The sequence below is a fragment of the Arthrobacter sp. FW306-1B-G06A genome (assembly GCF_058781765.1).
In genome coordinates, this window is record NZ_JBYSXB010000021.1 from 1 (window position 1) to 57,671 (window position 57,671).

Sequence of the window (57,671 nt, forward strand, 5' to 3'; positions counted from 1 at the left end):
GGTCACCGCCACGGGAACACCCTCGGCGGCAAGATCCGTGACCAGCGGGTAGATCATTTTGGGTTGATGTCCCTGGCCAAATAGGCGGCAGCCCGGCGCAGAATCTCATTCTCCTGCTCCAACAAGCGGTTGCGCTTCTTCAACTCCCGCACCTCGGCCGACTCCGCCGCCACTGGGCCGGCCCCGGACTCCTTACGTTCCGCGATGGCAATCCAGCGCTTGAGCGTCGTGACCGACAGCCCAAAATCCTTCGCAATCTGCGCCAGCGGCGCCTCGCCCTTGCGGGCCACATCAATAACATCCTGGCGGAACTCCGCCCCATAAGCCGTCGGCATGGTCAACATCCTTCCACGAGCACCAGCTCGCTAGGTCAAGGAGTCAACAAAACCGGGGGCAGTCCCAATCGAGTCTCATTGTTAGGCACGTCCGCTCCCCTCACTCAGGAAACAACAATTCGGTCCATCTACTTGGATCGTTGCAAGCGCGCAAAGCTGCTGGGCGAGGTATGGACTGTCGACACTTACCGTAATGCCGTCGACCGGTCATCGCTGAAGGCCCCGGTAAGGAGAACCCTGCATGCCATGGTCGACAGCACCTCCGGCAGGCATACCACCATTGACAGGGCCAGCCTCTGCCTCCTGACGGGGGTAGCGTGGGAGGGAACGATCACCGAACACTGGCAACGGGCACGGGACGCAGGTCTTCTGACGAGTGCTGCAAGGTATAACCGGAGTTCGCTGCACACCTTCACAATTCCTGGGAGGGAACTTCCGGACCTTGATCCGGACGCGTCTTTGTTTTGGCCGCATGTGTGGACTGAGGCTGAAATTGCGTGGTGGGACGTCCTCGATAGCGGGACGTGGGCAGTGCCACCTTGGCGTGACGGACGGCCACCGTTCTAAAAACCCTACTCTAAATAAGGCGAGCCATAGCCGGAGGCTCGCGAGCCTTATTAGCCTTGACGAAAAACCGGGACGAGGCCGTGGCGGGGGGGCGCGAAGCGCTCCCTCCGCGGAGGCCGAGGACCAGGGCCCTGACGGCTGATTGTCCGTAGCGAGGGCCCTTAAGGCCCTCGATCTTCCCTTGACCTATCGAAGCCGAAGGAGCGAAGCGACTGAGGCTTCGATCCGGCGACCTCTTGTCACCCGAGGGGGCGAAGCCCCCGAGGTGCCGTACCGTCCTGGACCACTGATTCGGTCACCGTAACGGAGGGCCCTAAGCCCTCCGTACCGTTCCCGCTTGTCACCCGTAGCGAACGGAGCGAAGCCGGGTGAGCTACGGCCTGGGGCCTTCGCTGGCCGGGCCAAAGGTCCGGCGCCATACCACTGCTGTGCCGTACGCCATCTACCCGCGCACGGAGCGCAAGTGCAACCGGGTGCAGAACTCGCTGCCTAGATACTCTGAGTACGGTTTAGCTCGTGCGCTTTCGTAGTGTGCAGAAGTAGGGACCGAGGAGGCGACCGGCCTCACCCCGATTTGAAAAGCTCAAGGGACCAGGCTTCGACAAACTACGGCGAAGGCGGAATCCTGACGAACAGCCGGAACAATCTAGCCGTCTGGCGCGCCTAGCGGAGGAAGCCGCGGCGGATTGCTTGCGCGACTGCGGAAGCCCGGTCGGAGACATCGAGCTTGTCGTAGATGTGTTGCAGATGGGTTTTGACAGTCGCCAGCGAAATGTGCAGTTCGCCGGCGATTTTTTGGCCTGAGTGCCCGTCAGCTGCTAAGCGGAGGATCTCGACTTCCCGGGAGGAAAGAACCGGCTTCTCTGGGACGTCCTGGCGGGTGCGAAGTTCCCGGGCGAGTACATCCTGGGCGAAGGGCGCAATGACTGTTCCGCCCGCGCCGACTTGAAGGACAGCGTCGGTGATCTCGCCAAAGGATGCTGCTTTCTCCAGGAATCCTCGTGCCCCGTGCGCGAAGGCCCGGTAGACAGTCGTGCTGTCCATATAGGCGGTCAGCACGAGTACGTTTGTCGGCGATCCTTCGGCGAATAACTGCTCCAAGACTTCCATGCCGTCGAGCACCGGAAGTTTTAGGTCCATGACCGCCACGTCGGGTTTCAATTTCCGGATCGCCTCGAGTGCGCTTCTGCCGTCCCCTGCGGATCCCACGACATTTATCTGTGCCACGGCCTCCCAGTTTCGTGCCAGTCCCTCCCGGTACACGGGGTGGTCGTCGGCAATGAAGACGGTGAGGATCCTCATGGCAGCGCCAATGCGCTGCGGACGGTTCGGGCGAAGTGGTGGATTTCGAAAGGCTTGGTGAGGTAGTCCCGGATTCCGATGCCTCGCAGTTCTTTGATGCGGGCAGGCGTGGCATCGGCTGAGAGAACTATGACCGGGATTCGTCGTGTGCGTTCGTGGTTCTTCAGCTGCTTCATGACGTCGACCCCTGACATGTCAGCCAGGTTCACATCCAGGAGGATAAGTTGGGGGGAGATTTGACGTGCAAGGACGATACCGGATCTGCCGCTCGTCGCGGAGACAAGATTAAGGTCGCCCATCCCGGCGATGATGTTCTCGACCAAGCGAATATTGGCGTAGTTATCCTCAATGTGAAGAATAGTCGCCTCTGCCCCGCGGGGGATGACAACGGTTCCGATCCCGGACTCCGGCGCCCGGACTTCATCTTCCTGTTCGGGCCCGAGCGGTATCTCAACGAAGAAGGTCGATCCTTCTCCCGGAGCGGTGTGCTCGATGCCCAGCACACCCCCCATTTGCTCGACCAGCTTCCTGGAAAGCGCGAGCCCCAAACCCGATCCCTCGATGTCAGCCGCCTGGGCCAGACGGACGAAGGGCGTGAACAGCCGTTGAACGTCGTCTTCAGACATACCGGGGCCTGTGTCCGTGATGAAGAAACGAAGGGAGCCCCTTCGGTGCTCGCACCAGACTCGAACAGCACCTTGGGGTCTGTTAAACTTCACAGCGTTTCCGAGCAGGTTCAGGAATACCTGCCGGAGCCGTTGGGTGTCGGCCAGAATGTAGCGGTGCAAGGCCCCGTGCAGGTCGCTAGCGATTTCAATATCCTGTGCCGCCGCGAGCGGGCGGACGAGCTCAAGGGCCTGATGAATAGCTTCGATCGCTGGCACCGGGGTCGTCGCCATGCCCGGGGCGCCTGCTTCAATCCAGGTGATGTCAAGCACCTCGTTGACGAGTGAGAGCAGATGATTGCCGGCATCGAGAATGTGACCGGCGCTTTCGGCTGCTCTGGGCCCGAGCGGGAGATCCTGTAGCAACTGGGCGAAGCCCAGGATGGCATTCAGCGGCGTGCGCAATTCGTGGCTCATCCTGGAGAGGAATTCACTCTTCGACCGGTTGGCGCGTTCTGCTTCGTGCATGGCGTCGCGAGCCGCCCTCTCGGCGCGTTTACGGTCGGTGATGTCGGTGGAGATCGCCCCGAGCGCGTAAGGGCGCCCCGAATCACTGATCAGGGGGAACTTGATGGAGAGCCAGCGGCTGTCCTCATCGGGGTCGGCTCGGTCGCCTATTATCGCGAGCGGTTCTTCGACTTCAATGGAATCGCAGGTTCTGATCACCATGTTGTCGTTCTCGCGGTAGACATCCGCGACCGGTCCGGCGAATATATCGTGATCGGTGAGGCCGATGATTGATTCCGGGTTCATGCCGAAACGCCTGGCGAAATAATCGTTGACGAGGACGTACCGTCCGTCGAGGTCCTTGACATACATCAGGGCGGTCGAGTTGTCCAGAAGATCTTTGAGCTGCTGGATAGTCGAATGCAGGTCACGCTCTGTGGATTCTTGGTCGGTCAGCGTTCTTAGCTGGGCGACGAGGTATTCACCCGGATCCCCAGGGCTGCTGAAGGTCCGGGCCCTGAGGCGGTAGGCACCTTGATGGTCACCCAGTTGGAGAGTGACGGTTTGGGGTTCGGAGGGCGTGGAGGCAGTGGAGGCCACCATGTGGCTGAGGGCCGTTTCTGAATCCGTTGTTGGACTTCCCCGGAGGAGGGCGTGAAATTCCTTGTTGCCTTCAAGAAACACCAGCCCGCCGGCGTGCTCATTGCGGAATATGACAGTCGCCAGCGGCGCCGCATCGAAGGCGGCCACCTTCAGCCGGTCGAGGCCTTCAGCGGAACTCACAGACACAGTCTTTCACAACGGCACGACACTCAACAGGGCCACCGGGGCGCTCCCAACCGCAACCGGGGCCGGACCCGATCGTGTACCTTCTGCGCTCCCTTCAACGATACTAGGTCCCGGGAAGCGCAGGGCCCCTGCGAGTTTGCCGTTCGGAGCCGCCACAGAATGGGCAATCGAGGAAGTCGAGGGCGGAGCCGCAAGCTCGACAATCCTCATTTTTCAATTCCGGAACTATTCGCAGTGGAAGCGGACACTCTCTGGCTGGCCCATGCCACCTGCTGTTCACTAGAGCTATCCGCTTCATGGCAAGCTTCCTGATGTTTCAGAATGTTGAGTGGTTGGCTCGCCGTTCGGGCCTTCCTTTGACACCTCAATTCTTTCCCCGGACCAAGAGGGGCACATCCGCCGTTTGGAACGCCAAGAGATTGAACTTCCCCTCGCCGAAAGGATGATGCACCGCCCGTCTCATGGCCTTCTGCCGTACCAGACCGCTAGCCGGACTGACGTCGAGCACGTGCCGGATGAAGCAAAGGTAGGCCATACAGACAGATTTTCGAGTTCCAGACGGTTGGTCGCCGGGGACCCTGACGGCCTTCAAAATTCCAGGGTCACCAAAGGGAGGAGCACCCAGTCACAAACGGCCGTAAAAGGAGATTTGTCCCCGGCAGAGACCCAAATGGGCCTCATCCGGCCGAGCGATGTAGGCAGCCAATCCGCTGTTTGTAATTTCTACAATTGCCCCTCCGGATTCTTTCACTTCTGCCAGTGACAGAGACTTACATCACAGCGGAAGGTTGTTGCTACCCAACAACCCCTCCGGAGGGGCTGGAACTTAGGAACTGCAAGCCGCCGAATCAGGACTTTGTGAAGGTCGACAATTACGAGCGTGTGCGGCACGTTCCGGGCTCTAAGCTCAGGCGGCGCTTCCCCACCCGGGCCCATGCCGTGACTACCGTCTCCGTCCCGTTGCTTTTCTCTCCCGTAGGAGCATCCATGTCCGTTACACCCGATCAGACGACACCGTACTCGTCGTATGTTCTTCCCCCTCAGAAAAAAGTCAGGCGGTGGTCCCTCACAATGGCGTGGTGGGCCTTGTTCTCCGCTATGTTCTGGATTTACATCGCAGTAGCATCCGCGGGCGCCGTCGGCGTTCCAAACACGATCATCGGCATGGTGTTGACCATCGCCACCTACGGCGTGATCAATATGGTGCTGACCAAATTTGCTGCAAGGACCGGGCTCTCCGTGGAGGAATTCTCCCGGACCCTTTTTGGGCTTGTCGGTTCAGCTCTGGCAACATTGATCTTCGCCGCAACTGCCATCTATTACGCCGTCTTTGAAGGATCAATTATCGCGGTCGCCCTTGAGAGCTTCTTCGGTGGCTCGAGAATCATGTGGTACGCCATAGTGGTGGCCTACGCCATCCCGCTAGTTGCCGGCGGGGTCCAGAACTGGCTGGACAAGCTCAACGGCTTCCTTCTGCCCCTGTATCTGGCCGGCCTGGTGGCCGTTGTTATTGCTGCCACAGTCATCCGAGGTGTACCCACCGATTGGATCGGCCACGCAGCAGTCGCTTCGCCCTTGCCTGGCTGGGTTACTTCTTACCTAATTTACATGGGCGTATGGGTCGTGATGATGTACACCTTCGACTACGCGCGCCTTGGCCGCCAGCAAGACGAAAAGTTCCACGGCACCGTTACCTTCGGCTGGGTCTTCTATGCGTTCACGTTCGGCCTAAACGGTCTCATCGGTATTTACATCATGAGCGCCTGGGGTCTGCAGGCCACGGAAACCGGCGTTGTCCAGGCATTCATATCCTCCCTCGGCTTCTTCGGACTGCTGGTCATCTTCATCTCCCAGACGCGCATTAATACGGCCAATTACTATCTGGCATCCCTGAATCTGGGCGCTTTCATGGAGCGCGTCTTCAACCTCCGCCTTCCACGATTCGTCTGGGTGCTTGTCTCCGGCACCATAGCTTTCCTTTTCATGCTGACCGATGTGCTCTCGTACCTCCTCAAGGCTCTGGCGTGGCAAGGTGTCTTCGTCACGGCGTGGGTTGCCGTCGCCCTGGTATACATCGCTCTCCACCGCAACTCTCCAGGCGTCTTCCCCGAAGTCCGCCCCGAAATGCTCAAGCCCATCTCCGCTGGCGCAGTCGCCTGGCTCGTGGCCTCAGGAACGGGCATCTTCTTCACGGAGCAGACTGCTTCACCCTTGGCAGCCCAGTTCGCACCGTTGATCACGGTCGCGTTGGCCGGCGGCTTGTACTACGCCGCGCACTGTCTGCAGGCTTCTCCCGTCATCAGCGCCATTGATGCCGAAGTACTGGCTGCAGATTCGCACGACGACAAAGCTGTGGCACACCTCTGATATGTAGGTCTGGTTGTCAATAGCCGCGAATGAGCGGCTCCTGGGTTGTGGTTCCGGGGGCCGCTCATTTTGTGCCGGTCGGGCATGGGCGGATTGGTGGGTGCGGGCCGATTTCGACAGGCAGTGTCAGGCCCCACGATAATTAAGGCGACCGGGTGTGGTGGAGCTGCTTTGGTTGGGGCCAGAACAGACCTGCCGCCCGGCGTCTGTGCTAGCCGTTTCGGGCGGGTGAAGTAGTCAGGGCCGGGCTCGTTGTAGAGTTCGCCGGTTCTGAGTATGTTCCAGACGACAATCAGGATCGCTTGTTCAGCGCCGCGAGGGCTTTCATCGGGCCTCACCCGGGCGCCAGTCGCCGTATTTTGTGCCGAAGTGCATCTTCTTTCATCGCGACAGGGCCAACGTTGCGATTCCCCGGCGCTTTTGAGGTAGGGGTCTCGTTTCTGGTTTGTCGGGTTATACGCAGTGGGTTGCCGTGTTCGGAGACACACGTTGCCCGCTGACTGGGACTCGGCAGGAAGAAATGCTCATCGCCCCGGCCCGGGACAACACCGAGATCAATTCCAGGTCCGCAATCGACCCCGAGGGGGAGGGAATCATCGGCTGCGAAGCAACCGTCCTCATCGATGCCGGAACCTACAGCGGGGAAACCGGATTCCCGACCGCCATGATTTCGTACACTTTGGGCGGCGTCTACGAATTGGAATCCGTTTGGCCGTATCCCAGGTCATTTACACCAAAATTCCCCCAACCCGCTTCTTCCGCTCCCGCAATGGCGTATATAACAGTTTTGTTCTGGAGCGCACGCAAGAGATCCTTCGGACCGTCGGAATGGCCCTAACCGAGTTCAAGAAGCTCAACGTCGTCGTGACGGCTTCCCAGGGCCATTGGCCAGCGCAATGACGGCAACATCGTGGGGCCGTGCTGACCGACCACATCTATACCCTGAGTGCTGCAAGTACCACGTCCCGCGGTCACACCGTGGTGGATGGGCACATTCCGTACGGTCGGCCGTTCGGCGGAGCCAAGGTGGCCGGTTCGCCTTTGCTGGTCCGTCACCAGCAGCGAACCTCACCCGGACGGCGGCGTCACAGTCGTTACCTCAGGTGCGGAAATCGGCTCCGGTTCGCAGATGCAGAGCATTCTGTAGAGCGTCTCCCACGCACGGGTCTCAATGTGACACGCATCGCATGTAGCGCGCCGCATGCGCCGGATTGTCCGGGGCGTCGTCCGATGCGACCGTGACTTCCGGCGACACCGTTTCAAGGACCGCCCACAAGAAGACCTCGGAACTGCACAAATTGCAGTGGACGTATCCGGGTCCCGGAAAACTGCGCACCGGCGTTGTCCGCGTTGCGTTGCTGCACCGGAATTATCCGGACGGGTGGCCGGCTGCGCGGTCTGGCAGCCAGTGCGATCACCGCCGCGTTCGACCACGCCCTCGGCCAGTTCAGTCCCACACACTTTCGACCGGCTCAGCAACTGCCCCAGGCCAAGAGCGGCCTTCGGCATCCGGAGTAAGTGCTCGCCATCCCCCGGGTTCGCTGAAATTTGTTTTGCAGGAGAACCCGATCATGCCATTTATTGACCGGATGCACCGCTCGGCCACACGAAGCGTGCCGACGACAATGTCGTCGAGAGTGGCAGCCCTTGGCTCAACTCGGGCTCACAAGCCTTGAACGCGCCCGGTCGAGCTGGATGTCAGGCCCTGCTGAGAGCGACGATGTCGTCGTGGTACGCAAGATAGAGGTTGGTAATCACCCTCGCATTTGAGAGCGAGCCCCCTGTCAAGCTTTCAACCTTCTTCAACCGGTAACGAACGGTGTTTGGATGAACGAACAGGTCAGCGGCAACCCTGGCCACATCAAAGCCATCTGCCAGATACCTTATGAGTGTTTCTTTGAGTTCAACATCGACGTCTATATCTTTGACGAATGCTTGCAGCTTGCTCTTGTCCTTCGAGGACAGCCTTCGGGCGAGAAGCCATGTTGCTGGATCCACCTCATCCAGTCGCACAATACCAGTAGACAAACCGTGCTCTGAGTGACCCGCGGCTTTAACTTGCAGGCGGGCAATTCCAGCGGCCGCTTCCGCCTCCCGAAAAGCCTCGGGGGTGGACACCAGATCCGTGTAGGGCTCCGACAAACCCACAACCACAGACCCTTCCAGCAATTCCAGCCAGGGATTGAGTGCAGAAGAGTCGGAGACGACAGCATGAAAGCCGGGAGGACTCTCCGGCGTCCGGCCGTTCTCGGCCAGCAGCAGCCCGAGCCCACTGGTTTCGGCCCGGCGCTGCAGCAGTTCGGGAAAAGCGGGATCCAGTGGTTCGTCGTCGAGGTTCGCCGCGACGACGGCACGGACAGGCCCGTAGGGGGTGAACCGAAGTGCGCGCATGCGTTCCCATTGCCTGAACTCGCGGGCCACCGGGATACCGTCCTGGAGCATGGTCAGTAACTGCATGCTTTCGTGGCGCGCCCGGGTGTCTGAAAACTGAGCGATCCCCTGAATTGCAGCGAGGAGTCGCTGGGTGGTTTCCAACAACAGGTCTCCCAAGTCGGTCAGCACCCTGTGGTTCATGCTTGCCACGGCCAACGTGTAGCCGACACCCTTGAGAACCGTGGGACGTGCCATGGCTGCCCACCGGCCGATTTCGATGGTACCGGAATCGTTCTTGCCGGAGCGGATCTCCTTCCACATCAAGTGGGTGGGACCGTCTCCAGACGACTCAACGATGGCCCCGGACTCGTCGTAGAGTACGGCGGTGCCGCGGCAGGCAGTGGCCAGCCTGGCTATGAGAGATTTAATCGGGTCTGCAGCTGAAATGCTCTGCAACAGGTCATTGCTCAGCCACAGGGCGCGCTTTTGCACGTAGGCGTCAGGAGCGACCTGAGATTGATTGATGAAGTTCTCTATGCGGTAGAAGGGTACGTCCTTCGCCACCGTGTACAGCGGAAATCCGGCCTGCTTGCATGCCGCTACCAGCTGCGCGGGCACGTAATCAAAATAGACACCGACTCCGAAGAAGACGGCCGCCACCCGGGCCTCCCGCAATTCGTCAACCAGCTTCACGGCGAGCAGATGTTCCCGTTCCGCGTTCACAAACCTCAAACCAGTGGTCAGGAGGATGCTGTTCGGCTCGAGCCATTCGGCCGGATTGTGGATATCGCTCGTGTGGGCACTGGTGATGACCGTGCCCGGGTTCCCCGGGACTACCGGTGACAGTCCGAGATGCCCTTCATTGACGACGTCGTTGAGTGTGACGGGTGGCTTGTCAGACATCAAGCCTCCTAGGCGAAATGGCGGGAAACAGCAGAACTGAAGGCTGCCTGTAATTTCTACAACAGACCTTCCCGATTATTTTACTTCCGCCAGTGACAGAGACTCACATCACAGCGGAAGGTTGTTCCTACCCAACCACCTATCTGGAGGAACTAGATGTCCAATGTCAGAGTCGCCGTCGATGTGGGCGGCACATTTACAGACGTTTGCATTTTTGACGAGGATACGCAGCGCATGCGCGTCACGAAGGTGCCGTCCACCCCCGCCGATCCCATGCTGGCGATCCTGAGCGGAGTCGAGCGCGCCGAGATCAACCTCGAAGATGTCACTCTTTTCTCGCATGGCACCACTGTGGCCACGAATGCACTGATCACCCGAAACTTTCCTGCCGCGGCGATGGTCACCACCAAGGGTTTCCGGGATGTCATCGAGATCCGAGACGGAACAAAGGACGATCTTTGGGATGCTTACAACGACGTAACGGGGCCCTACATCCGCCGCCGCGACCGATTCGAAGTCACCGAGCGCATCGATTTCGCCGGAAACGTCGTCACCCCCCTGGATGAAGTCGAGGCACGCCGCCTGGCAGCCGTGCTGCGCAAGCGCGGCGTCGCAACAGTCGCCGTCTGCTTTATCAACTCCTACGCCAACCCGGAACACGAAATCCGTATGCGAAAGATTCTCGAAGAGGAGCTCCCTGACGCCACCGTGTCGACGTCGGCTGAGATCCTTCCCGAGATTTTCGAGCATGACCGCTTCAACACCGCGGTTTCCAACGCGGTCTTGGGGCCGCTGGTATCGGGGTACGTAAACCGTCTTGCGGATGAGCTCAAAGACGGAGGATACGACGGCGACCTGCTGCTTTTGCATTCAGGCGGCGGTTCCATGACGCCCCGAATGGTCAAGCGCTACCCAGTCCGCCTGGCGGCGTCCGGTATCGCTGCAGGAGCCATCGCGGCGAAGCACATTGCCCAGCAATGTGGCTATGAAAACGCTGTTGGTCTCGACATGGGTGGCACCTCCACAGACATCGCGCTGGTCTCCGATGGTGAACTTCGAATCACCAAGGAATGGCAAGTTGAATATGGTCACCCGATCGTCTTCCCCAGTATCGAAGTCCTGACCATCGGGGCGGGCGGCGGTTCCATCGCACACATCGACATCGCGGGTTCACTGCGCAACGGACCACAGTCCGCCGGCGCTGATCCTGGACCGGCCTGCTACGACATGGGCGGCACACAACCCACTAACTGTGACGCCAACGTTCTCCTGAACCGGCTCGGCTCCACCCTCGCCGGCGGCGCCAAGACGCTGGACCGGGGACTCTCCGAAGCAGCGATCAAACAGGTTATCGCCGATCCGCTTGGCATGAGCAAGGAAGAGGCTGCCCACGCGATCCTCCAGGTCGCGAACGCCAACATGGCTGACGCCGTTCGTCTCATCTCCATCAGGCGGGGCTACGACCCCCGGGACTTTGCGCTGATTGCCTTTGGCGGGGCAGGAGCCTTGCACGGCGCCGAGGTGGCCAAGGAATTGAACATTCCCACAGTCGTCGTTCCGCCGAACCCTGGTGTGACCTCGGCCATGGGATGCCTCCTGGTCGACATCCGCCACGATCTGTCCTCCATGTACACGGCCTTGGCTGCGGACGCCGACCCCGAAGACTTGGAAGAGCACTTCAGGGCGCTGGAGGCGGAGGCTTCGGCCCGGCTCCGGCACGAAGGCGTATCCGAGGAGAACTCGGTACTGCAGCGCATCATCTCCATGCGTTACCAGGGACAATGGCGTTCCCTGGCCGTTAACATCGGCGCTGGAGAGGGCGCTCTTGAGGAAGCGATTCAAAGCTTCCATCAGCAACACGAGCGCGAATTCGCCTTCCACCAGGACGATCAGCCTGTTGAGATCTACCAGCTCCAGTTGTCAGCCATCGGCAAGACGCCCAAGCCAACATTCGTCCCGGCGAGGGTGCGGGTATCGGAGCCCGGCGAGCCCGAGTCCATTCGGCCCGTTTACTTCGGCGAAGACGGTTGGGTGGAGACCCCCGTATATGACCGCACGAAGCTCGGCGCCGGCGCCACGTTCGCCGGTCCGGCCATCATCGACCAACTGGACTCCACGACGGTTGTTCCGCCACGCACCACGGCTGAGATCGACGACTGGCTCAACATCCGAATCCACCTCACCGAATTCAAAGAGCAGCAGGAAGGCTAACCCCATGACCGACGTAGCCACAAGGCCGGATCTGCACGCTGCACATTCCGGCGTCCGTCAGGCTTCAGGGCTTGACCCTGTGACCTTCGAGGTGCTGAAAAATGCCTTCGTCACCAGCGTGGACCTGATGAGCGAGCAGATCCTCAGAACCTGCTACTCCTTCGTCATCTACTCCCGCGACTTCTCGTCCGCCCTGTGTGACGCCCGAGGAAATACTGTTATGCAGGGAAGCGGCGACATCGCGGTGCATGTTGGCACGTTGCACTTCCAGTGCAAGGCCATCATCGAAGAGTTCGGACAGGACATCCATCCTGGCGATGTCTTCGCCATCAACGACCCTTACAGAGGCGGAACCCACTTCAACGACGTCAGCTTCATCCGCCCGATCTTCTCCGACGGGGAAATCATCGCGTACGCCCAAAATAAAGGACACTGGGCCGACATCGGAGGCAATGTTCCCGGCTCCTTTGACGTGAACGCAAAGGAGCACTTCGGCGAAGGCCTGCGCATCACCCCGGTCCGGGTTTGGAGCAAGGGCACATTTCTTCACGACGTCGCGCAACTCCTCGTGTCCAACACCAGGGCTCCACGACAGGCCATGGGTGATCTCCATGCCCAGTCAGAAGCTACGGCCGCGTGCGAACGGGAAATCCTTCGACTCGTGGGCAAGTACTCCAAGAAGACAGTCGTGGCCGCGATGCAGGAGACTCAGGACTACGTGGAAAGAATTGTCCGACGCCGGCTGGAGGATCTCCCGCAGGGCGAGTGGGAGACAACCGACTACATCGACTTCGATCCCGGCAAGGGCGAGGGCCTGGTCCCCATCAAGATCAAGCTGACCTTGGATGGCAAGGGGATCCACTACGATCTGACGGGCTCGGCCCCGGCCGTGGAGACGTTCCTCAACTCTGGTTACGGCACGACACACTCCGCTATCTACGCGGGCACCAAAACGTTCTTCCCGGACGTCCCGCTGAACTCAGGTTTCTACGCCGCGGTTGAAGCGATCATCGGCCCTGAGGGAACTGTTGTAAACGCCGGCTGGCCGTATGCCGTAACAGGCTTCTGCTCCGGCCCTTACGAAAAGCTGATGAACGGGATCTTCGAACTCTGGTCTGGCATCATGCCCGACCGTGCCATGGCCTGCGCCTTCAACCTTGAGTATCTCCTGGTCGGTGGCAGGGATGGCCGCACCGCCGACAACCCCTACTTCATGTGGTACGACTGGATGGCCGGCGGTTGGGGCGGGCGCGCCAGCAAAGACGGCTCGAGTGCCACCGCACCGGTGTTCGGCCCGGGTCTCGCCGTTCAGCCGGTAGAAGGCCAGGAGCGGCTTTCCCCGGTCCTTACCACCGTCCACCAGATTGGAATGGACTCCGGTGGCCCGGGTAGGTTCCGCGGCGGCCTCGGCATCGAGAAGGGCGGCATCCTAGTAGATGCCACCAACACCGTGATGAGCTACTGCTGCGACCGGGCGCGGTCCATCACTTGGGGCATCGAGGGTGGATTGCCTTCCATTCCACATGGCGTGTGGATGAACAAGGGCACGGAACAGGAGAGGTTCCTCGGTTCCAACTTCTCTGCTGTGCCCCTGATGTCCGGAGACTCTTTCACCAGACCGTCCGCGGGCGGCGGCGGATACGGCGATCCACTGGAGCGACCCTTTGATGAGGTTCTCGACGACGTCATTGATGACTACGTCTCGATTGAACGGGCAGCCAAGGACTACGGAGTGGTCGTTCGCGAGATCGACAAGGACCTGGACCTGTTCGAGGTGGACGAGCTTGAAAGCAAGAGCCTCCGCGAGCATATTCGGTCCGAAAGGCACGGCTGGCTGGCGACCGATCCTGTACTGATCGCCCAGCTGTACCGGGCAGGCGAACTGGATCTGCTAGACGTCATTCGGCGCCACGGAGTCATTCTGGATTGGGGCTCCGGGGAACTGTTTCCCGAAACAACCTCACAGTTCCGGGCAAGCATGCTAAGGCGCTCTGCCTCACACTGGGGCTGATAGCCCGAAATCCCCGAACCAACGGAATCGCCCGGCACCGAAAGGTGCCGGGCGATTCCGCAATCAGCAGTCAAGTTAGCGAAACGAGTACTCAGCATAGAACCGCAACAGGCGTCTCGGAACAGACAGCCGCTCGGCGAATCCGCGCGCTCTGTAACGGAGTGGCCATGTGGGCGGTCTTCGATCCCGCGTGATCGGCCTGTCGACGGGAGCCCTACTATGGATTCGAGCATCACCGCCGGGGCCTAGAATCCAGCGGCCGTGCGTTGGGCGCTGACAGTGACTTCCTTTAAGACCATGTCTCCTAAGCGGACTTCCACGACTTCACCGGTTCAGTTCTGCCTGTCCGGCGAGGCGGTATTGGAGCCCCTGTTCCGTTTGCTTGAACATCAGCGTTCCAGGAGTATGGCGTCGCCCTGCCATCCGCCTCCGCAAAGCGCTGCCGCCGCTCGTCTTGTACTGCGGGGATGAGTGCGTGTACTGCCGTGACTATAGAACCGGGCGCCAGACGCGCCGATTGGAAGGCCTCTTTGATCTCCCCCAGATCGAGGTCAGCCTCCCATGCTTCACGTTCAGGTACAGTCTGGATGGCCCTGGCAGGCTTGTCGGGAAGTGAGGTATCCGCACCGGCGATTTGTGCATGGGCCCGCAAGACCGCCAAGATTGGCAGCCCGAGCAATTGGGCGGTCTCCCGCCAGGTGAACACGAGCGCTACGGCCCCGTCAATCAATGGTGACGCGTTCCTTGCCGTCGCCGTTCCCTCCAGAGAGAAAGCAGGCTGCAGCCGGGCAAGGGGCTCGCGCGAGGTGTCCGGTTGTCGATTGCCAGTGTCCCATGGCATCGTGCGTGAATGCGTCCGTCAGTCCTTCGTGTGCCGCGGCGTCAGAAACGTCCAACCCACCACATGGATTCCGGCGCGGGTCGGGGTAGGAGGCGAGGAACTTGGCTCATTGACTTCTGTCCCCGGCGACGACGACTGTCGCGTCACCTACGCAGAAGCATCCTCGCGGCCTCGATAATCGCGGACATCCCGGAGATGCAGACCTTGTTTACAGTGATCGCTGGAGCCGACAACGGCACTCCTGCAGCGACTGCGCTCTGACGGGTCGAGTTTTGACCCGTGCCTGACTGAAGCACCTGTCCCATGACGACGGCGTTCACCAAGAAGGGTCGATTCCGGCTTTGGTCAGCACGCCGCCAATGGCTGCTCCTCCCAGATCTACGGCAGATACGGTGGAGAGCTGACCGAGGAACCGGCCGTGAGCCGTGCTGGAGGCGCCGACGATCACGACGCCATCTGGACTGTCTTGGAAGGCGCTTTCATCTGGTTTCGTACGCGTACTCCGCAATCGAGGCGTTGGCTGCGTTGGCGTGTTCGTCCTTGGCCGCTCGATGGGATGTGTGTCACGACAGGCATGCCAGGCCAGTCGGGGGAAAGTTCGCACCAAGGACCATGCAGCGATCGATGTCACCGGGCGTTGCGGCAACGCCTTCGTCGAGCATGAGCTGGACCTCTTCGGCTAGCGCGTCTCTGACCCGACGGCGGATGCGGTCAGGGTCTGTTCCGTGCGGCTCCGAAGGCAGAGTCAAAGCGGTGGGGTGAACTGCGCCCTCTTCATCGAAGAAGCTGGGCAACCGTGCCTCGACGACCGAGGAAAGCGCGGCCGATCGGTGGAAGCGGTCCGGGTAGGCGCGATGCAGCGTATCAGAGATGTGCTGCTGAACGGCGGGGCCGATGTATCCGATCAAAGCCAGCGGTGTCATGGGCAAACCCCAGGGATCCAGGGCGCGGTCAACATCGAGCGGGTGGCTTCCCTTGTCGATCTCGGCGAGGACTTCCGAGAAGATCCGGGTCAAGATGCGATTTACGACGAATCCGGGTGTGTCCGAGACGTGAACTGCGGTCTTGTCGAGCTTGGTGGCGAGGTCTCCGGCATCCGCGACGGCTCTGTCTGACGCGAAGGGGGTGCGGACCAGTTCGAGCAGTGGCAATGCGGCCACGGGATTGAAGAAGTGGAATCCGAGGACGCGTTCGGGGTGCTTGAGCACCCCGGCCATGGCAGCAACCGACAATGAGGAGGTGTTCGTGAGCAGGAGCGCGTCCGGTGCGACTGACGCCTCGAGTTGTCGAAGTACAGCTTGTTTAGTGCTCAACTCCTCGAAGACTGCCTCGATGACAGCATCGCAACTTCTGAAGTCCGCAGGATCGGTGGAGCCATGGATGAGCCCTGAAATCTCTGCTGCTTCACCCGTCGCGAGTCGGCCCTTGGCTTCCTGGCGGTTGAGGCGATTGCGCATCTCATCAAGTGCATTGGTGACGCGACTTGCAGAGACGTCGCTGATGAGAACCGGAACACGGAGCTTTTCGGCGGCGAGCAGGACAAGTTGGGTCGCCATTCGTCCGGCCCCGACTACCCCAAAAGACTCGATGCTTCTCTTTGTCCCGGGACTGCTGGATGAATCATCTGAAGAGATGCGTGACAGTGTTTGTGACATGATCCTGGTTCCGTCCCTACCCTCGTAGGTAGACCGTAGTCGTGTGTGTAAAGAATTCCTTCGCCGCGGAGCCTTGTTCCTTGGGTCCGGAGCTGCTTTTCTTGGCCCCGCCAAACGGCACGTGAGGGTCTGAGCCTGCGGATTCCGAATTGATGTGAAGGATGCCTACGTTGAGGGCGTCAATCGCTTCCAGTGCTATGGCCATGTTGCGGGTGAACAAGGATGCGGACAGACCGAACTCGGAATCCTCCGCCCAAGCGAACGCTTCGTCTGTTGATGCTGCCCTACGGACTGCCAGTACCGGGCCGAATAGTTCCTTGCGCCACGCGATGTTCGCAGCGCCCACGTTTCCGCGAGGAAGTTCGAGCACCGTGGGTGCGAGAAAGGCGCCGTCCGTGCCGGCAAGAGGATTAGCCGAAGATGTCCCGGCGATGGCTTCGGCTCCCGTTTCCATGGCGATGGTGATGTCATTGAGAATCGACATGCGGGCTCCCTCGCTGACCAGCGGTCCCATGTGGACGGATGGTTCTGTGGGGTTTCCGGTCTGCCAGTTTTCGAGCCGGGCCTCGAAGCGCTCTAGAAACTCGTCGGCGATGGAATCGGCGAGGATGAGGCGGGACGTTGCCGTGCACTTCTGCCCCGTTGATCTGAATGCTCCGAAAAGCACCTGTTCCGCGGCCAGGTCAAGGTCTGCGTCTGGGAGCACCATGGCGGCGTTCTTGCCGCCCATTTCGGCTTGCATGGGCAACCCGCGCAACGCCGCCTCGGCGGCCAATCCACGTCCAATGCCTGGCGAGCCGGTGAACGTTATCCCGTCAAGACCCGGACTTCGCGCGAGGTCCGTGCCGATTGAGCCGGACCCAATGATCATGTTGAGGACGCCGGAAGGCAGGCCGGAATTGGCCAGAGCTTCGGCCAAACGCATCGCAAGGAGAGGGACGGTTGAGGCCGGTTTCCACACCACGGTGTTCCCGTACACGAGTGCCGGGGCAATCTTCCATGCCGGAATTGCAATCGGGAAATTGAAGGGGGTGATGACGCCAATTACGCCGAGCGGTTTCCGCGTAATGAGAATACGTTCGCCGCGTCGCGGTGAAGCGTAGTGCTCTCCGGCAACCCTGTCGCCTTCGTTGCCGTAGTAGCGCAGAATCTGTACCGCGCGCAGCACTTCCGCTGTCCCTTCCGCAAGTGTCTTGCCTTCCTCTCTCGAAAGTTCCAGACCCAAGCCGGACGCCTGCTCTTCCAACGCGGCGGCGGCGCGGATGAGCACGGCGCCCCGTTCATGAATCGGTGTGCGGCTCCATTCCGGCTGTGATGCGCGGGCTGCGCTCATCGCGCGTTCCAGATCGCTAGCCAGGGCCGTCTGCCCTTCGGCGACCAGTTCCTGCGGGCTGGCCGGATTCCGGGAGGCCAGGCGCTGCCCGTCGCCGACGACCCACCTGCCGGCTATCAGGAGCTTAAGCAGTGCGGGAGTCTCGACTTTGCCGGCGGATCCGGTGTTCCGTGCGGCGCTGCGTTCCGCGGCCATGGTCACCGGAAGGCACCTGTCCCGGTGAGCTTTTGGCCGAGGATCAGGGTGTGGACTTCATCTGTACCTTCGTATGTCCGCACAGATTCAAGGTTGTTGGCGTGGCGAAGGGGGGAGTAGTCGAGGGTGATCCCGTTTCCGCCGAGGATCGTTCGGGCCTCGCGGCAGATCTTGATTGCTTCCCGGCAGTTGTTGAGCTTGCCGACGCTGATTTGGTGGGGCTGCAATTTGCCGGCGTCCTTGAGCCTGCCGAGGTGCAGGGCGAGGAGAAATCCTTTGTTGATCTCCAAAGCCATATCCACGAGCTTCTGCTGGGTGAGCTGATAGCCAGCAAGACGCCGGCCGAACTGGAGTCGCTCCTTGGAGTAGTTGAGCGCGTCTTCGAAGGCGTCCCTGGCTGCTCCCATCGTGCCCCAGGCAATGCCGTAGCGCGCTTCGTTGAGACACGCGAAGGGGCCTTTGAGGCCAGTCACGTTCGGTAGGACTGCCTCGGCGGGAAGCCGCACCTCATGCAAGTTGATTTCGCATTGGATCGAGGCGCGCATCGAAAGTTTCGGTTCGATCGGAGTTGCCTTAAAACCCGGTGTGTCGGTCGGGACAACGAAGCCGCGCACCCCGGACTCCGTCTGGGCCCAAATGATGGCGACCTGAGCGACATTGGCTAGTCCGATCCAGCGCTTGGTGCCGTTCAGGATCCAGTCTTTACCGTCTCGGCGGCCAAAGGTGGTCATGGAGGAGGGGTCTGAGCCAGCGCTGGGCTCGGTGAGTCCGAAGCAGCCGATCGCCTCCCCGCCAGCCATCCGCGGGAGCCATTCGTCCTTCTGTTCGTCCGAGCCATGTTTGGCGATGGCCGTCATGGCCAGCGATCCCTGCACTGATACGAACGTCCGAAGCCCGGAGTCACCGGCCTCGAGCTCGGTTGCGGCGAGGCCGTATTCAACTGCCGACTGCCCGGCGCATCCGTGACCTTTGAGGTGCATGCCGAGCAGGCCCAGCTTGGCAAATTCAGGCACGATTTCGAGGGGAAACCTGGCCTCCTCGTACCACCTGGCGATGTTTGGTTTGATCTGCTCTTGGACAAACGCCCGGACCCGGTCGCGCAGGGCGAGCTCCTCGCCGCTGAGTAGTGTGTCGAACGAAACCAGGTCGGAAGGATCCACGGCGGTGGAATCGTGGATGCCTGCGGAAGTGGGGGCAAGGGTCATGATGGTCCCTCCTGGGCTTGGTGACTAGGGGTTAGTCTGCGCTTATAGATTGTCGTCAGTGTTCCCGGTCCTGGGGCTGCGTAGCCAGCTCAGTACGTTGTGAGTGTGTTCGCCGAGTGCGGGAGGTGCCTGGGTTCGTTGGGGCAGCGGCGGCGTCCACGTTATGGGGTGGCGGATCTGGTGCCCGACGATTGCGCCGTCGGCGTCGTGCACGGCGATCGTCGGAGCAAGACCCAGTTTCTCGGCGTACTCAAGGCCCTCTCCAATGCTGGCAACCCGCCCTGCCGGGACCCCGGCTGAAACCAGTTTGTCCTGCCATGTTTGGGCGCCGGCGACAGACAGCCCGGCTTCGAGCAGGGGGACGAGCTCTCGGCGGTACCTGACACGCGCTGAGTTTGTCGCGAATCGCGGATCAACCGCGAGCTCCGGGGAGCCGATTGCCTCGCATAGCCGCGCGAACTGACCGTCGTTGCCTGCAGCCACAGCCAAGGGATCGTCAGCAGTTGCCAACAGCTGGTACGGGACAATCGACGGGTGGTCGTTGCCCATACGCTTTGGCAGCACCCCCGCCCCCAGATACGCCTGGCCTTGGTTGGCCAGTGCGCCTTGAAGGCTTGAAAGCAGGTTGACTTCGACCCGGCGGCCCCGCCCCGAGGTGGTGCGGGCGGAAAGGGCGGCGAGGATGCCTATGGTGGCATCCTTGGCAGTCAGCACATCAACCAACGCAACACCCACTTTGAAAGGGTCCCCTTGGTGGTCGCCGGTGATGCTCATGAGCCCACCAAGGGCTTGGACGATGAAGTCATACCCCGGAAGATTCCGTCCGCCGCCGGAACCGAACCCGGAGATCGACGCATAGACGAGCCCAGGGTTCTCTTGCGCGAGTGCCTCATAGCCGAGGCCCAACTTCTCAATGCCGCCTGGTTTGAAATTCTCGACCAGCACGTCGGCCCGGCAGGCTAGCTCCCGGGCGAGGGCTTGATCGTCGGGGTTATTCAGGTCAAGGACGATCGATTCCTTGTTCCGATTCACGCTCTCGAAGTAAGTTGCCCCTGTCTTCGAGGACGGCGGGGACCACTGACGGGTGTCATCGCCGGTGCCCGGCCGCTCGACTTTGATGACCCTGGCTCCAAGATCTGCAAGGGTCATGGTGGCAAGCGGGCCTGCGAGCACGCGGGAAAAGTCTGCGACCAGGATCCCGGCGAGGGGGGCACTGGAGTCTGTTTGCGCGTTCATCGTTCTCCTGAGTGCCACCCTCCCGGAACACTCATGAGAGCACCGAGCGAATGGATGCCTCCAGCACGGCAAGTCCTTCGTCAAGAACGTCAGCCTCGATCCCGAGCGGCGGAAGCAGCCTGATTACGTTGCCGTTCGTCCCGCATGTCAATGTCAGTACGCCGTGGGTGTTGGCCTTCTTGGCCGCGGCGACGGCAAGGTCCCCGCGGGGTCCCGCGTCGTCTCCGAACTCGATGGCCATCATGGCACCCCGGCCACGAACATCGGAGACACCCTCCAAGGTCAGCAGCGGTTCGAGCCTTGCTCGAACCGCGGCCTCCACGCGTACGGCGTTCTCAAGAAGGGTGCCGTCTCCGAGGAGTTCGAAGACGGCCAGCGCAGCCTCGCACGCGACCGGGTTGCCGGCATAAGTTCCACCCAGGCCTCCGGTATGGACGGCGTTCATCAACTCGGCCCGTCCGGTGGCGGCGGAGAGCGGCAGGCCTGCTCCGAGTGCCTTTGCCGTGAGCGTGATGTCGCCGGCGATGCCCTCGTGTTCGGAGGCAAACAATTTGCCTGTGCGGCCCATACCGGCTTGGATTTCGTCGATGACCAGGACGATACCGTGGCGGGTGGCGATTTCGCGCAATCCGGCAAGGAAGCCTTGGGCGTGGACGATGAACCCGCCTTCTCCCTGAATGGGCTCGATGACCATCGCAGCGAAGGTCTCCGGCCCGTACTCGGCAAGAATCGCCTCTACGCCTTTGAGAGCGGAAGCGGGACCATTCGGGGAGCTGTGAGCCGGTGCAGTCGGACCCCGGAAGACAGATTCCGGGAACGGACCAAAGTTGAGCCGGTAGGGGTTCTCCTTGGCGGTCATGGCCATCGTGAGCTGGGTGCGTCCGTGGTAGGCCTCGTCAAAGACAAGGACGTTGGGGCGTCGGGTGGCGGCGCGGGCTATCTTGATGGCGTTCTCGACCGCTTCCGCACCGGTCGAGAAGAGGGCGGTCCGCTTGTCGAAGTCGCCGGGGGTGTTCTCGTTGAGCCACCGGCAAACGTCGACGAACGACGAATATTCCGTGACCATGAAGCACGTGTGCGTAAACCGCTCAAGCTGGGCGGCGGCACGTTTGGCAACCCGCGGGTTCGCTGCACCAACGCTCGTCACGGCAATGCCGGACGCGAAGTCGATGATGTGGTTTCCGTCAACATCAACGAGCATGGCGTTGAGCGCCCGGTCGATGAATACGGGCTGCGTTATGCCGAAGGCATCCGTAACGTGTCGACGACGCTCGGCCTCCAGCTCACGGGAACGAGGCCCGGGGAGTTCAGTGAGCAAGCGGCGGGCTGCCGCTTGGACGCTGGCAGGGTCATTGACGGGGCTAAGGGCGATTTCTGGCGTGACGGTCATAGGTCCTCCTCGTGTAGTAAATTCCACGATAGGGACGCACACTCCCGCTGTCTTTGGATGATCTATCCAGGATCAGAGGCATGCATGACGGAACATACAAACGGTCTTATGATTGGCGCATGATCACCCTCGCCCGACTTGTTGCAGCAGCACAACGCGACCTGGTGCCGTTCTGGCCGATCCCGCTCCCCCGCGTCGAGCTCTCCGGGGTTCACGTGTCCGAGCTCGAGGACCCCACAGTCTTCCTCTATGGTGGCGAGCTACTCCTGACCGTCGGACTCCAGCTGAGTGGCCTGGACAGCGCCACCCGCGCCGACGCTTGCACAAACTATGTTCGTCGCCTCGTCGACGGTGGAGTTGCCGCCCTCGGCCTTGGTCTTGGCTCAGGTCATGCCATGGTGCCGGATGAGCTTCGAGCTGCGTGCACCGAAGCCGGCCTTCCACTGCTGACGGTGCCCCGGGAATCACCCTTTCTTGCCGTTTCCCGAGCGTACTGGGAACTTGTTCGGCAAGGCGGGGAGGCGGAGCTAACGGCGCTGCTCGGACTGCAGGTGGCCCTGACGCGCGCCGCGGCCCAGGACGATGCCGAACCGGAAATCGTCCGCGAACTCTCCCGTGCGCTCGGCACTTGGGTTGCTTATCTCCCGGAGGGCGACGGTTCACCCTCAACGGCCGCCACAAGCGGCGAGCTGCCCGCCGGCCTGCTGGCGGATCTGGTCCGAGAATCGGCCAACCTCCGGACGGCCCGGCAGGGAGCCACAGGAAACATCCAGCTCGCATCCGGAACCGCCGCCCTGTATCCCGTCTCCAGTGGCCCTGCCGCCTCCGGCTATCTCGCTCTGGGTCGAAGTGGTCAGCTTGCGGCAGCAGAACGCCACCTATTCCTGACTGCTTCGACCCTCCTCGCCGCAAGGGCGGCGGGCCAGCGGCACGCAGCCGCGGAACGCCGTCGCGCGGAAGGCATGCTTGCCGCGCTCGTTCTGGAAGGGCACGACGACGCCGCACGCCTGTTGGCCAAACAGATGGAGTCGGATCCTCTGCCAGAGACAGCATTCCTGGTCGCGCTCCCCCGTGTTGAGGGTCTGGCAGCACAATTGCATCAGTACGGTCTGGTGCTTGAACGGCAGGATGCCCTGTTCGTCCTCCAATCGGCTTCGGGCACCCGGCCCCTCCTCCCCGCGGGCGTCCGGGGAGCATGGGGTGGCCCTATGCCCTTGAGGCGACTACACGAAATTGCGGCCCAAGTCGCCGAGGTGGCCGCTTCAGCCCCGGCCGACCAGCTGGTGCGGGTCGGCCACGGGCTCGATCTGCCAACAGATGAATGGGTGGACAAACTTAGCGCACATCCGGGCAACTTGCTTGAAACCGTCCGCGCCTACCTTGCGCACCGAGGCCAATGGGAGGCGGCGGGGCGAGAACTCGGTGTCCACAGGAACTCGATTCGATACAGAATCGGGCAAGCCAGCGAACTCCTCGGCGCCGACCTGGACGATCCGGATGTGGCAGCCCAGTTGTGGCTGGCGCTAAGGGGACGAACGCAGAGCTCTGGCATGAGCTGAGGACGAATGGTGCCCCTACCCTCTTCGAGACGGGGCGCTTTCCCCTCGTAATCAGCTCACGCCGGAGCACGGGTGTCGGCAGGCCTTTGGAGCGGCATAGAGCATTGGGCGTTGTTCCCTCCTTGGCGGTGGGGCGGGGCGCATTTTCCGGTTAAGTACGCCCACGGGGGTTCGGGTGTTTCCCTCCAAATTTGACAGTTCGTACAAAGGTTTCATCGCTTTTTGACGTTTCGTATCATGACCGGTGGCGCGCGGATGCCTACGCTCGATGGACAGTCCTTTGTTGGAAACCTTCCATCTGGATAAGCATCTGTCCCCGGAGAGCGGTGGAAGCCGCACATCGCATCTTGCGAAGTGCGGCTGCACTCCATCGTTCCTCCCGTCATTGAGAGGACGATCGTGACGATCGAAGATATAAGCCCCGTAGCCGAAACAGCGCGCCGTACAAGGACTATCCGCGGTGCGGTCCTCGAAGCCATCGGGGCGAACCGCCCGTACACGAAATCCCGCCCCATTCGAGTGGGCGACGTGGAGCTTGAAGAACCGGGCCCCGGCGAAATCCTGGTGCGCATTGAGGCCGCTGGAGTGTGCCACTCCGATCTTTCGGTGGTCAACGGAAACCGGCCGCGCCCGGTTCCGATGCTGCTCGGCCACGAAGCCGCCGGGATCGTGGAGGAGCTGGGTGAAGGTGTCGATGGCATCTCGCTTGGCCAGCGTGTGGTAATGACGTTCCTCCCCCGCTGCGGGCAGTGCGCCGGATGCCGGTCCAACGGCAGGACGCCCTGCGAGAAGGGCACCGCCTCCAACACCGAAGGAACGCTGCTTGGCGGTTCGCGCAGGCTCTCCAGGGACGGGCAGACGGTGAATCATCATCTGGGGGTCTCCGCCTTTGCCACCCATGCCGTCGTTTCCCGTCGCTCAGTCGTGCCCGTAGGAGCCGACGTTCCGGCGCATGTTGCTGCACTGCTCGGCTGCGCACTCCTCACCGGTGGCGGAGCCGTCCTCAATGTTGCCAAGCCCGGTCCCTCCACCCGGGTGGCCATCGTCGGGCTGGGCGGCGTTGGCATGGCTGCGCTGATCACTGCCAAAGCCGTCGGTGTCAAGCACGTCGTGGGAATCGACACGATGCCTGCAAAGCTGGAAGCCGCACTCCGGCTCGGGGCAGTTGATGCCATGAATTCCGAAACAGCCATGGAACGCGGTGAGAAGTTTGACGCTGTCATTGAAGCCGCCGGGCATCCCCGCGCCCTTGAGGCGGCCATCGCCCTCACGAAGCCGGGAGGCATCACGGTAACCGTCGGGCTGCCGGCCCCCGGTCAACCTGCGTCGATCGATCCTCTTGCCCTGACTGCCGAGGCGCGTTCCATCGTCGGCAGTTACCTCGGCTCAGCTGTGCCGGCGCATGACATCCCGATTTACGAGAACCTTTGGCGCTCCGGGCAACTGGCTGTTGAGGGTCTCGTATCAGACACAATCCCGCTCGAGGAGATCAACCTCGCGATGGACACCCTCGACGGCGGCCACGCTCTGCGCCAGATCATCACCTTTTCCTAATCCATAAGACATCCCACCCCTGAGGAGAAAACACCATGTCATCCAAGAACGACCATGTTTATAGCGCCATTGTTATCGGGGCCGGTTTCGGCGGTCTGGGCCAGGGAGCCCAATTCGTCCAGGACGGTCTGGACGACTTTCTGATCCTCGAACGCGGGGCTGATGTCGGTGGTGTATGGCGCGAGAACACCTACCCCGGTGCCGCCTGTGACACCCAGGCGCTCGTCTATTGCTACAGCTACTTCCTTAACCTGAAGGTCTCCCGGATGTTCGCCGGGCAGCAGGAACTTCAGGGCTACCTGCGGTCTCTGGTTGAAGAGTTTGGCCTCGGAAAGCACATCCGCTTCAACCGGAACATCACGGCAACCGAATGGGACCAGGAGCGCCTCCTGTGGACCGTGCACACCACCGACGGCGCTCGGTTCCTGACCCGATCCGTCGTCGCAGCCTGGGGCCAATTGAACGAACCGAACATCCCGGCTTTCCCGGGCATCGAGTCCTTCGAGGGCGAGGCCTTCCACTCCTCCACCTGGCGCCACGACCTGGACCTGACCGGCAAGCGTGTCGCATCGATCGGCTCTGCGGCAACCGCCGTGCAGTATGTCCCCGAAGTGGCCAAGATCGCTTCAAACCTCACGGTGTTCCAGCGGTCCGCCAACTACATCCTCCCCCGCGATCAGTACGTTTTCAGCGACGAGGAGACTGCGGCGTTCCTGGCGGACCCTGAGATCTACCGTCAGAAGCGACAGGAGATCCACGAGTTCCGCGAGGCTGGGTTCGAACGTACCCGCCGGCACACGGCCGCGTCCGAGGAAGGCGTCCAGCAAGCACGGCAGCACCTCGAAGCGCAGGTTGCAGATCCTGAACTCCGTGCCAAGCTCACGCCTGACTACGATTTCGGCTGCAAGCGCATCCTCCGCAGCGATGATTTCTACCCTGCACTGACCCGCGAGAACGTGGAACTCGTGACCGAGAAGATCACAGAGTTCACGCCGAGGGGCATCCTCACCGCCGACGGCGTCGAGCACGAGTTTGACGTCATCATCTACGCCACCGGCTTCAAGAGCCACGCATTCCAGGGGTCGATGCGCGTCGCAGGACGCGACGGGATCCGCCTCGACGAGCGGTGGGGAAACGCACCGGAGGCATATCTCGGCATCACCGTTGACAACTTCCCCAATCTCTTCCTGGTCTACGGGCCGAACACCAACCTCAACCACAACTCAGTGGTGTCCATGCTGGAGGCCCAGCACCGATACATTTCCCAGGCCGTCGAATACCTCGCTGCCGATGAAACGAGGATACTGGAAGTCGACCGCAGCGTTCTCGACAAATTCAACGCCCACGTCCAGGAAGAGCTCGATAAGTCCGCCTTCTCCTCCGAATGCTCCTCTTGGTACAAGAACGAGGACGGCCGAGTCATCAACAACTGGTCCGGGACCGTTAACGAGTACCGGGCCCACACACAGGATCTCCAGCTCGACGACTACCTCCAGCTGGCCGAGACCGGTCCAGGCAAATGACCAACCACGATCCGTTCACCGGAAGGCCCGTTGCTGAGGACGCAGCCGCGGTCTTGGAGGGTTTCCGGGCCTCCGGTGGACGCTCCTTCCACACCTACACCGTGAGCGAAGTGCGTGACCTGTATGAGCGCAGTTGCGCCGCAAACGGCCTCATCGGAGACCCGCTGTCTGCCGTTTCCGACTTCAACGTCGACGACTTCGGCGTGCGCGTCTACGACCCTCAGGTCTCCCGAGGTCCCACCCCAGTCGTGCTGTTCCTCCACGGAGGCGGCTGGGTCATGGGAAGTCTCTCCACCCACGACGGGCTGTGCCGCAGGCTTGCCGCCCTGACCGGCCTGCCAGTCGTGGCTGTGGACTACCGGCTGGCCCCGGAGCACCCGTATCCGGCAGCCATCGAAGACAGCCGCGCCGCACTTCACTGGCTCTTCTCCGCAAGAGAGGTTCACGGCCTGGACATATCCAACGCCGTGCTGGTCGGCGACAGTGCAGGAGGGCAGATGGCCGCGGTCCTGGCCATCGAGAACGCGACAAATAACAGCCCCGTGCACGTCTCGGCCCAGGTCCTGATCTACCCGATGGTGGACCTGACCATGTCCACCCGCTCCTACGCGCGCGTCGGCGAGGGGTTCCCCCTCGTAGCGGACACCGTCGCCTGGTTCGCGGATACCTACTTGCCGGAAGGAACGGATCGAACACTGCCCGATGTCAGCCCCGCCCTCGCGCAGCTGCCCGCCGGGCTTCCACCGGCTTTCGTCATCACCGTGGACAACGATCCGCTTGCCGACGAGGGCGCGAACTTTGCTGCGGCCATGGCGCGGGCCGGGACGGAAGTGCACTATCAGCACCTCCCCGGATACGCCCACGGACTGCTGACTTCCGCAGGCCGTGTCCAGCGTGGAGAACAGAAAGTGGACGAAATCGCCGCTTTCATACGCCGCCGTGCACTAGTAAAGGTCACGGGAGGTGCAAGCGGTTTCGAAACGGTGTGCCGCTTCTAGCACCCGAGCGGCGGATTACCACGACTGCAACCAAGTACCAAGCGCTCACAGCGCAGACGGAAGGCTTTCCCTCAGGGGCCTTCCGTCTGCGTACTGGTCGCTCCTCATGCCGGGCACGAACAGTGCACGCTATCGGTTCAACCAACAGCCCCTAACCTTCGATACCGAGCATCTAAGGTCTCGTAGTCGCCTTCCATGATCAGACAGATCTCATTTCGGAGAGACGCGTCCTGCAGGAAGCCGGAGGATTGAGTCTTTCCGCTCCCGCCTCCGGCCCAGTCGAGCCGGTGCTCCTTCAACCAGAATCCGGCGCGACCGTCGTGGGTCTCGAGTACGTGACCGCCACCGGCCGTATGTCCTCGACACTCGAGGTGCCGATGACGGGGATGGGGTTCCTGACCTGTCGGCCTTGCGGGCCGACTGCTCGATGGAGGAGTGATACGTGCCGGGGCTCAGCCGGCTCTACCGACGAATGCAATAAATCATATTTAATCGCTTCTGAACCCGTACGGCACCCTAGGCGCTGTGACGGCCGGGCAAGGCCCCCAGGCGTGTCGGGGTCTCCCCCTACCCCCTGCCGGAGGGCTTGCCATGCCAAGGGCTTGAGTTCAGCGGCTATGCATGGGCGCCGTCAAGGGTGTAGTGGCTCGTTGCGCCTTGTCCGCATCGCACGACACGGGGCACAGTTTTCGTGTAGTCGGAGCTCACAAGGGATGGTGCTCAAGTTGTGTCGAGGGTGGATCCTCGAGCCCGCTCGGCGGTGACTTCTCACCTCGGCGCAATCGCAGCGATCCCTAGCGGGGCCAGGGCGCAACGGCGCGGTTTTCGTGGAAACGGTGCGGCGACTAGTTTCGATGAGCCATCGGAAGACCCCAGTCGGATTTCGGTCCAAGGCTCTTCAACCATGTTCCCGCCCACGCAGGGGAATCCAACCCAGTGCCGTGAGCCACCCACGCGTTGCGCATCTTCCCGGGTTTCGTCCTGTGCGGGCGCGATTTTAGGGAGCATCCCGGAAGGTAATCTCGGGAACGCCGACGAGTTTCCTCCATTGCGAACGTCGTGGCAGGTCCAGCCGCCTGACATGAGAAATCGGTCGCGGCCCGTGGCACTGGCGGACAGGGTCGGCTTGGCAGGGAGGGCTCGTCGCAAGACATCGGGGTGCAGACAACTTGCTGCACAACGTTGGAACTGCGAGTGCGCGGATTGACCACCGTCGCGTGTTGGCACGGAGACGCGAGGCGCCTCCTGGCCTTCGCCATATTGGAGGGACGCAGGTGCCCGATGGTCCGGCCTGTGCGTGGACACAAGAGGCGGAGGGGCGTCCGGGCGGGCGCCTCACGGCGCGCTCAACAGGCCGCTAGCCGCAGCGGTCCTCGGCACCGCAAGGGCGTCCTTGGAGAGAGGCTCGGATGTGCCATGATGCGCGATCGCTCCCTTGGAGAAATACAGGTGCAAGGTGATTACCAGCTCGTCCTGGCAAGAGACGCAGGTGTGCCGGGCGGACGAAGGAGCCCCGGGCGGTGGAGCTCGATGCCCCTTCGACGTGGTGGAGGATCTCCTGGTCGGCGCCAGGATGCGCCTCAGAGGCCCTGTGGTGCTGAATTTTGACGCTGTGAAGTGTGTCCTCAACCTGGGGGGCTTGGAGGCCCGGGGCGGCGATCTATCGGCCACCACACCCGAGGACGTCATGGCCGTGGCGCCCTCACTTCCGGCGGGCGAGAACAGTTGCGTTAGGCTCTATCCACCGCCCCTTCGGGGTGGGATACTCAGCCATGATTGCGCTGTTGGCAGTGTTGGTGGACGCCATAGGGTACATCCTGTTGGCCATCTTCTGCGTGATACTGCTCATCATCAGCGCGCACCGGAATGCTGTAGCACGTCGGCCCGTTTCCGCCCGCGGCCCCGCTCCCATCCCCACGGCACTGCGGGAGTTCTACGAGGAGCCCCCGCCTCCGGCGCCCAAGCCCAGGCTTGCTCCGGCCGAGCCTGTGGTTTACATGCGCCGGTGGGGCCTCCAGCGCCAGAAGTGGGAGGCCGAGGAGAGGGACCGGTGGAACGCGGACTTCGATCGGCTCGACCGCCTGGCTGCCGCGAAGGCTGAGAGAGAAGAGGCCCACCGGAGGGCAAAAGGCCCAGGCCTCGCGGAACGACCCCGCCGAACGGGCCCGCAGGGAAGCTGAGGAAGAGGAGAAGCAAAAGGAACGCTTCGCCGAGTTCCGCCGCAAACTCCAGAACCTGTGAGGGCATCCCCTACCAGGTCTTCGACTTGGTAGGGGATGCCCTGTCAAGGCCGCGGAGGCCGGGCCCGACAGCAGAGAGGGGAGTCACCCCCACCCTTGCGGGGTGCTTGCGGAGAGCTGCCGTGCCGTCCGATTTACGGGCAGCCCATGCTGCTGCAACGAACAGCTCAGCGTCCAAGGCGGCCCCGCAGGGCCGCCGGTTGTACGTAGGGTCATCCGTTACCTGTTATGGACGCTGACATGGGGATCGGTGTCCACCCTGGACTCAAGCTATCGGCCGTGGCTCTGTCCCGGACCGCACGTTGGTCACGCAAGCGCCAACTAGGGCTGAGTCCAAGGACGTGCCGGCTGGCACCCCGTAAACCCAGCCTGGCAAAAACTGGCACCTGGCGGGGCCGTGTTCCTCGCGCACTAGCCGTATGGGCGGCCTTAGAAGCGCTTTTTCTTACAACGGTGTCGGCGCTCCAATGGTCCTGGAACCTGAGCTGTTTATAGAATCGCTCCTGCCGCGCCGACTATGCCGCCTGTATGTTATCTACCCCCCCATTACTGGACGTCAGGGTCTGCAAGGGTCCGAATACGGTAAGGAAAATTCTTGAACCAGGCTGCCGCTCAAGCGGCGGATACCCTGGCGGCAGTTCCACGGATGAGGTAGTGGAATGCCCGTTCAATGATTTCGCTGTCATCGTCGAAAAGCCCAAGGCCTCGATTGCAGTTTGGGCACAGCAGACCACGGACGCAGTTCCCGCATGACGCAGGGCCGGGGCAACACTTGTGGTTATGGTCTATGGCCAGGCGTTTACCACCGGCCGCCAAGGGCTTTTCACAGAGTGCGCAACAACCGTTCTGGGCTGCCAGCATGGCCTCGTAATGATCAAGGTCGATGCCGTATTTTGCCTTCATCCTGTTGGATGCCTGGCATCGCCGACACAGGTAGTTCAGCCCATCCCTCGCCGTGGACGAGGCGCTGAAGTCCGCCTCAGGCTTCCATTCATGACACGTGTTGCAGAGCTTGTTTCCGACCGGGTCGCGGTCAAGCACGGAATTGCCACGATTGGGTTTCGACTTCAAATGGGTGAGGGGCTGGCCGTTCTGTTGTTGCCGCCAATGGTGCTGACACAGGCCTTCGCAACCGGGGGCATCGTTATAGCGGCAGCCAGGGTATTGGCATCGGGCGGCTTCCCCCCTCTTGCGTACTAACTTGAGGGGCGTCAGTTCCTTCTTGTTGCGGTGCTGGCCATAATGGCCGCCGCACAGACTCAGGGATTTGTTCTTTATGGGGCGGCCGCAAATCTCCCCGCCGGGCCCAGAGCCGATGCAGGGACCGTCCGGGGTGTTGACTTTCCTGATCGGCTTGAGGACGCCGTTGTTGTTCTTGTGTTGTCTATCGTGTGGCGAGCAGAGGAGTGTGTCCCGGGCTTCCGCGGGGCGGCCGCACAACTCGTTGCCGTCCTGGCCAGGGCCACTGCATGTTTCTGTTAGCGGGGGGAGGCGGGGCTCGATGGGCCCCATAGAGCCGCGGCGATTCAATTGGTCGTAATGGGTCTTACAAACACCGTCGTCCTGTCCCACCGGGCGGCTGTACACGCGGCGGCCGCAAAGTCCGCCGTCTTGGCCCGGTCCGGTACATGTGGATTTTTCCGTCCTCGTCCGAAGCGGTTGAAGAGCCTTGCCCTTGTTCTTCTGGAGCTGGTGAGAGACGCACAGATCCGACGTCTTCGTGTCGGTAGGTTTGCCGCAGAACTGTTGGCCGTTCCGTCCGGGACCGACGCAGGCGCGCGGCCCGGCCGGGAATTGTCGTCGTGATTCAACTTCCACCCGCATGTCCCTCCCGGAATCCTCGACGGCGTTTCCGCCATTCACTGCTGTCATGTCCTCGCTCCTCACTGCCGCTAAAGGCTTGTATGTATCACTAGTTGAGCAGACAAGGCTGACAATATTAGTTGACATGGATAAGTGCCCACTCGCCCGAACCAGTCGTCCGAAGAGCAGACGCTCCGCTGGACCGCCCGCAGGCAGAGCGTGGGAGCAAGGATCAGGGAAATCCGCCTAGCCCAAGAACTGTCGCAAGAGGCCCTGGCGCTGGAATCGGGACTAAGCCGAAACATGATCATCGGGATCGAATGGGGCCGCAAGAGCGTCGCCTACGAGCGCCTATGGGACATAGCCGACGTTTTGGCCGTCCCCGTGACCGAGTTCCTCAGGGAGCCCAAGGGCCCGGCAGCAAGCACGCCGTTTCGAGGCGGTCGCCGACCAATGACCGGCGGTGGCAGCTAAGGCCCGCAGACACCCCCCGAAACTGTTGAACGCTTTCGAGATCGACGGCACTTGAGGGTGGCAATCGAAGGTACTGGCAAGGAGCCCCTTTAGGGGCGAACAACTCCTAGCGGTCTTTGATGAAATATTCCAGTCAATAACTCTGTCGTCGGTTTTCCTATGAGACGATGCACCCACAATCACGCATATTCGATGCATGAATTTAATCAATGGGGTCTCACACAATGAAATACACCAAGTCCTTGGTGCTCGCTGTCCTGATTGCGTCTGCCGGTCTCGGCCTGACCGCATGTTCAGGCACGACAGCATCCGCTACGGCCACGGCACCGAGCGTTGCTCCAGTCACGCCCACTACAGCAGCCAAAGCCGCGGATCCGGCCAAGTCGTCTCGCGGAAACATCATCAAGAACTTTGGGGAAGGTGCGGGTATTACGGACACCACAACCGGCAAGTCGCTGGTCAACTTCACGATCAACTCCATTAAGCCGGGAGCCTGCACTGAGAAGTACGCATCCGCACCCACGAACGGCAACATCGTGATCGTTGAAGTCAGCGCGGAGACGACACCCGACCTGGCCGGGGCCATCGTCAAGACCTACTCGATGAGCAGCTACGACTGGAAGTTCATCGACGCGAACGGGACTACCTTCAACGGCAACTTGGGCTCGACTGCCACCTATGGCTGCCTGCCGGATGGCGCAACCTTCCCGTCCGCTGGTATGGGGCCGGGTGAGAAGGTCACAGCCAAGCTGGTCCTGGACGTGCCCGCGCCGACCGGAACGCTGGTGCTCAAGGCTCCATTCTCCAGCACGGGCTGGGAATACAAGTTCTAAACCAAGCAAATGTTCAGGGGGACATCATGACCGAAAACAACACCGAACCACAACAAGCCCCAGCTCCGTCTTATCCGGGCGCGGGGACTCCGATGTACCAAGCGCCCACCGAGTTCTACAGGCCGCCACAGCCGGCCCCGGTAGAGCCGAAGGGTACGGGTCGCAAGCGGTTCGTCCTGCCGGCTACTCTCCTGCTGGGTGGGCTCTTGGTGGGCGGGGGTATCGGGGTTGCCAACCGGCCCGCACCTGTTGTGGAGGTGCAGACTAAAACGGAAACCAAGACAGTGAACGTCACGCCCGCGGCCTGCGTTGACGCGCTTGACCAAGCAGACTCCGGATTTACCAGCGTATCGCAGGCTATCGGTTACATGGGTGACGCCATTCACGGGGCGGCTTCATTCGACGTGGCCGCGATCAACAAGGCCAACAGTTCGATGGACGGCTTGCAGCCCGAGTTGACAAGGATCATGGGTAAGTATCGAACGGCAAGGGACTCCTGCCGGGCTTCTAGGTGATTCGAAGGAAAGTCGTGGCCGCCCCTCGCGGGGGGTCACGCCCTTTTGTCTGGACCGTGTGCGAGACCGCTCTAAGTTCCGCAGTTTCAACCGCCTGGCTTAACTGGCCGAAACCAAGGAATGTTTCCGGCGCGCGATGCGACGTGTTGGATCGGGCGACCCTACGCACCACTATTTTGAAGGAATTGTTATGAACAGCCAAAAGCCACTTCTAATCGTCTGCTTCCTGGGCGTTGCAGCACTAACAGGATGCGCGGGGGGCACAGCTTCTGCTTTGGCAGCAGCCACTTCGACACCGACGCCCACCAAGACGGTCCCGGCAAACGGCGAACACTATAGTTCGGTGGCCTCGCTCGAATCCGCATTCGTAAACGTCGGCGGCGGCTGCTCAGGGTTCACCCAGACCAACCAAGTGACCCGGGCCGCCGAATCTGGGACATGCGGGGCCGGATCCGTCCTTTCTATCTATTCCTCGGTGACAGATCGGGATGCGGTAGTTGACGGCATGAAGCAGTTCGCTGACATGGTTGGTATGAACGTTCTCGTTGGCGAGAACTGGATCATCAACGACAAGAACGTGGCGCAGTACCAGTCCAAGCTAGGTGGAACCCTAGTCACCAGAACAGCGACGAAGTAGAACTGGAGGCGACTGCCGTACAACGGCCGTCGCCGAAGGTGCTCGGCTGCCTGTGTCGCCACTCCGCTGGGGTTCCTGGCTCACCGCCCCGACATGCAGCCAACCGCCTCGTGCTGCCCTAACTCATCCGGTAGACCAATCGGCCTTTCCTGACCGCATCCCCTTTGTTCCTTATCTGCCGCGCTTGACCCTCCACAGTGATGATGGCACTTGTTTGGTCGCTATCAACGTAGCCCCCAGGGTGGCTACCCCTAGCCGGAGTGGCATGGCGCGCGGTCAAGCCAGAGTTTAGTAACGGATTTCAACGACCAGTTCTCAAAGGGGAGCAACCCAAACACATCGCTCTTCGCTCCGCGGACTGGCCAGCGCGCGGGACCATCGGCTTGTCGACGTCCGGTGACCCTGTTTCGACGAGCGTCAGACTTAACGTGATCGTGCATCGGGCTAACTACCACCGAGGATCTAGAACCGGTCGTGCTTCGGGCACCTGAAACGCCTGCTTCCCGCCCGATGCCGCCACTGGTGTCTACGACGCCTCAACCGTCGGTGCATGTGGGCGGTCAGGCGCCCGTACGCTGAAGCCCGCCTTTCCCTTTGGTGCAGCGGCGTGGGGAAGGGCCCACGAGAAGAGTGTTGCGATGTCCTCCGGATTAACTACGTCCGCAGCCAATGCTGCGGGTTCGGAGAATGCGGTTTGGCCGTTCCACTGGTCGGCGGCGAGGGTAAGTATGATGGCCCCGGTTGTGCGGGAAGAAGGATCGTTCAGCTCCTTCTCCTTGGTGTATTGGTCTTCAAGGGGCTGTCGTGTCCATTGAGACGATCCAGAAAAGTCTCCGCGTTCGCGTCTGTTTCGTTCAATAATGGGGAACTTGCTAGCTCCCGTCTCATCGAGATCAATCATCCGCATGACCGGATCTCTTGAAGGAATTGCTATGACAACTTTGAAGTCGGTGATGCTTCCCTTGCTGATGGCTTCTTTGACGAATTGAATGTCCGGATCAGCAAGACCTGGTTTGCTCCACTCGAATAGAGATAGTGCATCAAGAACGACCTGTGCTGGCACGAGACCTGTTTTGGCGTCGAAAGAAGAGAGCTTGTTGGCGGCCGTTCTGTATTCGAACGTTTCCCTGTTGGTGAGTCGGTTGAGCACGGGCACCATTGCCCTCAGATTTTCGCGGTTCTTGCTTTGCTTCGGATCCCGGGGCGGCAGAAAGAAGAAGTCCTTGAAACGGTCACCTTTGGCGTATTGGACGATTTGGGCGTTGTACATGCGGCTGCGTGCGGTCGGCCTGAGCCAAGGCAAGCTTTGTGATACGAGCGGCGGAATGTCGATGGGGCGTACCTGTGGCTGTCCATCTTCATCCAGTTCAGCGAACTGTTCGAGCTGATCTCGAAACTCTTCCTCGTCGCCGATAATCGACTCGAAAGCTTCGTAAAGGTCATATGGCTTAGGGTTCCTGGCCGACGCCGGGACATTTCGTGCGATGTATAGCCGCACCAGGTCTCGATAACCGGGTCGGTACCCGAACCATCGGCCCATCTGCATCAGGGTGTCGGCGGCTAGTGCTCTTCGTGAGTACCAGGTCACGGTGAGACCTTCAATTGTGTAGCCACGGGAGAGCTTTGCCCCACCTACCAGTATTTTCCACACGGGCCCCTTCTGGAAGTCGGCGCCTGCCTGGGTGTATTCGCTGTCTTTGTCGCCGTTTACGACCGCAATTGGACGGAGGCCGTCCTCGACACGCTTCACGACTTCGGGGAGGTATACCGCGACGTCGTCAAATGAAGAAGGGATCTGATGTGTCCGTGGATCGGGAAACTCAGAGTCGGTCCTCTGCGTCAGTTCCTGCATGACCACGGCGAAGTCGTTTGCCCAAAGTTCGGCCATACGATCATATCCGTCAAAGCCCAGATAATCCGATCGCTTCCATAGCAGGTGGATTTCGTCCGCGAGAGCGTTGTGCTCGACTTGCTTGACGGATTCATGGAAGAGCATTGTGTGGTGCTTGAAGTCGCCCTTACTGCCTCTGGCTTTGCGCCACAGCTTGATTGCTCCGGAGAGAACAAACGAATCCATGGCTCTTTGCATTTCGCGCTGCCTGAGCTCAGCGGTCTGTGACGTTGAGGATATGTTTCTTACATACGCTGCTTGGTTACTCGTTGCAGGGGTCTTGGTCTCGTCGGGTGCAAGGAGTAGATGACGGTCGTGGAAGGAGCGGCCTCCCATGTAGGCGTCGGGCGGAGTCAGACTGAAAATGAAGTCCTTGGGGTAGATGTCATCAACGTCAGAAGCATCAATGAAAACATTGGCGAACGGGGTCGCCGTGTATCCCACATACTGGGCCCGCGGCAAGATTCCCAAAAGCTCGGACAAGAGTTTATTGATGGCGGTCCGTTCTCGGGCCTGCTTATTTTCTTCGTCCTGTTCTTCTTTGGTGAGCTTCACAGGGGGCTTCTTGGTATTGATTCCGGCCTGATCAGCCTCATCATCGATGATCAGCGCGGGATAGTCCTGGGTGTTGCCACGGATCTGTTTGAGGTCTTTGATTAGCTTGCGCAGGACCGTTGCGTTCTTCTTGATCACGACGAGCCGGACCGGCGTGTCCCACAGGTTGTCCGGGTGGTAAATCTTCTGTTGGTTACGTATGTGTGATTTGTAGTCAAGAGCACTGAGGCCCGCTCTGAGTGACTTATAGTCGTCCGTGCTTTTTGTAAGGCGGATAATGTGGGGGACTCCAGGAACGCTCTCCGGGTCGTAGCCGAACTTTACAAACTGGTCGCCTGCTAACCAGTCTGCGTCCTGGTTCGCTATGTAGTCGATGTTTTCTCGCGCGAGTGCTTCGTCGGAGAGGTCAATCCCGCCTACGATGTTTTCGAAGCCAACGAGTTCCTTGTCTAGGCGCCGCTGGGTTTGGCTTCGAAGAAGCTCAAGGGTTCCGGTCAGTACGATGATGAGCCGGTAGCCGGCGTCGATCGCTTTGGCTACGGTGCCTGTAAAGTTGGCCGTTTTCCCACTTTGGACATGTCCTACGACAAGGCCTTTGGTTTGGTAGGTTTCGTCCCATGTGGGGTCGGCGAACCGGCTAACGATTTCCGTGGTGGATTCGTCCAACGCCACGATTGCATCGGCATCGAAGCCGCGGCGTTTGAGTATCCCTTGGTAGACGTCCCAGTAGTGGCTGCGCGTCCGCCGCTCCGATGAGTACCACGGCCATCGGCCGTCGTCGGTGGGATTCGCGACGATTGTGCCAGCGTTGATGATCGGGTAAAAGGAGTTGATGACATCAAATTCATGCTCGAAAAAGCCGAGTTTCCCGAGCACGTACGCGCGTCGTTCCCGGCCCTTCGGATGGGTAGCGGGTTTGGGCGCCTCGCTTAGCCACTGTGAATCGGTCGTCTGATCCCATCTGGACAACGCCAAACGGAATTCGACTTGGGCGGGATCGTTCGGATCTCCTTCCAGGGTCAGGAGATCGGTCAGCTCCGAAGGTGTGATCGTCTCGACGCCGTCTTCCTCGAGGGAGAAATTGACACGGTTGAGGAGTAGCTTCGGGCCCTTCTCGGCAATCATCGCGATGGCACTAGTGATTGCGTCTTTTCTGGTTTCTGTATTGGGCATCAGGACCTCCGTAGTCGCGAATTCGCATAGGCCGCAAACCCGTTTAGTGCGTCCGGGACCGAAGCCGGCTGTAGGTGTGAGACGTCGGTCCGATAAGAAATTTCCGATAGATGCTCGTAGTTGGGAATCGCCTGCCGTAGAGCAGAGTTCTGCAGCGAGGGGAAGCGTTCGTCTACGGGGTAAAAAGCTGGGCGGGAACGGAGTACGTACCTTGTGCGATATGACTCCACGTCGGACCACCTCCATCCAAGTCTGACCAAGTATTCGTCGAACGGCAGCGTATCGGGGCCAAGGAGGTTTTGAATATTGTCTACCAGCTCCACCAGGCTGAATGCGTTGTCTGCGCCGCCAGCCGCAGTGAGCTGAATGGAGAGAAACAAGAGAGAACGGTTCTCGGTGGGTTCAAGCTGGGTGGCTGATCCAATACGGTGAGTTCGCCGTTCTGATTTCGTCGTCTTGACTTCCAAGTCGAAGGTGTCGAACGAGAAATCGTGTTGTTCCGATTCTGGCCCCAGCCACGATGTTAAGGCCGAGACCGGGTCGATACTGCAGAGATACGTCAGCAGCAGCAGTTCTCCTAAGAGCCCGGTCTGCTTCTCGGAGCTCAGTAGCCTACGGCTCTGGATGAGCAGCTCGTATTCTTTGAGGCTGTGGGAGATCGCGCTGGAAAAGAAGTGGCCCTTCTGCAATTCCTCGGCGATCTTGGCTACGAACGAGTACGCGGCGTAGTGCATTCCACCGGCGGCGAGCCTGAGGACGAAGCAGTCCTGATTCGGGTCGGTGGCGTAGTCAATTTCAATGTTCTCGAAAGGACTGAGATCGGGGTTCGAACCGTCCCTCGGAACGCGAAGTTCCATGCTTTCGGTAGCGGGTTCGATGCGAAGCTCGCATCGAGGAACTTGTGAAAGCAGATGCACGACAGTATTTGGTGACTTGAAATACCGTTCGATGGTTTCGGGCTCAAGTCTACGAACCGCGTCGGGCGAATCTGGGTCCATCTGTTAGTCACCGCCGTCCTTCTCGAGTGCCTGGTCTTGTTGAAGGTTCGGCTGGTTGAAATCTTCTGCAAAGGCCGCCAACAGCACGTCATTGAGGATGCGATGCCTGTCTTCCCGTACGACGTTCCATCGTTGTTCAACTTTGAAGTCGCTTTCAAGGAGGAAATAGAGGAAGGTCTTGAGCAGTTGACCGTCTCGGTTGCTCAAGCGGCCTTCGGAACCATAGATCCTTCGGACGAGCTCTACGTTGACGTCGATTCGTCGCGCTGTCCGATCGGCCCGAAATAGTTCTGTGGATGGAAGGGTAACGAAGCGCAAATCGATGGGATCGAAGTCAGCGAAATCCTGGAGGTCAGTGAGGCGGGACACGACTGGCGGGTTCAACCCGACGGCCGGTTCAACGAGCCGGATCTCTTGGCGCTTGGTCTTTTTGGATTCCTTGTGGGCTCTCTGAAGGTCCATAAAGTATGAATCTAGGTGGGAGGGTGAAGGACCCGATGTATGGGCCCGAGCCATCGCTTTGGTGAAGTCCGCGGAGTATACGGGTGTGACCTTCTCCGGGTTGAGTGCTATGTAGTGCTCGTTAGCAGCATCAAGGTCGATTTTGATTCGGCCGAGTCCCAACTCTTTCTTGGGGAGACGGAGACCTGCCCAGTTTTTCCCGCCCGATAGGAGCCGGCCTCGTCTATATAAGTAGATTCCCTGCCTCGCTTCTCCCGGTTCCCCGTATAAATCGAAAGCTGCCGAGTTTAGACGAGGAGGAAACAGGTGCCCCTCGATCGTGCACGATGCACCGTCTGGAAGGTCGACGACAAAGTTGCGCGGATAGCCGTCCTGCTGCAAGGAGCCCTCGAAGGGGTCGATGGGATCAACTTGGATGGGAGGGAGGGCTCTGTTTCGCTCAACGTCGAACGTGTCTATGTCTATCTCCACGTTGCCTAGGTGCAGTTGACGATGAAAGGTAATACCCAAGTGCTCGCGAATAGAGCGAAGCTTGGCTGATCTCCATTCGGTGAGTTCCCCTTGGTCGGACGTGTGTATTACGTCCTTCAGACCTCGCCACTCCACCAACGTGCCACTTGGTAATTCCATGCCAGCAACGCCGTCTAGCCGTTCATTTGCGGCTCCAGGCTCCATTACTCCGACACTGAAGTTCTGACTTACTGCTTGATCCATCCGGCGTCCGACTGCAGGTCCCCATTTTTGGCGAGAATAGATCTCGAAGGAGGTCGCCTGAGATAGAGAGGCCGCCTTAAGGCCGAGCCCAAAATGCCCAAGATCTTCAGGCCCGTACTCACGTCGCGCCCCGAAGGTCATCGCCTGTTTGATCCCCTCAACAGTAAGGCCTCGCCCGTTATCAATGATTTGGAGCCCGAGGATGGTGGTCCCGCGCTGCACGAAGCGGATCCGGATGTGGCTGGCCGTAGCGTCGATGGAGTTATCAACGAGGTCTGCCAGCGCACTCGTGAGGTTGTGGTGCATCCCGATAGCCGCGATCGTCGAGGGGTCGGGCAAAACGGTTTCATTAGACCATTGCCGTTCGTCGAGTTCATATCTGGCGGGCATTCTCAGTCCTCGAACCTTGCTTGACCACCAAGCTTCGACACATTTTCCGTCACCTTGCTGATCGCCTCATTTGTGATGCCTTGCGAGACATCGACCTCGAAGTTGAGCCTGAGATCGAAAACATTTGCATCAGGGGTGTCCAGGTAGCGAAGAACTGCTCGTTCGATTAGCGTCATCTGTTCGCTGAGGTTCCTGGACGCGTCAATCGGGATGAATCCGCTGGCGTGTGTCTTGAGTGGTTCAGGCTCTGGGTCTGGTTCGGAATCGATTCCCGGGAGCGTGCGTTCTACCTTGGCCAGCCGTCTCATCTCCGCTTCGACATCGGCGGCGCGGCGGGAGCTCCCAGCATCCTGGAGCAGGGCGGTGAGTAGCCTTCTGCTGGACAGAGTGGAGGCATAATAGAAATTTGAGCCGTCGCGAAACGTCTCGTGATGTTCCACGTCTTGCTCTTCGTTATAGCTGTTTGAGCGGACAGTGCTTAGGGACAGACACGGGATGCACTTGGTGCTTCGCTTTATTTTCGACTCAATCTGGTGAAGGAAGGGATACAGGGAGCTGGTTGTCTCCGTTTCCGATTCCTCATCTTTCACATGTTCGAAGGCGCTGAAAAACTCCACTTTGACTGCGTGCAGCTTCCATCGCTCCGCGAGGGGCTCGGTCAGTTCTGGGTTCCCCGTATAAAGTGCCGCGACCTTTGCGGACCGCAGAAGGAACTGATAGGTGTCGTCGTCTTCAGCAACCGCTATGAACTCTGCAGGGTATCGCGTAGTGGTGCCGTCCGGCTGTTGGACTAATAGCTCCGCCGGTCGACGAACGCCAAGTTTTGCCAAGAGTCCATACAATTCATGAACGCGACCGCATGGGAGTTTCTGCTCGGCCAACGGCAGAGCGTAACCCCAGTTAACTTTGTCGACGGAGTCTGGAAGATCGAGCTTTTCGGCGTGGGATGGCCCGGGGTAGGGAAGGAACCCCACCGGAATCCCCTCAACGGCCCCAGCACAATATTTCACGTCCACCAAGTCGAGTCGGGTTTGGAGGACACCATAGTTCCGCACCCACCACATATCTGGCCCATCAACGATTTGCGCGCTCTTGTAGGCGCTGCTGAATTCGACTTTTGTCTTGTATTGAGTGTCAGAGAGGATCCTCTGAGTGACTTTTTCCCGAGTACGGATGGATGCTTTGCACAGGAGGTGAAGGCCCGAGGTGGCCAGGACCGGGCTGAAGCGAAGTGATGCTTCTGACACTGGAACGGGTGAATTTCTTGATTCAGCAGAAATTCTTGCAGCTTCAGCCGACTTCCATAGGTCGTAGGTTGGTCCATTTTTCACCGTGGCGGGCTCCGCCAGGCTGCTCTTCACTTCCAGGTTTTTCAGCAGGTTGAGGTCTTGCCGATGAAATAGCTCATCAACGAGAAGGTGCTCGTCACCGATGCTGTTAGTGGGGATGAGACCATTGGGCAGCCAGACGTCGGCGGTCGGACGCCACCGACCGTCCTTTGACCTAACGCGGAGTTTACCGATATCAAGGCGGTCGCCGATAATGGCAAGCATTTCCGGAACCGGCAGCGCCCGAGAAAGTCGCCACAGAGATTCGGCCGCACTTTCGTCCTCGTAGTCCTTTGCAACTTGGCGGGCGATGCGGTCAACTTTTCCTCTGTTATCAAGGGCTTGGATATCCAGCGCCTTGAGAAGGGTGCTGACGTCACCGTGATGCAGCAACTCATAAGAGACGAGGTTATCTCCCTCGTCCTCTTCGTCTATGGGGAGGAATACTTTTGAAGTAATCGGCGGCCGGGCACTGCCATCCTGCATAAGCACGATGCGACTCCGGCGCATCGCGGACCGGTAGTCTGGCTGGTGCTTGTCAATCTCGACCGCCATCCGAAGAGCATTTTCGAAATCGTCCAGACGGCGGCCGTAGATGATCTCTTCAAGCCATAGTTCAACCGGGGCTCTCCCCTTGTTCGCAAGACCCAAGAGGCGTCGCACCATAAGCCGCCGCTCCTTGGTCGTGGAAGCTGAACGATGCAACCACGGCCGATCAAGCCCAACCCAGCTATCCCACATCTCCTCGAGCCGAGTGGCTTCATCCATATCTGGCGGGAACAAGAGATCCGAAATGAGCTGAAGCTCTCCGGCCCTGTCGGGCAGGCACCGGACCGCCGCTAGCGCGGCGAAGATGGGTTCATTGATGACAGAGTCGGCCCACGAAGGGGCTTCCCGCCCACGTGCGGGCAATAAGTCCAGGAACCCGGCAGGGTCGGCGTCGTCAGGGAAAGATGTCAACGCCCGCGCAACCATCATCGGGACGGCTTTCTGCAGAATTTCCTTGTTATACAGCGTGTGGAGCATGCTGTGGCGGTCTTCGTTCATCTTGAAGGCCGCGTTCACAATTCCTCTTAGGGAGGTCGTATGACTCGTTGGGAAGTAGTTCCAGAATGAACCGCGTTGACGGCGGGGGTTGCCCTTGATGGGTACTGCCCAAGTGACGTCCACCGTTTCCCGGGCTGCGATAGATCCTGCCTCAACAGCCGCTTGGGGGCTGACGTGATGCTTGTATCGGAAGATCCGCCATTCCTCCTGCACATCATCGTTTTCGAGGAGGATGTCGGAGCCATCGCGGCGTGCAGACCAGGCAGTAAGAGTGCCTTCTATTCTGTTGTCGAATTCAAGGAGGCCTATGTTTTGGGAAAATAGCAGAAACTCGTGGGGAAACTTCCTCATCTCCTCGCTGAGCCATGCAGCCTGCTGAACCAAGGGGAGCTTCACGACGGTAGTAGCCCATGCCATGAGTTCTTCAAGAACGGGATCCGAGCTGGCAGCAGCTACAGGATCGACCGGTGTGGCGATTCGCAAGACTGGATACGAACCCAGCCCCGGCCGCAGCGGTTCAAGGAGTTCGGTGCTGTGGCGGCGGTCCCACCTGACGGAACCGCTCTTACTGAAAATCTGAGGGGAGTCCGAAATCTGGATGACGGACTTGAATCCGAGTCCGAACCGCCCGATCTGGTCGTCCCTCTTCTCAGAGGAATGGGAGAGCATCAGTGTGCGATAACCCGCCTCAGTGAACGGTGCCCCCTCGTTGGCGCAATACAACGTTCCGTCGGTCAGTAAGATGCGTACGCGACCATTTGGAAGATCGACGGCATCTGCGGCGTTCTGAATCAGCTCATTCAGCTGTTTGCGACCGTAGCCGCTCTGGGTGATGGCCTGTTCAATGTTGCTGTGTTCGCGAATCAAGTCCGGGCGGGCTTTGTATGCATTCAGCGCTTCAAGAGTCTCGCTTGCCACGAAGCGACTCAGATCACTATCTGTGTCCGCCCAAGAATCGTATGGCAAGATTACTCCCCCGCAGGATCTGTGTATGTCAGAAAACCACGCTGTTGTAAGACAGTTCTACCAGCCTGGCGGCCGTACCGAAGCAGGCGGTACCGAAGCCGTGCCCGTTGAGCTTAAACGGACTCCTTGCCGGACACAACGACCCCAGCATGAAATTGGGCGGCAACCAGGTTGGCCAGGTGACTCGCAAGCTGCACCGGCACTGCGTTACCAATTTGGCGAGCTATGGAAGTCTTCGATCCGGCCCACTTGTAGTCATCCGGAAAGCCCTGGAGCCTTGCTGCCTCGTAGTGCGTTATTGCCCGGTGCACGCTCGGGTTGGGGTGGAGATACCGGCCCTTTTCGGGCTTGAAGAATTCTGTTCGAATAGTCACCGAAGGGCGGTCATTTCGCAGCCGTCCCATCACGTCGCCTGACCCGGTCTTATGATTTTTCCAACAGTTAGCCAGCAAGCCCGTGGGAATGTTGAACCTGTTCCCTCCGGCCGGAATTTCCCTAAATCTGTCTAGTGACAGCTTTGTATAGTTCCTAGTGACATGCAGATCCCGCGTACTGTACGGTCCCGGAATTCGCTGCCCGTGGTACTCGAAGGAGACCTCTGGGAAGGCTGTTTCGACTACATGCGCCTCAATTGACGCAAAAGCTTCTCCGACCGTCCGATGGCGGCCGATGTAAGCCCCTTCGGGTTCGGGCACCTCAGGAAGCTCCTTCAAGCGGCCAATCACGATACTCCGCACACGCGACTGGTAGGCACCAAAGTCAGCTGCGTTTAAGAGGTACGGCTGAAGAACATACTTTTCCAGCGGGTTCCCTGGTCGAGTCCAGCGTTCAAATTCTTCATACTGACCCGATTTCAAAAATTGCCGCACATTTTCGACAACAAAATACTTGGGTTTCGCAGCGATAATGGTTTCCGCATATTTCCGCCAAAGAAAGTTGCGTTCATCCAACACGTCTTGCTTACCCAATGCTGAAAATCCTTGGCACGGCGGCCCGCCTATGATCACGTCGGCCGTAGGCACTCGCCCCTCTGCGAGCCAATCTTCGATTTTCCCCGCATAGATCTGCTCAGCTTGGTGATTAAGGGCATACGTAGCGGCCGCATGCAGGTCATGTTCCACTGCGACTATCGTCTTAAACTTCCCGGTGGACTCGAACCCTTCGGTCATCCCGCCTGCGCCGGCAAAGAGATCAATAAGTCGTAGTGGTTTGGCCATGACTAGGATTCTAGCCGGCTACGGGGAGTAAGCCGGTATATGCGTCCAAACCCCGGAGCGGGTCGGCCAGTGATCCGCATCTCGGTCTTGAGGTCGGCGTTTCAGGAGGTTGCTAGCTGCAACCCGGGGAGATGCTATCGATCTCGCTCTAACAGGTCACCTTCGACCGCGAGCATCCACTCGCCGTCGCCGAAACGAATCTCAAATACGGTTGCTCCCGTCGGGTCGGAACCCCGCGCAACAGCTTCAAAGTAGGGCCATCCGTCACGGGCCTGAGCGACAGCATCCCTTGTCTTAACCGCGTGGAACCATCCCAGCGGTGCATCCTGATTTCTTGTGATGTCTAGTCCCATCTAAAGCGGCCGGTGGCCGGGGGTCCTTGGGAAAGCGAGGGGTCACGACCCTGACAGTTTCGCGACCAACCGCAAGGGTCGCAACAAGTCCTCGTTGCTCAACATGTGGGAGTCTATCCGCACCAACTCGGTTCAGGCGGGATCCGCGCCGGTGGCGGCCCTGTGGCATTGGGGTAGCCTGCTACCGAGCGGACTGTGTACCCGCACCCACGACTACACACCTCAGCCGGCAGTAGGACCTTGCAACCGCCGCAAGACTCCAGCTAGCTCCGGTATAGGGATGCTTTCGAGACCGAGGGCAGAGTATAGGAGTGGACCTTCGTTCCTGAGTAGAAAGCGGTCAAGCTTCCGCGTTGGCACATCAATCCCGTTCCATGTTGGTTCGGTCCCGCCATGGATTAGATAGCGACCTCCCACGCCTAGGTTGCTCAACTCCTGGTGGAGACCGAAGCTGTCCCATGTTGGGCCGGACTTCCCGATTTCGATAGCAGCCAGATCGAATTCGCTTGCACGCGCGACTAAGGCCAAGAGCTGGAATTGCGACCATGTAAGAGATTCGGCCGTCTTTACGGCCCAGTGGGCTGCCGATCGCGAGAGATGTTCGTCACATGCGATGTATGCGAAGAGAGTGCCCATGAACGGCGCCTTTCGCTCTTCAGGGTCGTTCCTCACGGCATTTAGAGTAGCTTCGAATACTTCCTGGACTGCTGGTGCGAACCCGCCGCAGGAGGCCCAGAAGTCGGCGTCGGTGCGTATTGCGCCTCCGGCATCGAGATTCCGCCGGATGGCTCGTCCCGCTTGTTCAACCGCGGCGTCAACGCGCTTTCGTTCCCAAAAACCTAGAGCGCGCGCAAGGACTCTTTTTCCTGTCTCCTGGATGATTGGTGCTACTACAGCGCCGGTAACAGCGCCGGCGATGGCACCTTCAGGTCCGGCGATTGCCCCAACTATCACGCCCGCTAGTGATCCAAGCAAGTTGGACGAGCTCTCTGCGATTTCATTCGCCGCATCAAAACGACGTCCAGTTGACACGGGCTACACCATATTCCAAACTTCCGCAGGGACATGGCTAGACAGTTCGGGTGCCCATTCAGGGGCAATAGGCCGGAATGCATCCATGATGTCTATGGCTGGGAGGTAACCGCGCTTCTCGTTGCGAATGAGACCCAGCTCGAGCAGTTTGGAGATGTCACGCGAAATGATCTTTTGCTCATGACCGGCGTAGGCGCCGGCCAGGAACGTGGTCAACCCCGGGATGTCTTTCCGCGATGTGACCTTATCTTCGGGCATGGCGAGGACGAGGGCCCTCCGCCTGTCTTTTGCTTTTCCCGTCGTTTCTTTGCTGAAGCACTCATGGACGTAGTTCGTCCACGCTATTCGACGCTGCAAGCCACGCACTCTGTCAATTTGTTGGCGGAGCATGTCCACGAAACCTTCAGCGCTGTAGGCAATGAACCCGTCAATGTCGTTTTGTTTCGAGGCGGCATCAAGTTTGCGGTAATACTTCGTCCTGGTCCGGTTGTAGAAATCGGAGAGGACATTGCTGGAAACCCAGGGGACGACACCCGAGTGCGCCAGTATGGCGCATTCTAGAAGTCGGGCGGTGCGGCCGTTGCCGTCACCGAAGGGATGGATCCAAGCGATATACAAATGGGCAAGAGTGGCGGCGAAGAAGGACGCTGCGAACCGATCTTCAGGGGGCGTCGAGGGATTGCTTACCGTCTTCAGCCAGCTGTTGTTTAGCCACTCGCACAGCTGTTCCACTAAGAACTCAACATCTTCGGGGGGTGCGGCCTTGTATGTTCCGACTACCATCTGTCGCGTGCTGTACTCACCGGGAACAACGTGAGTGTCGAGGTCCAACCCTCGCAGCACCATCCGGTTTTGTTCACGGATCCATTCCGGAGTCACGCGGAAACCGGAGGCGGCCACAGCGGACTGATCCACAGCCCCGAGAGCCGCCGCTACATTCTTAAGCTCTGTCTCCAGATACTCTTGCGAAGGTGGCAGCCTGAGGTCGTTGTTGAGGATGGCTTCCGCTTCGTCCTCCGTCAGAGTGTTTCCTTCAATTGCTGTCGAGGCAAGCGCGCCCTTTGCGAGGTATATCTGTGCCAAGCGCTGCTCAACAGCTGGTGGGAGAGGCGTGCCCGCGAGGTGCTGGCATTTAGAAAACGCTTCACCCAAGTGCATCCACAGGGAGCTTTTGTGGGCACGGTAGGAGAAGGAAATCCACGGGTTCTGAGACTCGTATCGGCGCTCTATCATGACCCGACAATAGATACTTTGTCCTATTTTGTCCAGTTCAATGTCCGGTTCAATGTCCAACCTAATGTCCTCCGCTGGTGTCCCCGCGGTTTGTCTAGACCCGCTCCGCCATTCCCACCTATCCAACGCCCCTCATCACCGCCGCCAGCCCTTGGGGTTGCTTTGTGCGGGAGCATCCGCGGCGGCGCCCGCTGGGTGTCTAATTCTCGAGGTCCTCCGCGGCGACCATCTTCATGATGAAATCCGATCCAGTTGGGGTGAGCAACAGCATCAAGTCTTGCTGCACAATCGGGCCCCTCGTCACCATCTGCCCTGGCATCGGTCCAGTCCGGAAGAGCTCATCATCCAAGAGGTTTGTGAGAAGTAGCATCATCCCGGAATGAATGACGTAGCTGTGATCTGCCGGCGGCGTACCACTTGCTGCAAGCTTGGCGTAGTGTCGCAGGATTTGTTGTTCGACTTGGGTATAGCGGTGGGACAGGAGGCTCAGGTTCCGCTTGAACTGGAGGATGGACAGTTTGGGGATCTCGCCGAGCTGGTCATAACGCCAGTGGCAATCCCCACAAAGGCAGATCATGTTCTCGAACGAGTGCGCCTTGACCTTGGCCCAAGGTTCGATGTGCGCCATCTCTAGTCGAACAGTTCCGCCGCATCGCGGAATTGCGCAACGGTACCCAGCTTCTTCTTTGAGACGCCGTTCCAGTGCGCGAGGGACGGCGGGGCGATCCTGAGACATGTCTTGCATCGTACCCTGTTGCCGATATCGTCCTGCCGCTAGCGGGCCGTGTACCCGCGCCCACCACTACACAAAATCAGCCCTCGCCGTCCCCCGCGGTGAGGGCTGATTTTGGGTTTAACGGTCATTCCGGTGCTCGAGCAGCTTCCATAACCGGCACCACGATTCGTGGGCCAACCCGATAGCCATCAGCTTTCTCAGCCAGAAAAAGCTGGGCGGCTTCACGGCGACGCGCCACCGTCGTCGCCTTTGCCCAATCGGGACGTCTCCTCAACTCCCTAGCGAGTTCTTGAACCTCGGCCTGGAACTTTCCCTCATACTCGAAACTTTTGCGATCCACTGCACGGGCAGCCTCGCTCGAAGCTTGACTGACAACGTACGGTTCAATGTCGTCAGTAGTCGCCGACGAAATAATCGACTCTGCAACAGGGTGACGTTTATTAGCTGGTGTGGCACGAAACTCGGTCGAGGTAATGAGAATGGCGGCGAGTTCAGAAATTTTGGCTTTTTGAGCGTATTCCCGGGTTATGGCTTCTAGGTTCAGCCCTCGCTCGGCTTCGTCCACCGCGCTCTGCAGGCCCTCCCACAGAGCGTCCCGCCATTCGCAGACAGCTGTCCATTCAAGAATCAGGCCGTTGGCCGGCCATCGTAACCAAAGCGCGTCCACTTCGCCGGTATGTGATCTTGCTGCCGAAATGAGGCGTTTCACCTTCGCCGGGAGTTCATCGCCGTTGTCTGGAGTTAGGACTTCTCGCACATGGACAGGATCAAACTTATCGACCTGCAGCGAGACGAACGGTGCATGGGCGGCAGCAGCGATAGCGAGCGCGTTGTCGATGCTCACAGAGGCCGCACTGAGCTGCACATCAGCCGATTTCAGGAACTCGGCATCCTCAATGAAAAGGAGCCCGCGATCGATCGCCTTTGTGGGGATCTCTTCGGCCAGGGCGGTAAGCTGATCGGAAGTGAAATGGGTCATGGGAGGACTATAGGGGATCGGGCTGACGGCTTAGGTTTCTGAAGCCCTCCATTTAGTAACGGCCAGGGTCTATTGTCCGGCGCCGCACCCTGGACGCTTCCACCCAGACTTCTTTGCGGCTCTCGTAGTACTCCATCGGCCAGGGCACTGACACCAGCACATGCGCCTTAGTCCAGCCGTACGCGAAGCCTGGTACCTCGTGAGTCCCGCCGCTGATGTAGTCCAGCGTCACGAACACAGGCAAAGGTTCCTTGGGTCGCGTCGCCCCTTCCACGGCCGCAGGATCCACCGCCGGCACAACAGGCGTGGGCCTATGCGCGCGCGGCGGCTGCCAGAACTTCTTTTCCTCCACAGCCAGAGTCTGCCACCGAGGGCAGACATTGGAGGAAGGTCGGCCGTCAACTAGTAGTCGTTGTATCGGACGGCGGGCGTCGATTGCGTCGAGGCGGCACGGGACGGCTGGAGCACAGGCAGAGCATCGATTTTGACTAAGGCACGGTGTATCGCCACGAGAATCATCATGAAGCGGGCAAGACCCATCAGCCAACCAGCGAGAGCGATGAGTATGCCGATAATCAGCACTCCCCGGTTGGGATTGCCAGTTGAAAGCGACGGAAAGCTTGGGGCCGCAACCACTCCTCCAAGTGCGCCCACGATGGGGCCGAAAATGAAGAACATCAAGACGCCGGCCTTAAAGATCCCTGCTGAATGATCGAACTGCACTGTTGCCCCCATCTGGCTTGAATGAACGTGGTCAGGCTACAGCCCAGCGAGCACACGCGAGACGAAAGAAACGCTGATCGCGCTGCCGGGCCTTCACCGCATCGAGCGCGCAGCCCGAATATTCTCCGCTGAATGCGTTTTTCCAAAAGTTAGGGCTGCTTATAAAGCGTCCTGATGCGCGCAGAGACTGAGTCTTGGACCCTGGCCACGACTGGTCCAAGCTCAGTCAAAAGGGAATCTCCGTCGTCATAACTCGTCGCAATTGAGAGTCGGGTAACGAGATTCTGGAATTCATCGCACTTATCTCGTATGGATACTTCAAGAATAAGGCCCCTCAGCGAGGCAAATTCACCTTGTTTCTGACGCAGCCGCTCATACTGGTCACGCCCGGCGTCCTCCTCGGGCAGGTAGAGGCCGCCTCGGTGATACCGGCGGACGCCTTCGAGATGGATTTCGAGAATCGCACGCATCAGGTTAGTGACGGCTGAATGAGTGTCACGCAGCACGCTGAGTTCAAATTCTTCCCGTCGGTCCAGTTTCGTAGTCTCCCTCGCGGCATCTCGTGCCGACTGTTCACGGGCCAACTGGCGTCGGTCACGAAGTTTTTCCGTGACCATCGTGAGCACGGAACCCGCGATGAGAGTGCCTACCGGTATTAACGTGGACCAATCCATGAGGCCTCCATGAGAGTGAATGAGTTTGGTGTCAATCTATCTAAGGCTGCAACTCATCGACGTAAGACTCGTTGACGCTGAAGGCAGCCATCAGGTCGGCAGTCGATTTCGAAACACCGTAGCGTCCGCACATGGATTCATGATGCCGAAGCCGAACGGGGCTGTCAGCGGGGCCAGATCTTAGGAAGCAAGGGAGACTACATTGCCGGCGAACCCCGTGATAGAGCCCAGAACAATTAGGGCGACACCACCCCATCGCTTTAGTCTGCCGTCAGCGAGCCTCTCGGTGACGTAGGCCTCGATGCTGCGGTTGTTTGCATCCACCGCGGCTGTATACGCGACCTCCGGTCCTTGGACCAGGATGCCGCCCACCCTGTGCTTTATGAACCGATTAACAAAGGGTTTGGGCCGACTGGCGAATTTTCTCATCTTGTTGACGTCCGTCACCACGTCAACAATGACCAGCAGAATACCTGCCAGATCTGCCACAAATGCGACGATGTAGAGGATTAGTGCGATTGTCTTCACCTGCGCAGTCTAGGGGGCGTAGACGCAAAGTTTCGAAACAAGTCCACCCGGTTCAGTCGCTCTGGCGGATCGCAATCATGCGGCTGCCCTCAGACACCTGAGCCCTGGCCGCGGCTAGCGCTTCCTCATACGTTGTGGCCGTCTCGGTGACATGGCTGAAGCTGCCGTCCGGAGCTTCGATAGTGCAGATAACTTCCACACCCACATCCTAAGTGTGGCGCGTCACTCGGGTGGCGCCGTAAGGGACTTCACCCGGAACTCTCTCATCACTCTTGCCACCTCATCGGAAGTCCAGTTCTTACCATCGAAGTTCCTTCGTAGCTCAATCACTGCGTTTAGAAGGTGGCCGCAGGCGATCTTTAGGAGGGTGCCGGCTGCAGCTTCTGACAGCAGTTTTGGTCCGCCGAAGGGGTACAGCCTATGTAGGAGCGACGGAGGAACCGGCCGCCATGCGTCAAGCTCATTCCAGAGTGCTTGGTCCTCCCCGCTTTGAAGCTCGAATCTCCATTTCTCGATTCCGTTTGCAATTCGGAGGCAGATGGCCACTTTGGCATCTGGGCTGCCGTTCGACGTCATCAGTTCTTGAACGGCGACGATTATCTCTGCGCGGGCAGCTAGCTCACGCTCTTTCGATGCCTCTGCGGCCTGCTGCTTCGCCTGTTCGCTAATGCCCGCTGCTTGCGCCTCGAGTTGCTTACCGAGCGCATCCGACTGGGCTTCGAGCTGCGCATCAAGGTCACCCTTTTGGGCGTCCAGTTGTTCGCGAAACTGGGTTCTTTGTGTCCTTAGTGTCCAGACCAAGACGCCCACAGCGATCAATCCGCTGAAGATGGCCCCCCACATACCGCTAAGTAGGATGCCCCATTGGTGATGAGAGAACCATAGGAATGGGTCTGGAAGTAGGTCCGTCAGCATGCCCCAGACACTACTCGAACCATGGCTTGCGATGGGCGCGAGACCCCTTGCGTCCATGTCTGTCATCCGGTGGCTACGTGTGGCGTGTAGCTACCGGAGTAGCTACACCTTGGCATCCGTCAGCTCGCGCCGGAAACGAAGAAGCCCCCGGAATCTCGCGGATCTCGTGATTTTCTTGGTAGCGGTGGGGAGGCTCGATCTCCCGACCTCCCGAATCATGAGTCGCAATCCGTCGGTGACTACGACCCCGGCACCACTCTGATCCTGCCTCTAGCCACGGCCCGTTGCGAGTTTGAAGATCGCCTTTTCAACCTGCACGCGCGTGCGCCCGTATGGCTCGCCCCAGCATGCCAACAACTCGAGGTACGTTGCATAAGAAGCAGTCGTCTTGTCCAAAGACACCTCAGCTTCGTTCCTCAACCAGCCGGTTATCTTGTCGTCGAGGATGGGAGCTGCTGCCGCATCGTCAGGACCGTCAAGCGCCGATGCGAAGTACAACCACTTTGTGAAGTATGAACGTCCCAGGTGTTTGATTGCTCCCTCGTTATTCATAAGTCGAAACGCCTCATGAGGCCCGTCGCCACGGGCGACCTTGGCTCCAGCTTCCAACCGAGCGTTCACGGTCGGATCGGCCGAAATCAGTTCTGGCGGGTTGCTTCGGTCAGCGGTCTCAGTCAGGATCCATCGCGTGCGCAGCGCTCCCCGGCCCGAGGTTGTACCCCAGCCCCAAACCATGGCCGCTACGAAGGCAGACAATACGAGCCCAGCGCCCAGTTCGGACAACACCACGTCCCGGATGATCTGACGGTCTACTTTTTCGGGAAGTCGGTCCAACGTCGCCACTACATCCGGCAAATGGCACATCTGCTCCAGCCACGGCTCCCGGTCCCAAAGGAAAGCCACCTGCGGGGTCGGCTCCTCCTCAAGCAGGGCAATTAGCGATTGGGGAATGTCTGTCGTCATGTTGGTATCCTCCCTCGCTCCAGCGACGGGACGGTTCAACGCCACGGGAAGCTGTCAAACCGATCACCTGACTAACGTCGGCGGCCAGACGCCGGGGAAGTCCCGCTACCAAGGGAATACCAGAGGCCCGACGCAGAATTTTTCCGATTCCAGCTGATCCATGGTGAATCGCACATTCCGCAAGACAAAGAAAAAACCCCGCAAATCCCATATAAATACTGGGAAATGCGGGGTTCTAGCTGGTGGCTCCGACCGGCGTCGATCCGGTGACCTTTCGATTTTCAGTCGAACGCTCTACCAACTGAGCTACAGAGCCTTAGGTGACAATGTCACCATGATTGCCGGAACTTCTTCCGGCAATCAGAGCGACCCTGACGGGACTTGAACCCGCGACCTCCGCCGTGACAGGGCGGCGCGCTAACCAACTGCGCTACAGGGCCTTGCTTGCAGTATCTCTACTACGATTGCGGTATCTCTACCGCTTTTTTCAAGGCTTCCAGCCTACCAGACTTTTCAGCCCGGCTTGACCAGTTCCTTGCGTACCCCCAACGGGATTCGAACCCGTGCCGCCGCCGTGAAAGGGCGGTGTCCTAGGCCGCTAGACGATGGGGGCCTGGAACAATCCGAATTCGCGACGGTCAACAACGCTATGCGTTTACCGCTTCTCGCTCGTCCGAACTGGACTCTAAAACTTTAGAGCATACTCAGGGATATTCCCAAATCGCGCAGCGCGGAACGCAAACGGGGTCTCAAACCAGGACGCAATCCGGACGCAGCGCCAGTCTCAAGCCACCGCTCAAGACCGCCGTGCCAGGGTTGGCGGTTTCTTGTTGAAAGACGTCCGAATTCCGCCAGTCCGTCCAGCTGCTCCCGGGCTAGATTGGCACCATGGCCACAAGCACACCAGTCTCTCCGGCGACCACACCCTCCCGGACCATCAGTAAGCTCGGCATCGCCGCCGTCATCGTCACCGTTGTCCTCTGGGCGTCCGCCTTCGTGGGCATCCGCGCAGTGGGACCCAGCTTCTCCCCCGGTTCCTTGACCCTCGGACGGCTGGTGGTTGCCGCCGTCGCGCTCGGCACTGTCGCCCTGCCCAGGCTCAAGCGCTGGCCCAAAGGACGCGAATGGCTGCCCATCCTCGCCTACGGCGTCATGTGGTTCGCAGGTTACAACCTCGCCCTGAACGCCGCCGAGCACATGCTCGATGCCGGAACCAGCGCCATGCTCATCAACGTCTCGCCGATCCTGATCGCCGTCCTGGCCGGCGTGATCCTGAAAGAAGGCTTTCCGCGCTGGCTGATCATCGGCAGCCTCGTGGCGTTCGGCGGCGTTGCGCTGATCGCGCTCGGTTCGGGACAGCGCTCGACGGCGGATGTCGCCGGAGTGCTGTTGTGCCTCCTTGCCGCTGTGCTCGCCGCGGTGAGCGTGATTGTCCAGAAGCCGGTGCTGCGCACGTTCTCCGCTGCACAGGCCACCTGGTTTGGCATCATGGTGGGCGCCGTGTGCTGCCTGCCGTGGGCCGGCCAACTAGTGGCCGAAGTGCAGGCCGCACCCCTTCCGGCCACCCTCGGCTTGGTGTACCTCGGAATTTTCCCCACCGCCATCGCTTTCACCACATGGGCCTACGCACTGTCCCTCATCGAGGCCGGGAAACTCGCCGCCACGACGTACCTGGTTCCGGGCACCACGATCCTGATTTCCTGGGCGGTCCTCAAGGAAATCCCCACCATCTGGGGCCTTGTGGGCGGCGTCATCTGCCTTGTGGGCGTCGGGTTGACGCGGCGCCGTTCCCGCGGGATCACCCCCCGCTAAGAAGCCGGGCGGCCCGGCGCCAAGGTGCGCCGCACCGCCGTCGCACCTCCGCCGCGGCTACCTTGCCATCCCGGCGAGAAGCTCGCGGTGCGTGGGCGGATTGGCTCCCGGACGCCCCACGGTAATGGACGCGGCCATGGAGGCGGTCTGTCCGATGCGTTCGAGAACCGTGGGCGCGAGCCCTTGGCTACCGCGCAGCAGCAGCCCGAGGATCAGCGCAGACATGTAGGAATCGCCGGCGCCAATGGTGTCCGCCACCACCGAGGTCACCGCCGGAACCGTCAACTGGGTGTGCGGCGTCGCCATCAAGGAACCCTGGGCACCTCGGGTGACGACGGCCAGGCCCGCACCGAGGCCCAGGATGTGTGTTGCAGTCTCTTCCAAGGACTTGCCGGGGTAGAGCCAGAACGCGTCGTCGTCGCTGAGCTTCACCACGCTGGTCAGCGGTACGAGCTCCTCGAAAATGCGGAGGGCCTCGCTGTGGCTGCCCAGGAGGTCGGTGCGGATGTTGGGGTCGTAGGTGACGATGCACCCGCCCTGGGCCTGCTCCAGGAGCGTCCTGACGTTAGCCGCGCCGGGCTCGAGGAACGTGGCGATCGAGCCCGTGTGGAGCACCTTTGGCGCGTAAGGGAGTGCGGCGGGGCCCAGGTTCCACTCGATGTCGAAGGTGTACTTGGCCGAACCGTCCGCGGCGATCTCCGCAGTCGCCGTCGCGGTCTTCGCGAGCGATTGCGAGCCCGGAAGGACAACCACACCGGCGCTTGCCAGGTGGGCCGCGATGGACTCGCCCCGGGAGTCGCGCCCGACGGCGGTCAGCAGCCCTGCTTTCACATCGAGCCGCCCGAGGCCGTAGGCGACATTCGCAGGCGAGCCGCCCGGGTATTCGGTCTGGCCTCCAGGCGAGTTGACGATGTCGATGAGCGCTTCGCCGACCACGACGACGTCGAGCGGCTCGGACGCAAGGTGCGAGTGGTTCATGCGTTTCCTGTTCCTTGGTTGGGGAGTTTCACTGGCTGCTAGTGAATTTCAGGGGCTAATGGTGGTTTTCGGGGGCGCCGCCACGGAATGGCGTTCGACGAGGGGACATTCAAAGTATTCGGTACTGCCATCACGTTCCGCGCCGGCCAGCAGCAGTTCGATGGCGCGCCGGCCCATCTCAAGGAAGGGTAGTTCCAGCGTGGTCAGTCCGGGCCGCAAGTGCGGGGCAAGCGTTTCCTGGTTGTCGAAACCCACCAGCGACACATCGCGCGGGATCGATAATCCGAGCTGGGCCAGCGCCTGGTAGCTGCCCCAGGCGGTGCGGTCGTTGGCGCAGAAGATGGCAGTGGGTGGCTGAGGACCGGTCATGAGCGCCAGGGCATTGTCGAATCCGCCGGATTCATGCCCGTCGCCGATCTTGTGGAGCAGTGGGTCGGCGTCGAGGCCGGCCTCCTTGAGGGCCCGGAGATAGCCCGCATGGCGTCCGACGGCGGCAGGCAGCTCGCCGTCCACCGCGCCGATGTTGATCATCGCGATACGCCGGTGACCCGCGTCCACCAGGCGTTTGGTGGCGGTGTAGCCGCCCAGCTCCTCCTGCGGAGCGATGCTCGGGAACCGCCCGGACCGGTCGCGCGAATTGAGCACGACGGCGGGCACCTCGGCCAGGACGTCCGGCACGTCAAGGACCCGGTGGTACATGGCGGCGTAGACCACTCCGGCCACCTTGTAGGACAGCATGGTCTCCAGCGAAGCGGCCTCGAGGGCCTTGTCGCCGCCGGTGTTGACGGTCAGGAGGAGCAGTCCGGCCTCCCAAGCCCGGGCTTGGGCGCCCTCGATGATCTTGCCCGCGAATGGCGCCGTGGCCACGAAGTCGCCGACGAAGCCGATCATCCCGGCAACGCCGTCGCGGAGCACTTTGGCGTGGGCGTTGGTCCGATACCCCAGTTCGTTGGCGGCGGCATGGACCCGGCGTCGGGTTTCATCAGAGAACCTGGTTCCTGCGGCGTCATTGAGCACCAAGGAAACCGTGGCCTGGGAAACACCGGCTGCGGCAGCGACGTCGTTCATCGTCGTGCCTGAGCGGCTGCCGGGGCGGGTCATGGGCTGGCCTGTCTACTGGGAACTCCGGGGTGCTTGTCACAGGATCCGCACGACTGGCTGGGCTTAACCTGGGGCTGGGTTATACGAATTACCAGCCCGGAAAACTGTAGCTGTCATCACATCCGGCGTCAACGACCGCGCCGCGGACTAGAGTCGGATCATGCCCGCGAATTTACCTCCCGGCCTGCCGATTGTTCCCGACGGCGATGCCCCTGGCGGCCAGCGCATTTCCTCTCCGCTCCCCGGCCCCGGATCCGGGGGTCCCGGGATTGGCGCTGACGCCGCGGCGGCCAGTACCATTCCGTTCAGTATGTCGCCGGAAGACTTCGAGGCAGCCGTCAGCGATGCATTGCTCCTCATCCCGGACAAAGCTGCCCGGGCCATGGACAACGTGGCCATCTTCATCGAGGACGACTACACCCCGCAGCCTGGAGACGAACCGGACACCGTACTCCTGGGCCTGTATGAGGGCGTGCCGTTGACGGAACGGGACTCTTGGTGGGATGCCGGTTCCCTCCCGGACCGGATCACCATTTTCCGTCAGCCGATCCTGGATATCTGCGGATCCCGCCAGGAAGTAATCGACGAAGTGGCCATCACGGTGATCCATGAGATCGCCCACCACTTCGGCATCGGCGACGACCGTTTGCACGAACTCGGCTGGGGATAGGCTAGAAAGCCACCGTCCCCGCGGCGCCATCCACCGTGATCGTCTGTCCTGTGCTGATCCGGGACGTGGCATCCGGGACGCCCACGATTGCCGGAATCCCGTACTCACGAGCCACGACGGCGCCATGCGAGTTGGGACCGCCCATCTCCATCACGAGTCCCCCGGCGGTCAGGAAGAGGGGCGTCCAGCCGGGATCCGTCGAGGGCGCCACCAGGATTTCTCCGGGTTCAAGATGCGCGCCCACCGGGTCCATGATCACCCTTGCCACCGCC

General features: G+C 60.3%; 43 protein-coding genes, 3 tRNA genes and 2 pseudogenes (1 of these 48 running past the window's edge). 14 read left to right on the top strand and 34 right to left on the bottom strand.

Going from position 1 to position 57,671, the window contains the following annotated elements; all coding sequences use genetic code 11:
• The 3 genes and pseudogenes from AC3WJM_RS12325 to AC3WJM_RS12335 all read right to left on the bottom strand — a co-directional run.
• A pseudogene (locus tag AC3WJM_RS12325) lies at positions 1–335 on the bottom strand (transposase); the annotation flags it as partial.
• 1,230 nt (positions 336–1,565) lie between these two features.
• Complete coding sequence (locus tag AC3WJM_RS12330) at positions 1,566–2,204, bottom strand: response regulator (protein ID WP_492271980.1); 639 nt, start codon at positions 2,202–2,204, stop codon at positions 1,566–1,568.
• Complete coding sequence (locus AC3WJM_RS12335; protein WP_492271981.1) at positions 2,201–4,099, bottom strand: hybrid sensor histidine kinase/response regulator; 1,899 nt, start codon at positions 4,097–4,099, stop codon at positions 2,201–2,203. The genes AC3WJM_RS12330 and AC3WJM_RS12335 overlap by 4 nt, the downstream gene beginning before the upstream one ends.
• 993 nt (positions 4,100–5,092) lie before the next feature.
• On the opposite strand from AC3WJM_RS12335, the gene AC3WJM_RS12340 reads away from it, so the two are divergent.
• Positions 5,093–6,472, top strand: coding sequence for a purine-cytosine permease family protein (locus AC3WJM_RS12340; protein WP_492271982.1), 1,380 nt, complete (start codon positions 5,093–5,095; stop codon positions 6,470–6,472).
• A 1,698-nt stretch (positions 6,473–8,170) separates the two neighbouring features.
• Here the strand turns inward: AC3WJM_RS12340 and AC3WJM_RS12345 are convergent.
• Positions 8,171–9,748 (bottom strand): helix-turn-helix domain-containing protein, encoded by a 1,578-nt coding sequence (locus tag AC3WJM_RS12345; RefSeq protein WP_492272020.1) that lies wholly within the window; start codon positions 9,746–9,748, stop codon positions 8,171–8,173.
• Positions 9,749–9,904: 156 nt separating this feature from the next.
• Here AC3WJM_RS12345 and AC3WJM_RS12350 point away from each other — a divergent pair, with 156 nt between their 5' ends.
• Entirely contained in the window at positions 9,905–11,959 is a 2,055-nt protein-coding gene (locus tag AC3WJM_RS12350; protein WP_492271983.1) for a hydantoinase/oxoprolinase family protein, read from the top strand.
• A 4-nt stretch (positions 11,960–11,963) separates the two neighbouring features.
• Complete coding sequence (locus tag AC3WJM_RS12355; protein WP_284991034.1) at positions 11,964–13,970, top strand: hydantoinase B/oxoprolinase family protein; 2,007 nt, start codon at positions 11,964–11,966, stop codon at positions 13,968–13,970.
• Between the two features lie 389 nt (positions 13,971–14,359).
• Here AC3WJM_RS12355 and AC3WJM_RS12360 read toward each other — a convergent pair whose 3' ends face one another.
• The 8 genes and pseudogenes from AC3WJM_RS12360 to AC3WJM_RS12395 all read right to left on the bottom strand — a co-directional run bounded on the left by AC3WJM_RS12360 (position 14,360) and on the right by AC3WJM_RS12395 (position 21,825).
• Positions 14,360–14,488 carry a hypothetical protein gene (locus tag AC3WJM_RS12360; protein ID WP_492272021.1) on the bottom strand — a complete coding sequence of 43 codons (129 nt, stop codon included), beginning with the start codon at positions 14,486–14,488 and terminating at the stop codon, positions 14,360–14,362.
• A gap of 236 nt (positions 14,489–14,724) precedes the next feature.
• Positions 14,725–14,811: pseudogene (locus AC3WJM_RS12365) on the bottom strand (hypothetical protein); the annotation flags it as partial.
• Between the two features lie 143 nt (positions 14,812–14,954).
• Positions 14,955–15,116 carry a thiolase family protein gene (locus tag AC3WJM_RS12370; RefSeq protein WP_492271984.1) on the bottom strand — a complete coding sequence of 54 codons (162 nt, stop codon included), beginning with the start codon at positions 15,114–15,116 and terminating at the stop codon, positions 14,955–14,957.
• 258 nt (positions 15,117–15,374) lie between these two features.
• The gene (locus tag AC3WJM_RS12375; RefSeq protein WP_492271985.1) at positions 15,375–16,466 is read right to left on the bottom strand and encodes a 3-hydroxyacyl-CoA dehydrogenase family protein; all 1,092 of its coding nucleotides are present in this window, start codon (positions 16,464–16,466) and stop codon (positions 15,375–15,377) included.
• 16 nt (positions 16,467–16,482) lie between these two features.
• Complete coding sequence (locus tag AC3WJM_RS12380; RefSeq protein ID WP_492272022.1) at positions 16,483–17,994, bottom strand: aldehyde dehydrogenase family protein; 1,512 nt, start codon at positions 17,992–17,994, stop codon at positions 16,483–16,485.
• A 2-nt stretch (positions 17,995–17,996) separates the two neighbouring features.
• The gene (locus AC3WJM_RS12385) at positions 17,997–19,199 is read right to left on the bottom strand and encodes an acyl-CoA dehydrogenase family protein (protein ID WP_492271986.1); all 1,203 of its coding nucleotides are present in this window, start codon (positions 19,197–19,199) and stop codon (positions 17,997–17,999) included.
• Positions 19,200–19,241: 42 nt separating this feature from the next.
• A complete protein-coding gene (locus AC3WJM_RS12390) occupies positions 19,242–20,435 on the bottom strand; it encodes a CaiB/BaiF CoA transferase family protein (RefSeq protein WP_284991029.1) in 1,194 nt (397 codons plus the stop codon).
• Positions 20,436–20,466: 31 nt separating this feature from the next.
• Complete coding sequence (locus AC3WJM_RS12395; RefSeq protein ID WP_492271987.1) at positions 20,467–21,825, bottom strand: aminotransferase class III-fold pyridoxal phosphate-dependent enzyme; 1,359 nt, start codon at positions 21,823–21,825, stop codon at positions 20,467–20,469.
• Between the two features lie 119 nt (positions 21,826–21,944).
• On the opposite strand from AC3WJM_RS12395, the gene AC3WJM_RS12400 reads away from it, so the two are divergent.
• From AC3WJM_RS12400 to AC3WJM_RS12420, 5 genes are all read left to right on the top strand, one after another.
• The gene (locus AC3WJM_RS12400; RefSeq protein WP_284991026.1) at positions 21,945–23,384 is read left to right on the top strand and encodes a PucR family transcriptional regulator; all 1,440 of its coding nucleotides are present in this window, start codon (positions 21,945–21,947) and stop codon (positions 23,382–23,384) included.
• A 399-nt stretch (positions 23,385–23,783) separates the two neighbouring features.
• Positions 23,784–24,938 (top strand): alcohol dehydrogenase catalytic domain-containing protein, encoded by a 1,155-nt coding sequence (locus tag AC3WJM_RS12405; protein WP_492271988.1) that lies wholly within the window; start codon positions 23,784–23,786, stop codon positions 24,936–24,938.
• A gap of 35 nt (positions 24,939–24,973) precedes the next feature.
• Positions 24,974–26,461 (top strand): flavin-containing monooxygenase, encoded by a 1,488-nt coding sequence (locus AC3WJM_RS12410; protein ID WP_284991025.1) that lies wholly within the window; start codon positions 24,974–24,976, stop codon positions 26,459–26,461.
• Positions 26,458–27,459: an alpha/beta hydrolase gene (locus AC3WJM_RS12415; RefSeq protein ID WP_284991023.1), complete on the top strand. Its 1,002-nt coding sequence runs from the start codon at positions 26,458–26,460 to the stop codon at positions 27,457–27,459. The genes AC3WJM_RS12410 and AC3WJM_RS12415 overlap by 4 nt, the downstream gene beginning before the upstream one ends.
• A 1,772-nt stretch (positions 27,460–29,231) precedes the next feature.
• Complete coding sequence (locus AC3WJM_RS12420) at positions 29,232–29,639, top strand: hypothetical protein (protein WP_492271989.1); 408 nt, start codon at positions 29,232–29,234, stop codon at positions 29,637–29,639.
• A 672-nt stretch (positions 29,640–30,311) separates the two neighbouring features.
• Here the strand turns inward: AC3WJM_RS12420 and AC3WJM_RS12425 are convergent.
• Entirely contained in the window at positions 30,312–31,571 is a 1,260-nt protein-coding gene (locus AC3WJM_RS12425) for an endonuclease VII domain-containing protein (RefSeq protein WP_492271990.1), read from the bottom strand.
• 84 nt (positions 31,572–31,655) lie between these two features.
• Between AC3WJM_RS12425 and AC3WJM_RS12430 the strand changes: the two genes are divergently transcribed.
• From AC3WJM_RS12430 to AC3WJM_RS12445, 4 genes are all read left to right on the top strand, one after another.
• On the top strand, positions 31,656–31,976 hold the full coding sequence (locus AC3WJM_RS12430) for a helix-turn-helix domain-containing protein (protein WP_492271991.1): 321 nt from the start codon (positions 31,656–31,658) through the stop codon (positions 31,974–31,976).
• 209 nt (positions 31,977–32,185) lie between these two features.
• The gene (locus AC3WJM_RS12435) at positions 32,186–32,809 is read left to right on the top strand and encodes a hypothetical protein (protein WP_492271992.1); all 624 of its coding nucleotides are present in this window, start codon (positions 32,186–32,188) and stop codon (positions 32,807–32,809) included.
• Positions 32,810–32,835: 26 nt separating this feature from the next.
• Entirely contained in the window at positions 32,836–33,324 is a 489-nt protein-coding gene (locus tag AC3WJM_RS12440) for a hypothetical protein (protein ID WP_492271993.1), read from the top strand.
• 190 nt (positions 33,325–33,514) lie between these two features.
• Complete coding sequence (locus AC3WJM_RS12445; protein WP_492271994.1) at positions 33,515–33,961, top strand: hypothetical protein; 447 nt, start codon at positions 33,515–33,517, stop codon at positions 33,959–33,961.
• Between the two features lie 526 nt (positions 33,962–34,487).
• Here the strand turns inward: AC3WJM_RS12445 and AC3WJM_RS12450 are convergent.
• From AC3WJM_RS12450 to AC3WJM_RS12535, 18 genes are all read right to left on the bottom strand, one after another.
• Positions 34,488–37,580, bottom strand: a complete 3,093-nt coding sequence (locus tag AC3WJM_RS12450; protein WP_492271995.1) for a Z1 domain-containing protein — start codon at positions 37,578–37,580, stop codon at positions 34,488–34,490.
• Positions 37,580–38,437 carry a PD-(D/E)XK motif protein gene (locus AC3WJM_RS12455; RefSeq protein WP_492271996.1) on the bottom strand — a complete coding sequence of 286 codons (858 nt, stop codon included), beginning with the start codon at positions 38,435–38,437 and terminating at the stop codon, positions 37,580–37,582. Before AC3WJM_RS12455 ends, AC3WJM_RS12450 begins: the two co-directional genes overlap by 1 nt.
• Positions 38,438–38,581: 144 nt before the next feature.
• The gene (locus AC3WJM_RS12460; RefSeq protein WP_492271997.1) at positions 38,582–40,144 is read right to left on the bottom strand and encodes an ATP-binding protein; all 1,563 of its coding nucleotides are present in this window, start codon (positions 40,142–40,144) and stop codon (positions 38,582–38,584) included.
• A gap of 2 nt (positions 40,145–40,146) precedes the next feature.
• Complete coding sequence (locus tag AC3WJM_RS12465) at positions 40,147–43,437, bottom strand: sacsin N-terminal ATP-binding-like domain-containing protein (protein ID WP_492271998.1); 3,291 nt, start codon at positions 43,435–43,437, stop codon at positions 40,147–40,149.
• A 161-nt stretch (positions 43,438–43,598) separates the two neighbouring features.
• Positions 43,599–44,702 (bottom strand): DNA cytosine methyltransferase, encoded by a 1,104-nt coding sequence (locus AC3WJM_RS12470; protein ID WP_492271999.1) that lies wholly within the window; start codon positions 44,700–44,702, stop codon positions 43,599–43,601.
• Between the two features lie 1,388 nt (positions 44,703–46,090).
• Positions 46,091–47,320: a Fic family protein gene (locus AC3WJM_RS12475; RefSeq protein ID WP_492272023.1), complete on the bottom strand. Its 1,230-nt coding sequence runs from the start codon at positions 47,318–47,320 to the stop codon at positions 46,091–46,093.
• Between the two features lie 199 nt (positions 47,321–47,519).
• Positions 47,520–48,056 (bottom strand): HNH endonuclease, encoded by a 537-nt coding sequence (locus AC3WJM_RS12480; protein WP_492272000.1) that lies wholly within the window; start codon positions 48,054–48,056, stop codon positions 47,520–47,522.
• A 124-nt stretch (positions 48,057–48,180) separates the two neighbouring features.
• Complete coding sequence (locus AC3WJM_RS12485) at positions 48,181–49,035, bottom strand: hypothetical protein (protein ID WP_492272001.1); 855 nt, start codon at positions 49,033–49,035, stop codon at positions 48,181–48,183.
• A 52-nt stretch (positions 49,036–49,087) separates the two neighbouring features.
• The gene (locus AC3WJM_RS12490) at positions 49,088–49,387 is read right to left on the bottom strand and encodes a hypothetical protein (protein ID WP_492272002.1); all 300 of its coding nucleotides are present in this window, start codon (positions 49,385–49,387) and stop codon (positions 49,088–49,090) included.
• Between the two features lie 50 nt (positions 49,388–49,437).
• Positions 49,438–49,758 carry a hypothetical protein gene (locus AC3WJM_RS12495; RefSeq protein ID WP_492272003.1) on the bottom strand — a complete coding sequence of 107 codons (321 nt, stop codon included), beginning with the start codon at positions 49,756–49,758 and terminating at the stop codon, positions 49,438–49,440.
• 149 nt (positions 49,759–49,907) lie between these two features.
• Positions 49,908–50,432, bottom strand: coding sequence for a hypothetical protein (locus tag AC3WJM_RS12500; protein ID WP_492272004.1), 525 nt, complete (start codon positions 50,430–50,432; stop codon positions 49,908–49,910).
• Positions 50,433–50,612: 180 nt separating this feature from the next.
• Positions 50,613–50,960, bottom strand: coding sequence for a hypothetical protein (locus AC3WJM_RS12505; protein WP_492272005.1), 348 nt, complete (start codon positions 50,958–50,960; stop codon positions 50,613–50,615).
• A 52-nt stretch (positions 50,961–51,012) separates the two neighbouring features.
• Positions 51,013–51,159, bottom strand: a complete 147-nt coding sequence (locus AC3WJM_RS12510) for a hypothetical protein (protein ID WP_492272006.1) — start codon at positions 51,157–51,159, stop codon at positions 51,013–51,015.
• A 23-nt stretch (positions 51,160–51,182) separates the two neighbouring features.
• Positions 51,183–51,770, bottom strand: a complete 588-nt coding sequence (locus AC3WJM_RS12515; protein WP_492272007.1) for a hypothetical protein — start codon at positions 51,768–51,770, stop codon at positions 51,183–51,185.
• Between the two features lie 375 nt (positions 51,771–52,145).
• Positions 52,146–52,838, bottom strand: a complete 693-nt coding sequence (locus AC3WJM_RS12520) for an 8-oxoguanine DNA glycosylase OGG fold protein (RefSeq protein ID WP_492272008.1) — start codon at positions 52,836–52,838, stop codon at positions 52,146–52,148.
• A gap of 240 nt (positions 52,839–53,078) precedes the next feature.
• A tRNA-Phe gene (locus AC3WJM_RS12525) sits at positions 53,079–53,154 on the bottom strand.
• Positions 53,155–53,204: 50 nt separating this feature from the next.
• A tRNA-Asp gene (locus AC3WJM_RS12530) sits at positions 53,205–53,278 on the bottom strand.
• A gap of 100 nt (positions 53,279–53,378) precedes the next feature.
• Positions 53,379–53,451, bottom strand: a tRNA-Glu gene (locus tag AC3WJM_RS12535).
• Positions 53,452–53,726: 275 nt separating this feature from the next.
• On the opposite strand from AC3WJM_RS12535, the gene AC3WJM_RS12540 reads away from it, so the two are divergent.
• Positions 53,727–54,650, top strand: coding sequence for a DMT family transporter (locus tag AC3WJM_RS12540; RefSeq protein WP_492272009.1), 924 nt, complete (start codon positions 53,727–53,729; stop codon positions 54,648–54,650).
• A gap of 57 nt (positions 54,651–54,707) precedes the next feature.
• On the opposite strand, the gene AC3WJM_RS12545 is transcribed toward AC3WJM_RS12540, so the two are convergent.
• Together AC3WJM_RS12545 and AC3WJM_RS12550 are read right to left on the bottom strand one after the other, a co-directional pair.
• Positions 54,708–55,628: a carbohydrate kinase family protein gene (locus AC3WJM_RS12545; protein WP_284991870.1), complete on the bottom strand. Its 921-nt coding sequence runs from the start codon at positions 55,626–55,628 to the stop codon at positions 54,708–54,710.
• A gap of 48 nt (positions 55,629–55,676) precedes the next feature.
• Complete coding sequence (locus AC3WJM_RS12550; RefSeq protein WP_492272010.1) at positions 55,677–56,729, bottom strand: LacI family DNA-binding transcriptional regulator; 1,053 nt, start codon at positions 56,727–56,729, stop codon at positions 55,677–55,679.
• 160 nt (positions 56,730–56,889) lie between these two features.
• Between AC3WJM_RS12550 and AC3WJM_RS12555 the strand changes: the two genes are divergently transcribed.
• A complete protein-coding gene (locus AC3WJM_RS12555; protein ID WP_492272011.1) occupies positions 56,890–57,399 on the top strand; it encodes a metallopeptidase family protein in 510 nt (169 codons plus the stop codon).
• A 1-nt stretch (position 57,400) separates the two neighbouring features.
• Here the strand turns inward: AC3WJM_RS12555 and AC3WJM_RS12560 are convergent, their stop codons facing one another.
• Positions 57,401–57,671 carry the 3' portion of a PEP/pyruvate-binding domain-containing protein gene (locus AC3WJM_RS12560; RefSeq protein ID WP_492272012.1) on the bottom strand. 2,471 nt of this gene lie beyond the right edge of the window, so 271 of the gene's 2,742 nt are visible here — the last part of the coding sequence; its start codon lies off the right edge, out of view; the stop codon is at positions 57,401–57,403.

Coding starts and splice junctions, on each gene's coding strand:
- AC3WJM_RS12420 (WP_492271989.1), top strand. CDS start 29,232: ATGATTGCGCTGTTGGCAGTGTTGGTGGACGCCATAGGGTACATCCTG.
- AC3WJM_RS12380 (WP_492272022.1), bottom strand. CDS start 17,994: ATGGCCGCGGAACGCAGCGCCGCACGGAACACCGGATCCGCCGGCAAA.
- AC3WJM_RS12520 (WP_492272008.1), bottom strand. CDS start 52,838: ATGACGACAGACATTCCCCAATCGCTAATTGCCCTGCTTGAGGAGGAG.
- AC3WJM_RS12475 (WP_492272023.1), bottom strand. CDS start 47,320: ATGATAGAGCGCCGATACGAGTCTCAGAACCCGTGGATTTCCTTCTCC.
- AC3WJM_RS12550 (WP_492272010.1), bottom strand. CDS start 56,729: ATGACCCGCCCCGGCAGCCGCTCAGGCACGACGATGAACGACGTCGCT.
- AC3WJM_RS12400 (WP_284991026.1), top strand. CDS start 21,945: ATGATCACCCTCGCCCGACTTGTTGCAGCAGCACAACGCGACCTGGTG.
- AC3WJM_RS12410 (WP_284991025.1), top strand. CDS start 24,974: ATGTCATCCAAGAACGACCATGTTTATAGCGCCATTGTTATCGGGGCC.
- AC3WJM_RS12330 (WP_492271980.1), bottom strand. CDS start 2,204: ATGAGGATCCTCACCGTCTTCATTGCCGACGACCACCCCGTGTACCGG.
- AC3WJM_RS12355 (WP_284991034.1), top strand. CDS start 11,964: ATGACCGACGTAGCCACAAGGCCGGATCTGCACGCTGCACATTCCGGC.
- AC3WJM_RS12440 (WP_492271993.1), top strand. CDS start 32,836: ATGACCGAAAACAACACCGAACCACAACAAGCCCCAGCTCCGTCTTAT.
- AC3WJM_RS12500 (WP_492272004.1), bottom strand. CDS start 50,432: ATGGATTGGTCCACGTTAATACCGGTAGGCACTCTCATCGCGGGTTCC.
- AC3WJM_RS12370 (WP_492271984.1), bottom strand. CDS start 15,116: ATGGGACAGGTGCTTCAGTCAGGCACGGGTCAAAACTCGACCCGTCAG.
- AC3WJM_RS12375 (WP_492271985.1), bottom strand. CDS start 16,466: ATGTCACAAACACTGTCACGCATCTCTTCAGATGATTCATCCAGCAGT.
- AC3WJM_RS12445 (WP_492271994.1), top strand. CDS start 33,515: ATGAACAGCCAAAAGCCACTTCTAATCGTCTGCTTCCTGGGCGTTGCA.
- AC3WJM_RS12460 (WP_492271997.1), bottom strand. CDS start 40,144: ATGCCCGCCAGATATGAACTCGACGAACGGCAATGGTCTAATGAAACC.
- AC3WJM_RS12385 (WP_492271986.1), bottom strand. CDS start 19,199: ATGACCCTTGCCCCCACTTCCGCAGGCATCCACGATTCCACCGCCGTG.
- AC3WJM_RS12480 (WP_492272000.1), bottom strand. CDS start 48,056: ATGTCTCAGGATCGCCCCGCCGTCCCTCGCGCACTGGAACGGCGTCTC.
- AC3WJM_RS12350 (WP_492271983.1), top strand. CDS start 9,905: ATGTCCAATGTCAGAGTCGCCGTCGATGTGGGCGGCACATTTACAGAC.
- AC3WJM_RS12545 (WP_284991870.1), bottom strand. CDS start 55,628: ATGAACCACTCGCACCTTGCGTCCGAGCCGCTCGACGTCGTCGTGGTC.
- AC3WJM_RS12485 (WP_492272001.1), bottom strand. CDS start 49,035: ATGACCCATTTCACTTCCGATCAGCTTACCGCCCTGGCCGAAGAGATC.
- AC3WJM_RS12340 (WP_492271982.1), top strand. CDS start 5,093: ATGTCCGTTACACCCGATCAGACGACACCGTACTCGTCGTATGTTCTT.
- AC3WJM_RS12395 (WP_492271987.1), bottom strand. CDS start 21,825: ATGACCGTCACGCCAGAAATCGCCCTTAGCCCCGTCAATGACCCTGCC.
- AC3WJM_RS12455 (WP_492271996.1), bottom strand. CDS start 38,437: ATGGAACTTCGCGTTCCGAGGGACGGTTCGAACCCCGATCTCAGTCCT.
- AC3WJM_RS12425 (WP_492271990.1), bottom strand. CDS start 31,571: ATGACAGCAGTGAATGGCGGAAACGCCGTCGAGGATTCCGGGAGGGAC.
- AC3WJM_RS12470 (WP_492271999.1), bottom strand. CDS start 44,702: ATGGCCAAACCACTACGACTTATTGATCTCTTTGCCGGCGCAGGCGGG.
- AC3WJM_RS12415 (WP_284991023.1), top strand. CDS start 26,458: ATGACCAACCACGATCCGTTCACCGGAAGGCCCGTTGCTGAGGACGCA.
- AC3WJM_RS12540 (WP_492272009.1), top strand. CDS start 53,727: ATGGCCACAAGCACACCAGTCTCTCCGGCGACCACACCCTCCCGGACC.
- AC3WJM_RS12345 (WP_492272020.1), bottom strand. CDS start 9,748: ATGTCTGACAAGCCACCCGTCACACTCAACGACGTCGTCAATGAAGGG.
- AC3WJM_RS12450 (WP_492271995.1), bottom strand. CDS start 37,580: ATGCCCAATACAGAAACCAGAAAAGACGCAATCACTAGTGCCATCGCG.
- AC3WJM_RS12555 (WP_492272011.1), top strand. CDS start 56,890: ATGCCCGCGAATTTACCTCCCGGCCTGCCGATTGTTCCCGACGGCGAT.
- AC3WJM_RS12390 (WP_284991029.1), bottom strand. CDS start 20,435: ATGAACGCGCAAACAGACTCCAGTGCCCCCCTCGCCGGGATCCTGGTC.
- AC3WJM_RS12435 (WP_492271992.1), top strand. CDS start 32,186: ATGGGGTCTCACACAATGAAATACACCAAGTCCTTGGTGCTCGCTGTC.